42 protein-coding genes, 1 rRNA gene, 2 pseudogenes and 2 other annotated features (1 of these 47 running past the window's edge) are annotated in these 57,671 nt (G+C 30.0%); of the genes and pseudogenes, 9 read left to right on the top strand and 36 right to left on the bottom strand.

The window, feature by feature from the left end; genetic code table 11:
• The 14 genes from OCU55_RS06685 to xylA all read right to left on the bottom strand — a co-directional run.
• Positions 1 to 1,875, bottom strand: the 5' portion of a protein-coding gene (locus OCU55_RS06685) for a glycoside hydrolase family 95 protein (RefSeq protein WP_261851552.1). The gene continues 405 nt to the left of window position 1, outside the view; 1,875 of the gene's 2,280 nt are visible here — the first part of the coding sequence; its start codon is at positions 1,873 to 1,875; the stop codon falls past the left edge of the window.
• Between the two features lie 139 nt (positions 1,876 to 2,014).
• Positions 2,015 to 4,885 (bottom strand): glycoside hydrolase family 3 protein, encoded by a 2,871-nt coding sequence (locus OCU55_RS06680; protein ID WP_261851551.1) that lies wholly within the window; start codon positions 4,883 to 4,885, stop codon positions 2,015 to 2,017.
• A 61-nt stretch (positions 4,886 to 4,946) separates the two neighbouring features.
• A complete protein-coding gene (locus OCU55_RS06675; RefSeq protein ID WP_261851550.1) occupies positions 4,947 to 5,591 on the bottom strand; it encodes an SGNH/GDSL hydrolase family protein in 645 nt (214 codons plus the stop codon).
• Between the two features lie 10 nt (positions 5,592 to 5,601).
• A complete protein-coding gene (locus OCU55_RS06670) occupies positions 5,602 to 7,659 on the bottom strand; it encodes a beta-galactosidase (RefSeq protein WP_261851549.1) in 2,058 nt (685 codons plus the stop codon).
• A gap of 99 nt (positions 7,660 to 7,758) precedes the next feature.
• Complete coding sequence (locus OCU55_RS06665) at positions 7,759 to 9,813, bottom strand: beta-glucosidase family protein (RefSeq protein ID WP_261851548.1); 2,055 nt, start codon at positions 9,811 to 9,813, stop codon at positions 7,759 to 7,761.
• Between the two features lie 88 nt (positions 9,814 to 9,901).
• Positions 9,902 to 12,220, bottom strand: a complete 2,319-nt coding sequence (gene yicI / locus OCU55_RS06660; protein WP_261851547.1) for an alpha-xylosidase — start codon at positions 12,218 to 12,220, stop codon at positions 9,902 to 9,904.
• Positions 12,221 to 12,527: 307 nt separating this feature from the next.
• Complete coding sequence (locus OCU55_RS06655; RefSeq protein ID WP_261851546.1) at positions 12,528 to 14,252, bottom strand: extracellular solute-binding protein; 1,725 nt, start codon at positions 14,250 to 14,252, stop codon at positions 12,528 to 12,530.
• 129 nt (positions 14,253 to 14,381) lie between these two features.
• Entirely contained in the window at positions 14,382 to 15,284 is a 903-nt protein-coding gene (locus tag OCU55_RS06650) for a carbohydrate ABC transporter permease (RefSeq protein ID WP_261851545.1), read from the bottom strand.
• A gap of 31 nt (positions 15,285 to 15,315) precedes the next feature.
• Positions 15,316 to 16,266 carry an ABC transporter permease gene (locus tag OCU55_RS06645; RefSeq protein WP_261851544.1) on the bottom strand — a complete coding sequence of 317 codons (951 nt, stop codon included), beginning with the start codon at positions 16,264 to 16,266 and terminating at the stop codon, positions 15,316 to 15,318.
• Between the two features lie 395 nt (positions 16,267 to 16,661).
• The gene (locus OCU55_RS06640; RefSeq protein WP_261851543.1) at positions 16,662 to 18,305 is read right to left on the bottom strand and encodes a response regulator; all 1,644 of its coding nucleotides are present in this window, start codon (positions 18,303 to 18,305) and stop codon (positions 16,662 to 16,664) included.
• Between the two features lie 109 nt (positions 18,306 to 18,414).
• Positions 18,415 to 20,187, bottom strand: coding sequence for a sensor histidine kinase (locus tag OCU55_RS06635; RefSeq protein WP_261851542.1), 1,773 nt, complete (start codon positions 20,185 to 20,187; stop codon positions 18,415 to 18,417).
• Between the two features lie 13 nt (positions 20,188 to 20,200).
• Positions 20,201 to 20,908 carry a DUF624 domain-containing protein gene (locus OCU55_RS06630; protein ID WP_261851541.1) on the bottom strand — a complete coding sequence of 236 codons (708 nt, stop codon included), beginning with the start codon at positions 20,906 to 20,908 and terminating at the stop codon, positions 20,201 to 20,203.
• 11 nt (positions 20,909 to 20,919) lie between these two features.
• Positions 20,920 to 22,113, bottom strand: a complete 1,194-nt coding sequence (locus OCU55_RS06625; RefSeq protein WP_261851540.1) for an ROK family transcriptional regulator — start codon at positions 22,111 to 22,113, stop codon at positions 20,920 to 20,922.
• A 606-nt stretch (positions 22,114 to 22,719) separates the two neighbouring features.
• Entirely contained in the window at positions 22,720 to 24,042 is a 1,323-nt protein-coding gene (gene xylA / locus OCU55_RS06620; protein ID WP_261851539.1) for a xylose isomerase, read from the bottom strand.
• Between the two features lie 488 nt (positions 24,043 to 24,530).
• On the opposite strand from xylA, the gene OCU55_RS06615 reads away from it, so the two are divergent.
• Positions 24,531 to 25,406, top strand: a complete 876-nt coding sequence (locus OCU55_RS06615) for a CehA/McbA family metallohydrolase domain-containing protein (protein ID WP_261851538.1) — start codon at positions 24,531 to 24,533, stop codon at positions 25,404 to 25,406.
• A gap of 220 nt (positions 25,407 to 25,626) precedes the next feature.
• Here OCU55_RS06615 and OCU55_RS06610 read toward each other — a convergent pair whose 3' ends face one another.
• The 4 genes and pseudogenes from OCU55_RS06610 to OCU55_RS06595 form a co-directional block, all read right to left on the bottom strand.
• Entirely contained in the window at positions 25,627 to 25,827 is a 201-nt protein-coding gene (locus OCU55_RS06610; RefSeq protein WP_200267163.1) for a cold-shock protein, read from the bottom strand.
• A 322-nt stretch (positions 25,828 to 26,149) separates the two neighbouring features.
• On the bottom strand, positions 26,150 to 26,680 hold the full coding sequence (gene idi / locus OCU55_RS06605) for an isopentenyl-diphosphate Delta-isomerase (RefSeq protein WP_261851537.1): 531 nt from the start codon (positions 26,678 to 26,680) through the stop codon (positions 26,150 to 26,152).
• Positions 26,681 to 27,347: 667 nt separating this feature from the next.
• Positions 27,348 to 27,740, bottom strand: a pseudogene (locus tag OCU55_RS06600) (ABC transporter permease subunit); the annotation flags it as partial.
• A complete protein-coding gene (locus OCU55_RS06595; protein WP_261851536.1) occupies positions 27,721 to 28,386 on the bottom strand; it encodes an amino acid ABC transporter permease in 666 nt (221 codons plus the stop codon). The gene OCU55_RS06595 and the pseudogene OCU55_RS06600, both read right to left, overlap by 20 nt.
• A 135-nt stretch (positions 28,387 to 28,521) precedes the next feature.
• Between OCU55_RS06595 and OCU55_RS06590 the strand changes: the two genes are divergently transcribed.
• Positions 28,522 to 28,839, top strand: a complete 318-nt coding sequence (locus tag OCU55_RS06590) for a DUF6483 family protein (protein WP_345795587.1) — start codon at positions 28,522 to 28,524, stop codon at positions 28,837 to 28,839.
• Positions 28,840 to 29,029: 190 nt separating this feature from the next.
• Here OCU55_RS06590 and OCU55_RS06585 read toward each other — a convergent pair whose 3' ends face one another.
• A complete protein-coding gene (locus OCU55_RS06585; RefSeq protein ID WP_261851534.1) occupies positions 29,030 to 30,286 on the bottom strand; it encodes a siderophore synthetase in 1,257 nt (418 codons plus the stop codon).
• A gap of 19 nt (positions 30,287 to 30,305) precedes the next feature.
• Positions 30,306 to 30,590 (bottom strand): phage holin family protein, encoded by a 285-nt coding sequence (locus OCU55_RS06580; protein WP_261851533.1) that lies wholly within the window; start codon positions 30,588 to 30,590, stop codon positions 30,306 to 30,308.
• A 517-nt stretch (positions 30,591 to 31,107) separates the two neighbouring features.
• Between OCU55_RS06580 and OCU55_RS06575 the strand changes: the two genes are divergently transcribed.
• A complete protein-coding gene (locus tag OCU55_RS06575) occupies positions 31,108 to 31,494 on the top strand; it encodes a SatD family protein (protein WP_261851532.1) in 387 nt (128 codons plus the stop codon).
• Here the strand turns inward: OCU55_RS06575 and OCU55_RS06570 are convergent.
• From OCU55_RS06570 to OCU55_RS06550, 5 genes are all read right to left on the bottom strand, one after another.
• Complete coding sequence (locus tag OCU55_RS06570) at positions 31,487 to 32,365, bottom strand: DUF3307 domain-containing protein (RefSeq protein ID WP_261851531.1); 879 nt, start codon at positions 32,363 to 32,365, stop codon at positions 31,487 to 31,489. The two genes, OCU55_RS06575 and OCU55_RS06570, sit on opposite strands and share 8 nt — an antisense overlap.
• Complete coding sequence (locus OCU55_RS06565) at positions 32,365 to 33,135, bottom strand: SatD family protein (protein WP_261851530.1); 771 nt, start codon at positions 33,133 to 33,135, stop codon at positions 32,365 to 32,367. The genes OCU55_RS06570 and OCU55_RS06565 overlap by 1 nt, the downstream gene beginning before the upstream one ends.
• Before the next feature lie 366 nt (positions 33,136 to 33,501).
• Positions 33,502 to 34,197 (bottom strand): SIMPL domain-containing protein, encoded by a 696-nt coding sequence (locus OCU55_RS06560; RefSeq protein WP_261851529.1) that lies wholly within the window; start codon positions 34,195 to 34,197, stop codon positions 33,502 to 33,504.
• Between the two features lie 193 nt (positions 34,198 to 34,390).
• Complete coding sequence (locus tag OCU55_RS06555; RefSeq protein WP_261851528.1) at positions 34,391 to 35,581, bottom strand: MFS transporter; 1,191 nt, start codon at positions 35,579 to 35,581, stop codon at positions 34,391 to 34,393.
• 446 nt (positions 35,582 to 36,027) lie between these two features.
• Positions 36,028 to 36,174, bottom strand: coding sequence for a hypothetical protein (locus tag OCU55_RS06550; protein ID WP_261851527.1), 147 nt, complete (start codon positions 36,172 to 36,174; stop codon positions 36,028 to 36,030).
• A 262-nt stretch (positions 36,175 to 36,436) separates the two neighbouring features.
• Between OCU55_RS06550 and OCU55_RS06545 the strand changes: the two are divergent.
• Positions 36,437 to 37,629, top strand: a pseudogene (locus OCU55_RS06545) (hypothetical protein).
• Between the two features lie 840 nt (positions 37,630 to 38,469).
• Here the strand turns inward: OCU55_RS06545 and OCU55_RS06540 are convergent.
• Positions 38,470 to 39,756: a helix-turn-helix domain-containing protein gene (locus OCU55_RS06540; RefSeq protein WP_261851526.1), complete on the bottom strand. Its 1,287-nt coding sequence runs from the start codon at positions 39,754 to 39,756 to the stop codon at positions 38,470 to 38,472.
• A 280-nt stretch (positions 39,757 to 40,036) separates the two neighbouring features.
• On the bottom strand, positions 40,037 to 40,231 hold the full coding sequence (locus OCU55_RS06535; RefSeq protein WP_261851525.1) for a hypothetical protein: 195 nt from the start codon (positions 40,229 to 40,231) through the stop codon (positions 40,037 to 40,039).
• 602 nt (positions 40,232 to 40,833) lie between these two features.
• Here OCU55_RS06535 and OCU55_RS06530 point away from each other — a divergent pair.
• Together OCU55_RS06530 and OCU55_RS06525 are read left to right on the top strand one after the other, a co-directional pair.
• Positions 40,834 to 42,561: a methyl-accepting chemotaxis protein gene (locus OCU55_RS06530; RefSeq protein WP_261851524.1), complete on the top strand. Its 1,728-nt coding sequence runs from the start codon at positions 40,834 to 40,836 to the stop codon at positions 42,559 to 42,561.
• An 820-nt stretch (positions 42,562 to 43,381) separates the two neighbouring features.
• The gene (locus OCU55_RS06525; RefSeq protein WP_206872238.1) at positions 43,382 to 43,606 is read left to right on the top strand and encodes a hypothetical protein; all 225 of its coding nucleotides are present in this window, start codon (positions 43,382 to 43,384) and stop codon (positions 43,604 to 43,606) included.
• Positions 43,607 to 44,014: 408 nt separating this feature from the next.
• On the opposite strand, the gene OCU55_RS06520 is transcribed toward OCU55_RS06525, so the two are convergent.
• Positions 44,015 to 46,729, bottom strand: coding sequence for a PAS domain-containing sensor histidine kinase (locus tag OCU55_RS06520; protein ID WP_261851523.1), 2,715 nt, complete (start codon positions 46,727 to 46,729; stop codon positions 44,015 to 44,017).
• Between the two features lie 531 nt (positions 46,730 to 47,260).
• The gene (locus OCU55_RS06515) at positions 47,261 to 47,449 is read right to left on the bottom strand and encodes a ferredoxin (RefSeq protein WP_261851522.1); all 189 of its coding nucleotides are present in this window, start codon (positions 47,447 to 47,449) and stop codon (positions 47,261 to 47,263) included.
• A 380-nt stretch (positions 47,450 to 47,829) separates the two neighbouring features.
• Here OCU55_RS06515 and OCU55_RS06510 point away from each other — a divergent pair, with 380 nt between their 5' ends.
• Together OCU55_RS06510 and OCU55_RS06505 are read left to right on the top strand one after the other, a co-directional pair.
• A complete protein-coding gene (locus tag OCU55_RS06510; RefSeq protein ID WP_261851521.1) occupies positions 47,830 to 48,825 on the top strand; it encodes an HD-GYP domain-containing protein in 996 nt (331 codons plus the stop codon).
• Positions 48,826 to 49,239: 414 nt separating this feature from the next.
• Positions 49,240 to 49,995 (top strand): hypothetical protein, encoded by a 756-nt coding sequence (locus OCU55_RS06505; protein WP_261851520.1) that lies wholly within the window; start codon positions 49,240 to 49,242, stop codon positions 49,993 to 49,995.
• A 159-nt stretch (positions 49,996 to 50,154) separates the two neighbouring features.
• Here the strand turns inward: OCU55_RS06505 and OCU55_RS06500 are convergent, their stop codons facing one another.
• The 3 genes from OCU55_RS06500 to OCU55_RS06490 form a co-directional block, all read right to left on the bottom strand.
• Entirely contained in the window at positions 50,155 to 50,559 is a 405-nt protein-coding gene (locus OCU55_RS06500) for a PTS sugar transporter subunit IIB (protein ID WP_261851519.1), read from the bottom strand.
• A 477-nt stretch (positions 50,560 to 51,036) separates the two neighbouring features.
• Positions 51,037 to 52,800: a threonine--tRNA ligase gene (thrS, locus tag OCU55_RS06495; protein WP_261851518.1), complete on the bottom strand. Its 1,764-nt coding sequence runs from the start codon at positions 52,798 to 52,800 to the stop codon at positions 51,037 to 51,039.
• Between the two features lie 61 nt (positions 52,801 to 52,861).
• Positions 52,862 to 53,083: a binding site (T-box leader), on the bottom strand.
• Between the two features lie 157 nt (positions 53,084 to 53,240).
• Positions 53,241 to 53,466: a binding site (T-box leader), on the bottom strand.
• A 153-nt stretch (positions 53,467 to 53,619) separates the two neighbouring features.
• A complete protein-coding gene (locus OCU55_RS06490; RefSeq protein WP_261851517.1) occupies positions 53,620 to 54,324 on the bottom strand; it encodes a DUF2238 domain-containing protein in 705 nt (234 codons plus the stop codon).
• Between the two features lie 267 nt (positions 54,325 to 54,591).
• On the opposite strand from OCU55_RS06490, the gene OCU55_RS06485 reads away from it, so the two are divergent.
• Positions 54,592 to 54,825 (top strand): hypothetical protein, encoded by a 234-nt coding sequence (locus OCU55_RS06485; protein WP_261851516.1) that lies wholly within the window; start codon positions 54,592 to 54,594, stop codon positions 54,823 to 54,825.
• Positions 54,826 to 55,074: 249 nt separating this feature from the next.
• Here OCU55_RS06485 and OCU55_RS06480 read toward each other — a convergent pair whose 3' ends face one another.
• The 4 genes from OCU55_RS06480 to rrf all read right to left on the bottom strand — a co-directional run.
• On the bottom strand, positions 55,075 to 55,953 hold the full coding sequence (locus tag OCU55_RS06480) for a phage holin family protein (protein WP_261851515.1): 879 nt from the start codon (positions 55,951 to 55,953) through the stop codon (positions 55,075 to 55,077).
• A 182-nt stretch (positions 55,954 to 56,135) separates the two neighbouring features.
• Complete coding sequence (locus tag OCU55_RS06475) at positions 56,136 to 56,612, bottom strand: NUDIX hydrolase (RefSeq protein ID WP_261851514.1); 477 nt, start codon at positions 56,610 to 56,612, stop codon at positions 56,136 to 56,138.
• A 110-nt stretch (positions 56,613 to 56,722) separates the two neighbouring features.
• The gene (locus tag OCU55_RS06470) at positions 56,723 to 57,361 is read right to left on the bottom strand and encodes a tRNA-uridine aminocarboxypropyltransferase (RefSeq protein WP_261851513.1); all 639 of its coding nucleotides are present in this window, start codon (positions 57,359 to 57,361) and stop codon (positions 56,723 to 56,725) included.
• A gap of 208 nt (positions 57,362 to 57,569) precedes the next feature.
• A 5S ribosomal RNA gene (gene rrf / locus OCU55_RS06465) occupies positions 57,570 to 57,671 on the bottom strand; the annotation flags it as partial.

The raw sequence follows: 57,671 nt of genomic DNA, 5'->3' as shown, positions 1-57,671 counted from the left end.
ATTCTTGTATGCTAAATCGCCCTCTTCCAGCCGTGCCCACATATTTATTATCCAAGCTCTACTCCAGCCAGTATGCCCACCACCATAAGTTAATCTTCTTTCAATAGTTCTCTTTGCTGCAGCTGCAAGTTCTGGAGTCTCTTGTAAGTTGATTTGATTTGATGGATGTAATGCAAAAAGTTGCGATATATGTCTATGGCCAGGCTCTACCTCATCGTAATCTTCAGCCCATTCTTGTATCTGTCCATATTTTCCTATGGTTGGCTTAGGCAGTCTATCTCTTAATCCACATAATTTATCTCTAAACTCATGATCACAATCTAAAATATTTGAAGCATTTATACAATTGGAAAATAATGAAAATAAAATTTGACTATCCATAGAAGGACCTATACATATACAACCAGTTTGTCCATTTGGCAAACTATAAGTGTTCTCAGGAGATACTGAGGGACAAGTAACTAACTGTCCCATTTCATTTTCTATTAGGAAATCAACAAAAAACAATGCTGATTCTTTCATGGTATCATATACTTTTTCTAAAAAAGCATAATCTTTAGTAAAATCATAATGTTCCCATAGGTGAAGACATAACCATGCAGCTCCCATTGGCCACTGAGTTGCTGGCATCCATAAGTCTTGTGGAGCTGTATCTCCCCAAATATCAGTATTGTGATGGCATACAAACCCTCTGCAATCGTACATCTTCTTAGCAGTTATTCTTCCTGGAGCTCGCATCCTTTCAATATGATCAAAAAGTGGTGTGTGAAGTTCAGAAAGATTACAGGTTTCAGCAGGCCAATAGTTCATTTCTGTATTTATATTAATAGTAAATCTTCCTCCCCAAGGTGCTATCATATCTTTATTCCATATTCCTTGAAGGTTAGCAGGAAGAGTTCCTGGTCTACTACTGCTTATTAATAAATATCTTCCATATTGAAAATATAGACTTATTAATCCTAAGTCCTCTTTTCCTTCCTGCAGCCTCTTAAGCCTTTGATCTATAGGCATTTTTGCAACTTCTTCATCACCATCTAGTCTTAAAGTTACTCTATCAAAGAATCTCTTGTAATCATCAGTATGGCCATTCTTCAAATCACTATAAGATTTCTCAATAACTTTTTCTATAATCTGTCTGCACCATTTTTCAGGTTCATCTTTATAATAATCAGTTCTCGCAGTGAAAAAGAGTGTCACCTCGTCTGCATTTTCAACAACTATTTTATTTCCTATGCTGTAGGTATTTCCTCCATCAGCTTTTACCTTAACCATAGAGCAAAATCTAATTCCTTCTTCGCTTCCGCTTTTTCCTTTTAAAACCACTGTATCCTCAGAGATAGCATCGATGTGATCAAAATATCTTTCTCTACTCAGATTCAACATAAGAGAAATACAATTTTTTTCGCTTGAAGAGACTTTCATTACCATAACTTTGTCAACTGCACTTATAAATATCTCTCTTCTATATTCAACCTCACCTTGCTTGTACTTAACCTCTACAATAGCATTACTTATATCCAAAGACCGTTCATAATCAGTGATTTCTTCAGAATCACCATCGAAAGTTAAAAATATATCTCCTAAGGATTCATAATGGCGTGAGTCTTCTGGCGTACCAGCCATAGCTAATGAAGTCAATTTCTCAGCTTCTTTAATATTCCCCTCAAATAAAAACTTTCTTATCTCAGGAAGATATTTAAGTGCATCTTTATTATTTCTATCTCTGGGCCCACCATCCCAAACGGTTTCTTCATTAAGCTGAATCCTCTCAGATTTTATTCCACCGAAAACCATAGCTCCAATGCTACCATTTCCTATTGGTAAAGCTTCATTCCAATTGTCTAATTCAGCTGGTTTTGTATACCATAATTTCAATATAACAACCTCCTACTACTGTTTATACTTCATACATATTTCTATTAAGGTTATGTTTTAAAAAATTGTTAAAATTAAGTGGTTATACAAGAGATGCCTAACCACTTAATTTTAACCAGGTGCTTTAACTGTTCTTTTATTAAATGACTCTAAAAGACCTAAGCTTTATACCTTTATTTAATTTTATATATAGATCATGTACTCCAACCACTGGCTTTATTTCAAAACATACTTTTGTGCACCAATCAGAATCAGCTGATTTCAGGTATCTATATGAAGCTATTGCAGAGTTTTCAATAGAATCTAAAAAAAGCTCTATAGCTATATCATTATTTGAGATCAATATCTCACACTTGCTTATTTCTGATGTAAATTCAATGTCATTAAATCTTAGATAACTTTCATCGCTAATAGCTGCCACACAGTCTTCTCCTGGTTGCCATTCCTGGATTATAATATTATTATAATCATCGTAATTTTCAGCAAAGATTTCTTTTCTACACTCTCTGTTTTTTAAACAGCTTCCATTAACCTTAATTGTTTTCTCTAATCTTATATCCTTAGAAGAGCTTCCTATCATGATAGTATAGAAGCCTTCTTCTAATAAGAAATCATTAGATCTTACATCCCAAAACGCTAAATCTTCTGACTTTAACACTAGTTCAACTTTCTTACTTTCCCCTTTCTTAACCGTTAATCTTTTAAAATCTTTTAGTTCCTTAAAGGGTCTTTTGACTTTAGAATTATTTGATTTTACATAAAGCTGAACTACTTCATCACTGTCAAATTGTCCAGTGTTCTCTACATTAAAGCTTATTGTAATCTGTCCAAATTCATCAATTTCTTCTGAAGAAAACTGTAAGTCTTTATATTCAAAAGATGTATAAGTAAGCCCGTGTCCAAAAGGATATAATGGATCTCTATCAAAATACATATAAGTTCTATTGCCTTTTATGATGTCGTAATCATTTATTGGCGGAAGTTGTTTTAAATCTTTATACCAAGTCATGCTTAATCTTCCTGATGGACTGTAATCACCAAAAAGCACATTAGAAATCGCACTGCCAAGTTCTTGACAGCCATGGGCTGTATAAAGAATTGCTGGAATATTCTCGTCAATAAAATTAATAGCAAAAGGATAACTCCCCACCACAACTACAATGGTGTTTGGATTTGACTCATATACTGCTTTAACTAATTCTTCTTGAGCTTTAGCAAGAGTTATATCTTCCCTATCAATTTCCTCCTTACCATTAATCACTGGATTGTTTCCTACAAAGACCATGGCTACATCACTATTCTCAGCTGCCTTGACAGCTTCACTTTTTCCATCAAGTATTTTTTCTATCTTTAGCTTGTCTTGTAAATTCAATCTATTATGATCTTCAAGACTATTATTAACTTTATCTTGCATATCATTAACCTTTAAGTAACTGTCTTGATCCAAGTACAAGTTACTGTTATTCCATGAATTTATTGATACATTATTATTTTTACATTCTTTTACTTTAAAAACTTCTCTAACAAACCATCCAAATACTTCATCAGCATTAGCTGTTATATCTTTATCATTGGTTGTTAAATACTTGTCCTCACTGATTGATCTTAATGTACAGCTGTCCCAGCCCCAGTCACTAAGTTCAAATTTTTCATTTTCCTTTGATGACTCATTACCAAACATAAGATTTTTACTAGCATTATCAACCTTCAAAGTTTTTCCGCTATCTATATTCTTTATTTTTACAATATCATTCCCACTACAATAAGAAACTTTCTCTCTTCCTAATTTATCTATAATCCCTTCAAGAGGAGTAATCTTGTACTCATGTCTACCTGTGTACCAATCTCTGTAAACAACATCAGCTAGTGGCCCTATTACGGAGACCTTCTTTAAGTTTTCTTTCTTCAGTGGAAGGAAAGAATTGTTATTTTTCAATAAGACGATAGCTTCTTCTGCAGCTTTTTTAGCTACTTTTTTATGATTCTCACAATTTAAGATGCTTTCAGGAATACTTTCATATGGATTAATTTCTTGAGGATCGAATTGACCTAATTTAAACCTGACTTTAAAGATATTTTTTAAAGAGTTATTTAGATCATTTTCAGATAAAAGCCCCATATCTATAGCTTCTTTTGTAGCTGAAATTACCAACTCTCTATCATCCGTCATTACATCTACTCCATTTTTCAGAGCATTTGCTATGGTTTCTGCATGAGTTTTATAATATTTGTGATATTCTACTGTCTGGCTCATATCGCCACCATCACACACTATAAAACCATCACAACCCCATTTATCTTTTACAATATCCTTAACTTCATGATTAACGAGGCAAGGCCTTCCGTTTATTTCATTGTAAGCAGTCATCATAGAAAAAGCTTTTCCTACTGTGAAGGCTTTTTCAAAGGCTTTTAGATAATATTCGTGCTTATTTCTTGGATCAATGCTGCTTGAACAGAAAATCCTTCCTTCCTCATTGTTATTACCATAAAAATGCTTAGGTGCTGGTACCATTTTCAGATAAAATTCATGATTTCCCTGCATACCTTTTATGAGTTCTGCTGAAAGCTTTCCTGTAAGACAGGGATCTTCACCATAAGCCTCTTCTGTTCTCCCCCATCTTGGATCTCTTTCCATATCAATGGTAGGAGCCCATAAAGTTAAGCCCCCTTCTTCATTATTTTTCTTATAATAAACTCTTGCTTCATCACCAATAATGCCACCTATTTCTTTCATAAGTTTGCTATTCCATGTACAGGATAAGCCTTGTGGTTGAGGAAAAACTGTTGCTGTGCCAAGATTTGATACTACCCCATGCGCCGCTTCTCCACCAACGTTATAAGCTTTTATTCCTAATCGCTCAACCTCTCCCTGCCTTGTTGGTATCATAGAGATCTTCTCGTCTAAAGTCATTCTTGATATTAAATCATCAATTCTCTCAATTAAAGGTAAGCTTGGATTTAAATACGGATACATATGTTTACTAGTTTTAAAAATATCATTTTTCATTACTATTCTCCTTAACTTAGAAATTTCAGCTCATTTATTAAACTATAATTTCATAGCTATTTTAAATACTTATTATGGTTTCAATCCACTTTCTTGCTATAAGTTCATGTCCTGCAGCAGTTGGATGTACTCCATCCCAAATCCAATATTCTGGTTTATTTCTCTCACATGCATTATTGAATTCGTCTTGTAAAGGCACAAATACGCAATTATACTCTTTTGCAATCTTTCTTGATGCTTCCTGACGTTTTTTTATCTCTTCAAACCAATAGTTCCAGTTATCTTTAACACCGGCAACCGGAAGAATAAACGGTTCACAAATTACAATAATTATTTTTGAATTTACTTCTTTTGCCTCTTCGATCAAAAGTTTATAAATCTTTTCATATTTTTCGGCTGAGATTTCTGCCTTAGCATTTAATTCCCAAACTATATCGTTTACTCCAACTAATATGCTTAAGATATCTGGCTTTAAATTTAAAGTATCTTCCTGCCATCTACCATATAAATCCAATATTCTATTACCGCTTACACCTCTATTAAGAAACTCATAATTCTTTTCAGGCTCATCAGCTCCAAGTCTTGCAGCTATTATATATGCATATCCGTGACCTAAGAAATGATTTGGGTCATTATCACGAGTTCTATTACCATCAGTAATTGAATCACCTTGGAATAGAACTCTGCAATTATTTTTAAAATTCATATATAACCTCCTAAAAGCTCAACTTTGTTGCAATTTTTTCTTCTAATATAAGTAAATCCTTAGAATCTATTGTGACTAGTCCAAGTTTCTTTTCTCCAGTTAAAAGATCTACATATACATTTTTATCTAGTTTAATCTCAACACTATATTCATTATGATTTAGTATAAATATATATTTACAGTCGCCCTTTACTCTCTCTGTTATTTCTACACCCTCAATATTTTCAAAATTTGATGATATATTTTTCTCATTACATACTTGTTGTATAAAGTCATTAATAAACAATTCCTCTGGATCTGATGCTATATAATATGCTTTTCCTTTTCCAAACTTATTTTCAGTTATTACAGGAAAATCCTTGTAGAAATCACTTCCATAAAGAGCTAGTGCTTCTGCACCTTCAAGGTGAAGAATGTCACATAACATTCCACAGCTATATTCATCACTTAAATTAGTTGATTTATTAACTACTTTTATACTGTTTTTCATATGAGGGAAAAGAGCATCAATTTCTTCTACCCAAATACCTAAAACCTTTCTCAATTCACCAGGATATCCCCCTAATGTGACTAAGTCATTCTCATTAACTATTCCACTAAAGAAGGTAGTTATAAAAGTCCCTCCATTTTCTACGAAATTTTCTATATTATCTGCAACACCTTTTTTAACCATATACAGTAGCGGAGCAATAACCACGTCATATTTAGAAAAATCCGCTTCAGATTTAACAAAATCTATAGATATGTTTTTATCATGAAAAGCTTTATAATATTTCTCAATCTGCTTTAAATAGTTTAGCTCTATAGTTGGACCACTAGAAAGTTCAACCGCCCACCAATTTTCCCAATCGAAGACTATTGCTACCTTAGCCTCTATTCTAGAATCAATTATTTTATCCTTAAGAATAGTAAGCTCCTCTCCAAGCTTAGTGCATTCTCTAAACACTCTTGTATCTTCATGTCCAACATGTTCAATTACTGCACCATGATACTTTTCACATGCACCTATAGATCTTCTTAGTTGAAAAAACATAACTGTATCTGCTCCATGGGCAACAGCTTGATAGCTCTGAAGTCTCATAACGCCTGGACGTTTTAAGCCGTTGTAAGGCTGCCAATTTTGTTGGCTTGGAGTTTGCTCCATAAGCATAAATGGCTTTCCATCTTTTAGTCCTCTCATAAGGTCATGCCTTAAAGCAGTAACATACATTGGGTCTATTAATTGAGGATAGTTATCCCAAGATATAACATCCATTTTTTCTGCCCATTTAAAATAATCTAAAGGTTTAAAAGTTCCCATTAGATTTGTTGTCACACATAGATCAGGAGTAATTTCCTTGATAATCTTGTATTCCTCTAAATAACAGTTAAAAATAGCTTCAGACATAAACCTATGATAATCTAATGAAATTCCTTGAAAATTCGATCTATCTCTGCCATTATCTTTCCACATCTCACTTATTCCAGATGGCACAACTATCTCATCAAACTCATAAACAGTATGTCCCCAAAAACTCATATTCCAAGCTTTATTTAAATTTTCAATAGTTCCATATCTTTTCTTTAACCAAATCCTAAATTCTTCTTCACAATGATCACAATAGCAGTAGTTTCCATACTCATTACCAATATGCCATAATAATAGTCCTGGATGATTTTTATATCTCTCAGCAAGTTTTCTAGTTAGTTTTGTAGACATATCCTTATAAATCTCACTGGTTGGGCAAAAGTTCACTCTTCCCCCATGCTTTCTCTTCCTTCCATCAAAATCAACTGGCAGCATTTCTGGATACTTTTTAGACATCCAAGCAGGTTGTGCAGCCGTAGAAGTAGCAAGACACACATATAAATCATTTTCAGCAAGCTTATCCATAATCCTATCTAGCCACTGAAAATCATATACTTCTTCTGAAGGTTGCAGCTTCGCCCAGCTAAATACCGGCAAAGTAACTACATTAATATTTGCTTTCTTAAATAGTCTTATATCCTCTTCAAGTACTTCTTCTGGCCATTGGTCAGGATTGTAATCTCCACCATAAAACATAAAAGGTAACTTTTCATTTATCATAAAATTCTCTCCTATCAAATTTAAAAATAAAAGCACACTCAAAATTTTCATTTTATCTTTTGAGCATGCTTTTTTACAACAAATCAATTTAATGCAAATTTATATAGTAAATACCTTATCTAGCTTTATATCACTTGAAGAACTTCCTACCAGCAATTTAAATTCTCCAGCTTCACATACCCATTTATTTTCTTTATCATTATAGAAGGATAAGTCTTCTTTATTAAGCCTTAATGTAACTAACTTCGTTTCACCAATTTCCAAGAAAACTTTCTTGAAAGCCTTTAATTCTTTTTTAGGTCTTACTAATGATGATTCCAAATCAGATACATACACTTGCGCTATTTCAGCACCTGCAGTACCTCCAGTATTTGTTATATTAAAACTTAATTCAATATTGATTTCTTCTGAGCTATCAACTATTATCGTCAAATCACTGTATTCAAATTTTGTATAGGATAATCCATGTCCAAACTCAAATCTTGGTTCAATATCTTTTGTATCAAAATATCTATAGCCAACAAAAATGCTTTCCTTGTACTCTACTGTTTCAACACCTGGAAAATCACCAATGCAATGTGCAGGAGAATCTGATAGTTCTTTAGGAAAAGTTACCGGAAGTTTTCCTGAAGGATTTACATTACCGAATAAGACTTCCGCTAGCGCATATCCACCTTCCATTCCAGCGTAAAAAGAATGTACTACTGCTTTAGCTTCATTAATCCACTGTTCCATACATATTGGTGAGCCGCTTATGTTTACAACTATAGCATCTGGCTTAACTTCTAATACCGCTTTAACTAATTCATCTTGATTATACGGAAGAGTTAAATCCTCCCTATCTTTTCCCTCAACATCAAAATCATGATCTAACCCAACAACTATAATGACTTCATCAGAACTTTTAGCGAGATTCACTGCTTCATTTAATAACTCCGCTTTTAAGGCTTCGTCTTTTGAGTATCCTTTAGCATATTGTATCTTTGTATTACCACCAAGTCTCATTTTTAATCCCATAAGTGGAGTATATTCATATAGTGCTTTTATCTCAGCACTTCCTCCCCCATTTGAATGCTGTTTATCAGCGTTTTCTCCTATAACTGCTAAAGATTTCACTTTATCATCATTAAGAGGTAATAGATTATCGTGATTTTTCAATAAAACTATTGATTCTCTTGCTATATTTAAAGCTGCTTCTCTATGATCAAGAGTATTGTAACTTCCTCGTACTCTTTTTTCAGAAAATACGTTTAACTTAAACATTAACTTCAATATTCTTTCTACTTTTTCATCTATAAATTTCTCATCAATTAATCCAGCTTTTACTTTTTCAATCAATGGATCAGCTAAGAAGTATTCATTGAAATTATCTGTAACGTTCATTTCAATGTCAGCACCATATCTTGCAGCTGTTTCAGTATTATGAACAGCGCCCCAGTCAGATATGACTACACCATCATAACCCCATTGCTTTCTTAGAACATCATTAAGAAGATAATCACTTTCGCAGCAATGCTCTCCTCTTAGCCTATTATACGCACCCATTATAGTATAAGAATTTCCTTCTTCAACAGCAGCCTTAAAACCAGGAAGATATATTTCATTCAGTGCTCTATCATCCATTTCTACATTTATATTAAGTCTCTCATACTCTTGATTATTAGCAGCAAAATGCTTTACACATGCAGCTGTATCCTTTGTTTGAACTCCTTTTATGAAAGGTACTGCCATCTTTGAAATTAAATGCGGATCTTCGCTCATATACTCAAAATTTCTACCACAAAGTGGAGTTCTTATTATATTTATTCCTGGACCTAATATTACATCTTTTCCTCTTGCTCTTGCTTCTGAACCTATTGAAATTCCAAATTCATATGCCCTATCTGGATTCCAAGTAGATGCTAATGCCATATTTGATGGAAAATATGTTGCATAATCATAGGTATTTCCCATATCTTCCCACTTATCATTTTTATAGTCTTTTCTAACTCCCATTGGTCCATCCGACATAGTTAAGGCTGGAATATCTAATCTTTCAACAGCTTCTGTTCTAAAAAGCCCATTGCCATGGATCATTGATACTTTTTCTTCTAAAGTCATCTCTTCAATAATTTTTTTTATCTTTTCATTTACGGACTGATTTATTTCGCTCATTCTCACTATCCCCCATAGACAAACCTATACTAGTTTGCTTATATTTTAATCTTAATGTAATTTATTTAGATGTACCACTTTTCATAAACTATAATCTTATTGTAAGTTTGTTTATATCTTTATTTACTAAAACTTTTACACCTAAATTATCACTTTCTATTGAGCCTTCTTTAACTGTACTCACACTATTTATTCCTCTAAGAATAATACTAAAAGGTTTGTGTTCTCCTTCTATTTCAATAGTAATAATATCTTTTTCTCGCTTAGCTATTACTGAAAATTCTAGTTGACTATCTAGATTAAGCAGATTAGCAGTTGCAGTTTTCCCATCTTTAAGGTTAAATAGATGTAGCGTAACATCATCTGTATACTCATAATCAGGCTTATTTACATTACTTCCTACTGGAATCAAACTATTTTCCTTAGCCATTAAAGGAATACTTAAATAATCATGTTTTTCATTTCTCCATACTCCACCCTCAACTGTTTCATTGGTTATGAAGTTAGTCCAAGTTCCTTTAGGAAGATAGTAAGAAACCGTTCCATCTTCGCTGAAGACTGGCGCAACTAAAAGAGAATCTCCAAGCATATATTGTCTATCTAAATAGTGAGTTGCTGGATCATCTTGATATTCAAGAATCATTGCTCTCATCATTGGAATTCCAGTATGTGAAGTATTATTTGCTTGAGTAAATATATAAGGCATCAAACTGCATTTTAATTTACTGAAAAATCTAACTACATCACAGGATTCTTCATCATAAGCCCAAGGTACTCTATAAGAATGACTTCCATGTAAGCGACTGTGAGTAGAAAGTAGTCCAAATGCTGCCCATCTCTTATAAACATCAGCTGTAGAAGTACTTTCAAAGCCTCCAATATCGTGACTCCAGAACCCAAACCCTGATAAGGTTAGTGATAATCCACCTCTTAAGCTTTCAGCCATAGATTCATAGTCAGAAGAGCAATCTCCTCCCCAATGAACTGGGAACTTTTGTCCTCCTACTGTAGCTGATCTTGCGAACAAAGTTGCCTTGCCTTTTCCGAAATTCTTTTCTAACAGTTCAAAAACTACCTTGTTATATAAATAAGTGTAATAGTTATGCATCTTCTTGGAATCAGAACCGTCAAAATAAACTACATCTGTCGGAATTCTTTCTCCAAAATCAGTCTTAAAGCTATCTACTCCCATATCTATAAGTGCTTGTAATTTGCTTTGGAACCATTCGCATGCTTTAGGGTTAGTGAAATCAACTATTCCCATAGCTGGCTGCCACATATCCCATTGCCATACATCTCCGTTTGCCTTTTTAATTAAATATCCATTTTCCATTGCCTCTTCAAAAAGTTCAGAAGCTTGTGCTATATATGGATTGATCCATACACATATTTTTAAACCTTTATCTTTTAATCGTTTAAGCATATTTATAGGATCTGGGAACACTCTAGTATCCCATTTAAAATCACACCAATTAAATTCTTTCATCCAGAAACAATCAAAATGGAATACATGAAGAGGAATATCTCTTTCCTTCATTCCATCAACAAAACTTGTTACTGTAGCTTCATAATAGTTTGTTGTAAAGGAAGTTGTAAGCCACAATCCAAAAGACCAAGCTGGTGGCAGTGCAGGTTTTCCTGTAAGAGTGGTATAGTTTTCTAAGATCTTTTTCATGGATGGTCCATTTATTATAAAATACTCTAAGTATTCGCCTTCAACACTAAACTGAACTCTTGTTACCTTCTCAGAACCAACCTCAAAGGATACATTTTCAGGATGATTTACTAATACTCCATATCCCTTATTTGTTATATAGAACGGTATATTTTTATAGGATTGTTCTGTACTAGTTCCTCCGTCCTCATTCCAAATATCTACTACCTGTCCATTTTTAACAAATGGTGTGAATCTTTCACCAAGACCATATACTAGCTCTCCAACTGAAAGGCTGAGCTGATCTCTCATAAATACTCCATCATCGTTAGTTTTAACATAAGCCATATCTCTAAAACCAGTACCAGTCAACTTCTTATCTTTATTAAAAAAGTTCATTTGCCAACCAGAATTTTTATCTACACTTACACTCAAGTTTCCAGATGTAAGATTTACTGCTTGCTCATCTTCACTAATTTTCACTATATTACCTTGGTTTTGTATTTCAAACTCAGGAGATTTCTTATTAGCTCCCATGTAATGATATAATTGAACCCTTATCACATCTTCCATAGGTGAAGATAATTTTACAGTAATAACAGGTCCTCCTAATGTATCACCTCTATGATTAATATTATTACATGGAGCATATACAATTACTGAATCATCTTTCACTTTAACATCATAAGCCTCAGCTGGACTGTAAGTTGTTACACCATCTCTATTAAGCCAGCACCCATTACTAAATTTCATATAATTACACCTCACTAATTCAGTTATTTTAATTCATATGTTTTGTATTCGTATGTTTTCCTAAAAAAAATTAAAACTTGAAAATAACTTCTAATACAATGTAAATGTTTTCCTAGTATCATTATAAATTACTATGATTTGTAATGTATATACTAAAAATCAACTATTATCTTGAAAATCAACTTAGTTTCTAAACTAATGAAATAGCAACTGAAGAGACCTTCTTTTGTGAGTTTTTTTTGCGCATCTACCTTTCCTTAACAGCAAAAAAGAGTCTGATATATTATCAGACCCTCTCCTATAGAAACTACTTTAAAGTTTTTCTTGCAGCAAATATTCTTTCTGCTTGCTTTATATCAAACTTAACAACATCGTCATAACCTAAGCCTTTAGACTTCTCGATCATATCTTTTTGAAGTGCTTCGTATTCTGCATCACTCTTAGCAAATATCATCTTCCAAGAATCTTGTTTTATAACTGTAGCAATTTGACCTAATTTTTGTTGAGTAGCTGTATCCATAGCATCACTACTAACATTAGTTACTGGATTTACAACAATCTTATTATTTTTAATAAAGTAATCTTTATCGTTGTTAGCATTCATAGCTGCTCTCCAGTTTTTATCAAGAGTTGATACATTATCGTTAATTGTAGAAGACCATAATTGCCAGTTATAAGGTTCCTTAGTTTCAGGATTTATAGAGTTTGCATTTACTGTTACAAAGTTAAGAGCATTTACACCATCTTTATATGCTCCGCCACCGTATTGATCAGAAATAACATCGGATCCTGTAGAAGGAACAACTTTCTTACCAAAGTCAGTTAATACAGTTTTGCCATCCTTTATGTCCCAAGTTAAGCCTTTAGGTCCATTAGTACTTGTCATAATACCTTCTGGTGAGTATAACCAATCTATAAACTTCATTATCTTTTCTGGATTTTTAGCTTTAGAGCCTATTGCTATTACTTGACTATTACCATAGTTAGCAAAACCATTTGAATAATCCATTTCATCTCCGAATGGCACAAGTTTAAAACCTTGTCCTTTATTTACTCTTTCTTGAGTATTATATCCAGTGCTGTAAAATGGGAACCAGGAGAATAATACTTGACCATCCTTCATTTTGTTAGCAGCATCATCATACTTTTGAGATATTGAGTCTGGATCTACTAAGCCCATCTTATTAGCATTATAATAAAGCTTTAAAGATCTTAAATAGTAACCGTTTGGATCTAATATGTCTTGATACTTTTCTTCATTACCATGAACTAATAAAAATCCTAGTTCATCATATCCGTGCATACAAGCAAACTGCTTTGCTATCATCATCATATTTCCATCCCAATCACTCCACATAGAGAATGCATAGGTTGGTTTTCCTGAATCACTCTTAGGAGCTGCTTCTTGCATCTTTTTAAGTAGTGGTAGGTAGTCTTCCATTGTGTTTATTGTTGGCTTACCTAATTTTTCATACAAGTCCCAACGTAAATGAGGTCCATAAGCCAATTCAGTTCCGTCAGAAGAAGTTGTAGCTGGCATTGTAGAAACTGAGGCTCCAAGTCCATATACAGCTTTTCCATCACCAAAATTTGTCTTATTCTTTTCAATAGCCTTTTGGAATTCCTTTATGTGTGTTCCGTACTTATCTAACAAACCGTCTTTATTCCAGTCTAATAATAAACCTGCTTTTATTGCATCTCTATATTTTTGGTCATCGGCACCGAATACTACTATATCTCCTAAGTTACCTGAAGCCATCATTGTGGCAAACTTACTGTCTCCACCTTGAAGGTTTGAAGAAATAATATTCATATCCAAACCAAACTTATCTTTTACAACCTTCCCAAACCATCCACTTTGCTCACCAGCAAAGTTTGCACTCATAGAGAAAACATCAATTTTTTCTAGAGCACTGTTACTTGCATCTTTTTTAGTATCATTTGAACATCCTACCATACCAATAGACATAGTAGTGATTGCGGTAGCTAAAGCTACTGCTTTTCCCATAGTTTTGCTTAAACCTCTCTTCATTACTAATCCCCCTTAAATTTGTTTCTATTTATCTTAATATCCATATTGCTGTTCAACTTAATGATATTCATTAAGTTACTATAATCATAAAAGCTTTCAAACAGCAATTAGAATAATAAAAACTTAATATTAACCCTTTACAGCTCCAATCATCACACCTTTTACAAAGTGTCTTTGGAAATATGGATATACAAATAATATCGGAATAACAACAATCATTGAAACCGTCATTCTTACAGACGTAGCAGTTTGCATATTAGCTATATTTGCGGCTGCTATTCCACTTTGACTATTCTTTATAAGTGCTGCTAGTGAAGAAGCCTCATTTAAATACTTATAAAGAACGAATTGCAAAGTAAATAATTTTGAATCAGTTACAAGAAAAAGTGTATCTGTGAAAGAGTTCCACTGACCAACTGCAGAAAATATAGTTATTGTCGCAAGTATCGGCTTTATAAGTGGCATTATTATCTTTAAAAATATTGTATAAAGTCCTGCTCCATCTATTTCAGCTGCCTCTTGAAGAGATTCTGGTATTCCTTCAATAAAAGTCTTTACAAGTATAATATTGAATGGTGATATAATGCTTGGTAAAACATAAGCCAAAAAGTTATTTGTAAGCTTTAGATTCATCATTGTTATATACCAAGGCATAATTCCAGCATTAAAATACATTGTTATTATTACAAACCTATACCAGAACTTCCTTCCCCACATTTCTTTTTTCGTAAATAGGAAACCTAGAAATGCAGATGCAAATACTGTAAGTGCTGTTCCTATTACGGTTCTGCTGAGAGTAATAAAAGCAGCTTGCCCAAGGCCTCTAATCTTTAGAACTTGTAGATAATTTGTAAAATGTATTCCTCTAGGGATAAAGTTTATGAGCCCTTTACTACTTAAATCATTATTACTTATTGTGTTTATAAATAAATAATAGAATGGAAATATGCATATTAAGGTAAATGCTATAAAAAATATATAAATCAATATATTAACTATTGTATCAGATAAATTCTTTGAATGGGTTCTCATTGTTTTACCACGCTCCTTATCTATATTGCTATTAAATTATTGTTTCTCCTCTAAATAACTTAGACATGCTATTTGCTACGAATAATAAGAACACGCTTATTATAGACTTTAACATACTTATTGCAGTTGAAAATGAGAAGTTTGCACCTACCATTCCTATGTTGTAAACGTAAAGATCTAAGACTTCAATATGTTCCTTATTTATTGCATTCTGAAATACAAAGTATTGATCCATACCATTATTTATAAAGTTTGCTATAGATAGTAGCAGTAGAACAAAGTATGTTGGCATAATTCCAGGAACAGTTATATGCCATATCAATTTAAATCTTCCACAGCCATCAACCTTTGCTGCATCATATAATTCTTGATCTATACCAGTTATTGCTGCTAGATACATAATAGCTCCCCATCCAAGTCCTTTCCAAATACTCCAAAGTGTCATACTTAACCATGTATGATTGTCGGAAGCCAAGAAATTTATAGGTGTCTTAATAATATGAAGATTAATTAATAAATGATTTATAAGCCCGTTATCCACTGAAAATAATGTGAATGCTACTGAGTAAACCAAAACCCAGCTTATAAAGTTTGGAATTGTAGTCAAAACCTGTACTGTTTTTTTAAATCTTTCTCTCCTTATCTCTGTAAGTAAGATTGCAAAAATAACAGGAAATACTGAAGTTAAAATATTAATACTGCTTATAGCAATGGTGTTTTTCATAACTCTTAAAACTTCTTTAGTCTGTACAGGATTTGAAAAAATTGATTTAAACCATCTAAGCCCAACAAACTCTGACTTACTTAATGGTATTCCTGGTCTATAATCATAAAATGAATATAACCATCCATGAAGTGGTAAATATGAAAAGAAAAATGTTAAGAGTAAGAATGGCAATGCCATCAGAAACAGTTTGTACTTATTAGGAATTGAAAATTTCTTTTGAGTTGATGTCTTATGAGCTTTTTTAACCGTTATCATATTTTTTTATCCCCTTAAATTAGTAATATAAGTCTGATTATATTTCTGCTTAAACTACAGTTACTTTAAAACGTTTACTAAGCTTTTTTTTATATCTAGGGCTGATAATTATATTAAAAGCAACTCTAGAAAAGGATTACATTTACATTAATTAGACTTTTATGTTTCAGTTATTTGCTATATTTATATCTTAAAACTTATGTAATATACTGTAAATATAAAAAAACAACACTCCTTTTGATAATCAACACTCTTTATAAAGTTATCTTATTATTTTGTATATTTTTTTCTTAGACCTACTTTCTGAGCAATTAACTACACATATATATGACTATTGGCATAAAAAAAAGATATCAGTTTATTTTAAAAACACTGATATCTACTAAAATCTTATACTATCCTCTTATGGCCATTTCATGGAACTCTCCTGGAGCTATCCCAAATGTATTTTTAAATACCATACAAAAATATGATGTGTTTGGTATACCAACCTCTTGAGCAACACTAGAAACCTTTTTATTAGCCTTACTTAAAAGCTCTTTAGCCTTTTCCATTCTATACTCACATAGATAAACATTAAAGGTTTTTCCAGTAACCTTCTTAAATATATTGCCTAAATAGTTAGGCGATAGATAGACTTCTGCTGCAATTGTCTTAAGACTAATACATTCCATGTATTTTTTATCGATAAGCTTTATAACCTTTTTCACAATACTCTCATCCTTACTTCCTCTCTTTTCATTTAGAAATGCAAGTACACTTCCAAAAAAGGTATAGAAATATTCTTTAACAGCATTTATATTATTTAAGTTCATAAAAGCTTTGATACTATCATTGTAGTCTTGCATAAATTCTTCAGTTCTTTTATTTATATTATAAACAAAGAGAGATACCTCATTTATTATATTATATAGATAATTGTTAAGTAGATCTCTATCTGTACATTTAGTATTGTTTATATAGTCAAACATGTCTTTAATGAGTTGATAAACTTTATCTTCTTCAGAAGTACTTAGTGCACTGACCAAGTTTTTAGAAAAATAATTACCTTTCACTACAAATTCACATAACCTGTCCTCAAACTTTTTTGAATTAGCTTCTACACCTTCGTAGTACGTTAATCCTTGTATTGACCAAAATTCCCCAAACTTAATCGCTTCTAAAGCTGTGTTATAGGATGTATGTATATCATCAATTGTCTCAACCTTTTTTCCAATACCAATCTGAAGTGTAACATTATTCTCTCTTTTTATTCTTGCAATATATTTATTTGATATATAATATAGCAAAGTATCAAAATCCTCTTCGGAGTTTAATGAAATGCATGCTACTAGTTGATTTCTAATACTATCCTTATATAAAAAGGATTTTTCAACGTTAAAATAATTTTTATTCTTAAATTCATCAATATTACTATTGATTATATCAAATAAATCTTGTTCATCTATAATTACTGAATCATTCGCTTTGGATTGCCTTATAATCATTACTAATATGTTATCTTCCTTTATAAGGTTTATATGAAAATACTTTAAGTACTCGTAGAGTTCATCTTCCTTTACTCTTCCCTCGAAAAGATCTGCTATAAACTGTATCCTCGCAACACCATAACTTTCTTCTATCTGAAGTTTATTTTTGCTTTCTTCTAAAGCCATTTCATAAGCTTTTATGCATTCATTTGTGGCCCCTTTTATCACTTCTATCATTTCTTTTTCTTCAACAGGCTTTAATAAATATGCATACGCTCTAAACTTTATAGCTTCCTTAGCAAATTTAAAATCATTATATCCAGATAAAATTATGATTTTTACTTCCGGTAGGAACTCTTTTATATTTTTTGACATCTCTAATCCTGCCATGCCTGACATCTTAATATCTGTGATAATTATATCTGGTCTCATCTTTCTAGCTAATTCTATCCCCTCAATACCATCGCATGCTGTCTCTACTACCTCTATTCCAAAACTATTCCAATCCAAAAATTCAAGAAGACCTTCTCTTTCTAGTCTTTCATCCTCAACAATTAACATTCTTAACATAAGATCCTCCTCATTAAGTGATTTCTACTTACATCATGTTTTAAGGCTTTTACGCATACTTATCCATATATATATGAAACATAATTTTTTAAAGAATAAAATATAATATTTATATCAAAATCAATACTTCAGTTCCAATCCCTTCCCTACTATAAATAGAAATTACCTCTTTTCTACCTGAATATGCTTCCAATCGTTGAATGATATTTTTCATTGCATATCCGCTACCTTTAGAGCTTTCTACATCACCATTTAATACCTTTATCAGCTTACCTTTGTCCATTCCTACACCATCATCTATTATTTTTATACTTAGAAAACTTTCAAATGAGCTAATTTTTATTACAATGGTTCCATGAGAACTTTTAGGCTCAATCCCATGGCTTAATGCATTTTCTACTATAGGCTGTAGAATGTTTTTTATAATCTTTTTAGAATATGAGGCTTCATCAATTTTATATATTACATCAAATTTATCTTCAAATCGTATTTTCTGAATATGAAGATAAGCCTTTACCATTTCTACTTCTTCCGCAACAGTAATTTCTCTATTCCCCTTACTCAAAACTAATCTATAAAATTTAGCTAAAGAATTTGAAATCGTTTCAATTTGAGTCGACTTTACCTTTCTGGCTGCCCATGTGATTGTTGCAAGCGTATTATACAAAAAATGAGGATTTATTTGAGCTTCTAAAGCTTTGAGCTCGGCCTCTTTTTCCATAAGCTCTATTTTATAAACTGTCTCAACTAATTCATGTATTCTAGAAGTCATATGATTGAATGTAGTACCAAGTTCTCCAAATTCATCTGTAGAATCTACATTCACAGAAACATTAAGATTTCCATCTCTTACTTGTTTCATTGCTTTAACCATATCTTTAATCCTTGATAACAATGCAGTTGTAGTAAAAAATATAATTATCCCTAAAAAAATGGATGAAAATAATAAAACAAGCTCAATATTTCTAAAGGAACGTTTAATCTCATTGTTGAAATTATCAGCTGGAAATATGCCAAGTATATTACAATTTATTTCGCTTATGGGGATTGAAATAAAAATATATTTCTTATTAAATACTTCACCAACCTTACTAATTCTTTTATTTGGTGTAAAATCAAAGAAATTACTCTTAATCACATCTTTCTTGAACAAATTTGTAATGTTGTTGGATACTATTACACTATCATCATCTGCAACAAATATCTTACCAAGCTTTGTTACTATTGGATCTCTAAGCATATCAAAGAGAACATTCTCTTTAACCTCGATTTCAAGAGTCCCTGTTTCCCTAAAGGTATTACTTGAAATTATCTTCTTAGAGTAGGTTAACACTTGTTCACCTGTACCAGTACTATCCTTAAGTGCACGTGTCTTTGCTTCATGGGTACTAGTCCAACCATTATCCAACGGTTTTTTTTGATTCAATGCCAAGAACTTGCTGGAATCAGTGTCTTTATTTACACTATAATAGCTGTCTGACATTTCAGTCACTATATTTTCTGACATATATATCTTTATAGAATTTATATATCTGTTTTGCTTTAATATGTTTTCAACAATAGGTGATATGTTAAACTGGTAATCTTGTATTTGATAAACAGAATTTTCGTATTTATAATCTAAAAAATCTTGTATTCTTTTATCTAAAACCAATATATCTGCAGCACTTTCTATAGAATTTCTTTTTTGCAGGATACTCTCTTTGGTTTGCAATAGATTTTGCTCCATAACCAGCTGACCTTGCTTCACTGTTGAGTTTGATGTTTGCTCATACATGTAAAGGCCAAAAATCACAATCTGAATAAGTAATATAAAAAAATATACTAAGGCAAACTTAAATCTAACACTTAAATTTTTAAAAAAATCTATGATCTTTTTCACACTTATACACCTTCTATGCATCTAAGCCATTGGTGTCTTCTGGTTGTAACCTAGCTTCTATCTCATTTAATGTATTAGTATGAAATAGCATTACTATATAACATAAAATACTTGCAGAGAAAAGTAAAATAATAGACCCGCCTTTAAGTGAGATTGTCCATAATAAGTACAAAATTCCTAATGCGGCTGCTGCTACATGTATTCTTCTAAAGAAATAAAAGATAGACAACTTCACTATTTGCATCTTTTTTAAATAGAACCTAGAAACTATAGGCAAAATATAGAAGTTTATAATTGCTAAGAAAATCATAGCCATCACTAATATAACTATCTGAAGAATAGCAGCTGAAGATGTAGCTGCAAAGTACGCTCTATCAAAATATAATACTCCTAGAATAATTACTTGAAAGAAACCGAAAATTATTGACTCAACAAAATTTGTTTTGTATGCTTTAAAAAATTCTTTTGTCATGTTTATGTCTTTTTCTCTAATAATCTTACCCATTGAACTCAAAAGTGCTGTTAGTGCAGGAGCCATTGGTAGAAGCGTTATTATAAACAGTAAAGTATTGTCACTACCAACAGTAGATATTATCCCTAGGACAACTAATAACATTGGCATATTCAAGAGCCAAAAATAGAAGTTTCCTACTAAAAACCACCATATATAATTTGTTGCTATAAATATTGGACCTTCTCCGAATTCCTTTTTTACTTTCATAATTGCCTCCACTATAATATTCTTTCATTTATAAAAAATAGTTTTTCAATTGGTAAAATTGATGCTCCTATTATGGATGAGTCTTCCTTAAATCTTGAAGTAAGTAACTTTAAATCATCTTCGCTAAAGAAATTGATATCTTTAAAAATCCTATCTTTTAAAGGTGGAATAAGAAACTTCTCATAACTACTTATATCTCCTCCTATTACAATATAATGTGGATCCATTATTAGAATTATATTTTGAATTCCAACAGCTAAATAATCTAAATATTCTTCCCAAATAGAAGTAGCCTTAAAATCTCCTTCATCAAGTAACTTAAAGAATTGATCAAAAGACTTTATAGGACTTTTTTCTTCTATATTATATTTTTTCAAAATGACTTCTGATGAAGTATAGACTTCCCAGCATCCCTTTTTTCCACAGGTACACGGGATACCATTTTTTTCTACAGTCATATGTCCAAATTCACCTGCTCTTTTGTTCTTTCCTTTATATAGATATCCACTTACAACAATTCCGGTACCCACACCTTCTCTGACTGATATGTAGACTAGATTTCTCATATCTTTTGCTATTCCGAGTCTTAACTCAGCTACTGCAGCTGAATTTGCTTCATTTTCTACATACACCTTCATATTAAGCTTTTCTTCTATATAATGAAAATCCATATTCTTAACAAAAAGATTGGGAGCAAGTTCTAACAAAAGCTTTTCTTCATTCACTGTACCTGGAAGTGAAAATCCTATCCCAAGCACATTTACTTCTTTTATATTTCTTTTTAAAATTATAACTTTAATTATCTTGCAAATTTCATCAAAAATATCTTTTACGTTACTTTCATTCAGTCTAAATAAATCATTAAGCATTATGCTTTCATCTTCCAAAATAACTGCATCAAGATTAATTAAAATTATTCTTATGTATTTAGAATTCACTTCTACTCCAAAAGAATATCTGGAATTTGGCATAAACCTCACAATTATAGGTTTCCTTCCTCCACTTGATTCAGCGACTCCACATTCCTCAACTAATCCGTCTTCAATAAGCTCGTTGGTAATATTAATTACTGTTGGTATACTAAGTCCTGTTTCTTTTGATATTTCCTGCTTTGTAAGTTGTCTTTTATCAAATAATAAATTTATTATAAGCTTTATATTTGAACTTCTTATTGTATCTTTATCTACATTTTTAAATTTCATCATTGCTCTATCATTCCTTTGTACACTTAATATAACGTTAATTTGTATAAAAAATTGCTAAATTGACTTTGTTCAGTGTTTTTTGTTCCTATTCATTTCCCATCATATATCTAAGAAGATTGGTCAAAGATAATTTCGACTTTTAAGTATTTGTAGCTAAAAGTTTAATTTTTTACATAATCTTAATAATCATCTTAATTATATCAAATATAACGTTTTCACTTCAACTACTACGACAACTCATAATTCATTTCTATTTCCAATGGGAGGTTTTAATGTCCCCTATAATACCTATTCCATTATTGTCCATTCCGTTTCAGCTACTAAGTATTTCCTACTTATAGTGAGATATCATTATAGATAAATAGATATCTCAGTTCTATACTATAAAACTAATTTGATAGTTCTCTTAGCTATTTATGCTTTATTGACATATTATCTATATATAGTATGTACCACTTCGATCCTCATTTATTTTTAAAACTCACTGGTGTTCAAGTGATGAAATTTAAAAATATAAAATTAAATACGAAGTGGTACATCTTTTTAATTGATTTAATTTAAGTTAAACGCTACTCAAATATATCTCTTATTTATATTCAAGAAAATCTATTTATCTTCAAATATATATTGATTAACAATAGCCTCAAGCATCTCTTGTCTTCCAGATTTATTAGAAATTTTATTATTTTCCAAAGCGTACTTTTCTAATTCCTTGAATCCAACATTACCTTCAACTATATCTTTTCCAATTCCACCTTCAAAGCTTGCATATCGCTCTTTCATATTATTTTCTAGGACTTTATCCTCTAATAATTTATGAGCTACTCTTAACCCTTTTGCAAAAGTATCCATTCCAGCTATATAAGCTAAAAATAGATCTTCTGGTTCGAAAGATGCTCTTCTTACCTTAGCATCAAAATTTAAACCACCAGGTGCAATACCGTTATTCTTAAGTATCTCATACATAGCTAGAGTTGTGTCATAAACATTAGTAGGAAATTGATCTGTATCCCATCCCAAATTAGGATCTCCTTGATTTGCATCTACACTTCCAAGCACATCATTTATTCTTGCTACATGCAGTTCATGCTGGAAAGTATGACCAGCTAAAGTTGCATGGTTTGCTTCAATATTTATCTTAAAATATTTATCTAATTTATATTTTCTTAAGAATGCTAATACCGTAGCTGTGTCAAAATCATATTGGTGCTTTGTTGGTTCCATTGGCTTTGGTTCAATTAAAAATTGTCCAGTGAATCCTATTTCTTTAGCATAATCTACAGCCATTTGAAGAAGTCTAGCAAAGTTATCAAGCTCTAATTCCATGTCAGTATTTAGAAGAGTTTCATAACCTTCTCTTCCACCCCAGAAAACATAATTTTCTCCACCTAATTCTTTTGTTACCTCAATAGCTTTTTTAATTTGAGCAGCTGTATATGCAAAAACATCTGCATTACATGAAGTACCTGCTCCATGTACATATCTTGGATTAGAGAAACAATTAGCAGTTCCCCATAACAATTTTTTATTATATTTCTTCATTAATTCTTTGCAATAAGCCACTAACTTGTCTAAGTTTTCATTAGTCTCAGCTAGGCTATTTCCTTCTGGCGCAATATCCCTATCATGAAAACAAAAATATTCAATATTTAGCTTATCCATTAATTCAAAAGCAGCTTCCATTCTTGCTTTAGCAAGTTCCATAGAATCGTTTACATTGTCCCAAGGACGAAGCATAGTTCCGACACCAAAAGGATCTGATCCATTTGCAGTTAATGTATGCCAATATGATACTGCAAATCTTAAATGTTCCTTCATTTTTTTATTTCCTACTACTTCCTCAGGATCGTAGTATTTAAATGAATATGGGTTTGTTGACTTTGGACCTTCAAATGCTATCTTAGATATGTTTGGAAAATACTCTCTCATTCTTCTAACCTCTCATTCCCATTTTATTTATTATTTATATTACCAATCTTTTACTAAAGTATATCATTGTAAAAAAACTTTTTCAAGTGGTTTTATAAAGTAGTTTTAATAAGTTTTTTAATTTTCAAATATTAGTTTAACTTAAGAGAAATATGACATTATATATTATCTCCCATTAATTTTACTAATTATTTTTAGTGATATATAATAAAGTTATACTATGGTTGTACCAGTTCTATACATTAAAATTTATTAGATACTAATTTAACTATTAATGGTATCTAACTTGATTTATAAATTCTATTTAGAACTGGTTTATCTATAGATGTGCTGCTTCGAACCGAAATCTATTTTTAAAACTCTCACAGTTTCTGGTGAGAGAATTTAAAAATAATAAGTTTTATTACGAAGTGGTACATCCATATATATTCAAGTTTTTAAACTTGAATAGTATATTTCAAAATATAGACTCATCAGGAGGTAAACTTATGATAATTAATCCTTACCTGTCTACTGGGGTGTGGCTTAAAGGAAACTTACATACTCATACTGAAAACAGTAAATGTGGTCACTACTCTTTAGAGACAGTAATAGATATGTACAAATCTTATAAAATGAAATATGATTTCTTGGCTATTACAGATCACTGTATGCTAACAGAACTTAATGAAAGTTACGAAGATATAATTGTTTTCCCTGGAACTGAATATAAATATAGAGATTATCAAACTCTCGGTATAAATATTAAAAGTTACTGTGACGATGAACGAAATTATGATAATCATCAACAGCTCTTTAATACAGTAAATGATCAAGGCGGATTAAATATAATATGCCATCCTCATGTTTATGAGGATAATTATTGGCCTATAGAAAAATTACTACAGCTTAATGGATATACTGGATTAGAAATTTATAATAATAATGTTAAATTTGACAATAAGGGAAGATCTTTAGCTACCGATTTATGGGACAATCTTTTATCAAATGGTAAAAAAGTATTCGGATTCGCAAACGATGATATGCATGTATTCCAACGTTGTGGCTGTGCTTTTAATATGGCTTTATGTGAAGAAAAAAGTTCTACATCAATAATGGAATCTTTGAGAAAAGGAAGTTTCTATAGTTCTACTGGAATTTTCTTAAATAAAATCGAAGCCGTTGACAATAGACTAAATCTGGAACTTAAGCATCATAACCTCCCAGTAGTTTTCAAATTTATAGGTTATGGAGGCGAAGTTCTAAAAGAAGTTTATGGTCATGAAGCTGAATTTACTGTATTAGGGAATGAGAAATATGTACGGGTTGAAATTAATAGAGAAGATGGTTGCATGGCTTGGACTCAACCATTTTGGATTAAATAACTAAATCACAAAAAATAAAAGCTATGAATATACTTTTTCATAATATTATGTATATCCTAGGTCTACACTATAAAACTAAGTTGATAGTTTTATTAACTACATATGGAATTAAATTATCATTTAGATTTTTGGAAATTTCTATTTCTTTATTTGTAAAACTTCAATATAAGTTATTACTAAAATCCCCTTAAAGTACACACTTTAAGGGGATTTCCGCTATCTATCTAGCTAGGGTAATGTTTTCTGCTTGTGGGCCTTTTGGACCTTGAGCAACGTCAAAAGATACTTTTTGGCCTTCTTCAAGAGATTTGTAGCCTTCAGCATTTATTTGTGAAAAGTGTGCAAACACATCTTTTCCATCATCTCCTGTGATGAATCCAAATCCTTTTTCTGGATTAAACCATTTAACTGTACCATTCATAATTTTGAACCTCCGAAATTTTATTTTTTTAAACTCTCTGGAACATTTCACTAATAAAATTCCGATGTAACCAGCCATTCCTTATGGATGATAATTTGCATTTTAATCCATTATTTCTTTACTATGTACTAGGTTACCTTGATTTCTAATTAGCTTTCAGAAGAGTTCATTTTGGTTATTAGTGTATAAATCTTCTAAAGTTATAATTTCGTAACTTAAATATTTTAAAACTACAAAGAATAAAACTTATAAGAAGATGCTACATTACATTGATTATTATGCCTCAATATGTAGAAGAATTATACATTAATTATTAATTTAATTAATAATTAATGTACAATTTTTTCAACTCTTCTGCTTTACTAATTAGAATTTTAAACCAGTAAGTGAACTCTTCAGGTTTTTCTTTAATTAATTTTAATAGCTCTGACACTGAAATCCATCTAACTTCGTGCACTTCATCTAGGTTAAAATATTCAACATTGTTATCATATCTACCAATAAAAACATGATCAATTTCATTTTCCCATAATTTGTTATCAAATTGGCATTTATAATGAAAAACAAATTCTTCTTCAATTACAGCATCATTAATTCCTAGTTCTTCATAAAGTCTTCTAATAGCAGCTTCTTTAATAGTTTCATTCTCTTTCTGATGGCTGCAACAAGCATTAGTCCATTCTCCTGGTGAGTGATATTTTGAAAAACTCCTTCTCTGCAACAGCATTTCATTTTTTGAATTAAAAAGTAATACTGAAAAAGCTCTATGCAATATACCTTCCTCATGTACTAACATTTTTTCTTTATATCCTACTATCTCATCGTTGCTATTCACAACTGCAATATTCTCCAATATGTGTCCCACCTCCATTTTGATTTTAAATATATTATATGTTGATTTGGAACTGATTTATCTATATTATCCATTAATTATAGAATAACAACTATTGTCCTTTCAAGCTATTTAAATTTCATAAACACTCTCACTACTTTATAATGTAATTATTTGAAATGTATTATTATAGATAAACTACTTCATATTATAATTTATAAATACTATTTCCCATTTATTTTTTATTTCGGCTATGTTTAAGACTATTGTTGAAATTGATTGGTTATAAAGGAGACGCTATATGAGCGAGAAACTAGAATTAAATGATTTTTTCAGATGGAATGGATCTAAAAAATCGCTAATCGTTCTTTATTAGTGATTTTTTTAAGCATCTGCCTTTTCTGAACGTATGTGAAGAAATTCTGGCAGGCGATATATTTTTACTTTTTACTTTTTAATCAAATAACCTTTTTATTTTCTTAAATTTAAGATATGAAAGATTTATAAAAAGTATTGATTATTAAAAAGTAAAACTGTACTGTTCGAACGTAGTGAGTTTACAGTTTTAGCCATGGAATATGACAAAATCATATTAATTCTTTGCGTAAGCTCATTAAGGATGAACAACTCTACTCCTAAAAATATAAATTCAATCATAGAGTTGTTCATCTAAAGAGCGTCGGATGATTAACCCTAATGCTTTTCCTGATTCTAATTGATGTTTAGGCAAAGATTCCAAAGCTCCTCTTACTATATCACTCATCTCAGCAGCACCCCATAAACTAAAAACTATTATAGATACCACTTCGCCATCTATCTGTATATCCAGAGCTGCAGTAACTCCAAAGTGAAGTATAAACAACCACACTAATGTTGATATTATTCTAAATATCTCTAAATATAGTCTCAAAACAAATCTTATCGCCTTATACTTAGTAGTTCTAAGTAATCCCAAAACAATACCCAAAGCCGATCCAATTATTATTGAGATAAATGCTATTCTAGCTGTTACTAGCAATCCACCCAAAAGTCTTATAAAATTGTTTCCTTCAAAAATAGCACTAATTACCGAATTCTGCATATCTTACCTTCCTTTCTAGCCATGTCAAAAGAAGGGACAGAGGCAATAATATTATTAAATACGATACTACTAACATAAATAATGATTCAAATGTCTGATAATAAAGTCCTATTAAATCCTTTGTAACATTCATCAAGTCCACTATTGCTATAGCACTAAATATTGAAGTTTCTTTTAAAAGAAATATACAGTTAGCTCCAATAGCAGGTACACTTACCGAATAGGCTTGAAGCAGTATTACATATCTAGCCAATTGAGATTTTGTAAGCCCTATACTAAGACCAGATTCTATTTGTGTTTTACTAACAGCTTCTATCCCACCTCTAAAAGCTTCAGCCATATAACTTCCACCAAGAAAGGACAGTCCTATAATTGCACATGCTGTTCCACTTAACGTTACTCCCAATTTAGTTAACCCGTAATATAAGAAAAATAATTGTATTAGCAAAGTAGTATTACGAGATAATTCTACATAAGCTCGTACAATCATATCTAGTACTTTAACTTTATAATAAAGTATTACAGAACAGATAAGTCCGATTATAATAGATGCCAATATACCCCAAAAAGCTAGCTTAAGTGTAAGCCATGCTGCTTTTTCGTATAAAGACAAGTTACTTGTTATAAATTGCCAATTAATATTCATGGATATACCACTTCATAGTAAAACTTATATTTTCAGATTAAAGTGTTTCATCTTTATATGAAACACTTCGTAAGAAAATTGATTTATGATAAAATATTGTCTATAATATTTAATAAAATAGATGGCGGTGTTTTTATGGGATTTTTAAGATCAAAAAAAGATGATGAAAAACAGGCAAAAGCTATGGATAACTCAGACCTAAACAATATTGGGTCTACTGATTTACTCCAATTGTTGTTAAAACGCATGGTTTATGAAGGTGAATATAATAAAGCTGAGAATCTTCTCTTTGAAGAGCTAGAGAAAAATAAGACTAAATCAATACAAGATGTTGGTATTAAATTTTATAACATGCTTTTAGAAAAAAGCGACGAGGACCTAATTAAAAACAACTTTTCTAGAGAAGAAGTTTATCAGGGGCTAAATGATATTAACTCACTAAATTTTGATTAACTTTAATTAATAATATCTTTAGTCACTTAAAGCCTCTAAAAAACAGTAATGTTTTTTAGAGGCTTTAATAATTTTATATATTCTTTTCATATCTTAAAAATTTCTATTACTATCATATAAAACTCTATTATAATTCTTTAATTACAGTATTTAGTCTATGTCTAAACTTAATACTGTTACCTAATCATATTTATGGAAGTTCATCTACAATCTGTAGTAAAAAATCATTTACTGTTACTTGATCATTCATATCTCCAAAAAGATTCACAGTTAAAGTAACTGTATCATCAAAACTGCTTAAAGCCAACTGAAAATAAGGTGCATACTTTATCGATCCACACATAAAAGCTTGTTCAACTTCTGTGTTACCAAACTTAAGCTTCCGCTTATCTAATATACCTATATTCGTCATTCCTATCACCGGGTTATTAAAGTGCTTTTTTAAGAGTTTCTTTATAGTCTTATAACTTAAAATCTTGAAAGCTAACTCTATTTCCAAGAAACCTTTCATTCCAAAATAACTATTTTTCTTTAAATCCACATCATTTTTCACTTTACAGGCTGTTTCAAAAAAATTATCTTTTTCACAATATTCAATTCCTGTAACAACAGATGATGCAAGATTACAAAGCGAGTCAATAGTTTTATTCTTTAGATGTCTTCTCATATCAATCATTATTGCTATATTTAATTTATCATTGTGCTTTACCTTCAGTATATTAAACATAACCCTATAATACGCAGCCAAAAAAACATCATTTATGGTAAAATTATTTTTCTGACAGTAATCTTTAATTTTAATATATCTATCTTTTGAAATTATATATTTTTTAATGAAAGGTTTTTTATCAGAGTTATGGCTAATAGGAAACTTTAGATGACCAGTTTTATTACTTACTATCTTTCTTGAGGTCAATATTTTCATTTTTGTAAAACTAGAAATGTTATCAGTAATTATATTAATGCTCCTTGTGCCATTTATTTTTTTGTCTAGAACATAGTTATTGTCTTTATATAATTTTGAATATAAGTCACTTAATAAATATATATACTGTTTAAATCCAGCGGCATCACAAATCATATGATTCATTATTACGGCTAACATACAAATAGTGCCGCCGTATAAACAAAATCTCACTTGTGGACCATTAAACTCATTAGTAGGTATAACAATAAAATCATCAAAACTACTTTTATCCTTGGTAACTATCAAATAATCGTTGACTTCTTTGAAATCACAACTCTCCCAATAAGGCCTCTTTGTATCCTCTACATATTTGCTAGAGAGTATTGGTATTGCCTTAAAACTCAAATTAATTGCTCTTTCTAAAATCTTTTCTTCTACTTTCCCTTTAAATTGTAATACGCAATGAAGCTGATGGTCATTATATTTATACTCTTCTGATAAAAATTGAAATACATCAAAAGCTTCTGATTTAAACCTCATAACAAATTCGCCTTACTTTCTACACTTTATCATTACTATTTTTGCTAGAATCATCCCTATTTAAAGTTTGCTTCACTAGTTGATTACTAAGAACTGCTAATCCAGCAGAAACTATGCCTTGAAAAAACGCTAACGCAGTAAAGCCTTGTTGCAATGCTATTGATCCAATTATTCCAATCACAATTAGTATCCACGGTATCAACCAATCCTGCACTTTAGGTGTAGCTTTTAAGCACATTCCAATGACATATAATGCTGCCACCAAAATCATCAACTGTTCAGGAACAAATTTTTCAATGTCCATTTTATTCCCTCCTTTAATAAAATATACGATTTCAATATTTAATTAAAGATGTACCACTTCAATCTTAGAACTATTATCAAAACTTATATTAGTTCTGAGAGGAGAATTTGAAAATATACTTTTGTCATGAAGTGGGTGCATCCATATCATCTTCTATAAATTATTTTCACATTAAATTAATCATTAAAAAGTGCTATTTAACCAATATTTTTTTCTCTTTAAACTCATACTACCATATATTGTATAAATAAACAACATTAGCCGAATCAGTTACATTATTTATACACCTCTCTATTTCAGAACAACTTGTAATCCTTACACTAAGTATATATGTTTTATAAATTTTCACTCTACACCACGTACTTATTTGGTACCAAATCGTCAGAAATTCATATAATGCAGTGTGAGATTATTGTACTTTCAAGTTAATATAAAAATTACAACTCTTGTAAGGTTGCTATCAAAACATCAACTGTGCGAGAGTTTCTTTTTTACAATATACTCGATAGGAGGAAATATGTGCTATATTACAATGATTTTTGATTTAAAGGATTCTAAAAGTATAGAAAATAGATATGAAGTTCAGAAATTACTTATAAATGCATTAAAAAAATGTAATTCAACTTTTGATGATATAATTATTTCGCCATTTCTAATAACTCTTGGCGATGAGTGGGAAGGATTATTACATAAGGATGCTCCTTATGATAAGATAATAAGCTTTTTTAGAGAAAACTTGCCTGAATACCTAGACTTCTATACTGGTATAGGCATCGGTGAAATTACTATCAATAATTTTGAGCTTACAGTTAATCAATTAGACGGTCCTTCTTTTCACCTTGCTAGAAAAGCGATAAAATATGCAAAGAAAAACCACTGTTCTTTAGTTATTTTAGTTAATTAAATAAACTTCTTATAATAATTCCTCCTAATACAGCAGCTATAAAGCTAAAGAAAGTACCAATAATAAAGTATTCTGCAAAACTGTCATTAGATAGTTTCTTTAGCCTTGCTACAGATTTAGCTGTAAGTACAAAGCCTATCATTACAGGATAATTCATAGCTATACTTATCAATATCAGTATTCTTTCTAGTATGCCTATTAAATATCCCCCATTTTTAGCTTCTGAAGATGCAATTTTTATAATACTTCCATTATAACCAATAATATTCTTTCCTATATTTTCTGTTATATTTATCTTATTTACTTCAGAACTTATATAGTTTATAAACACCTTAATAAATATACCTACTGCCCAGGTAGACACAATAAATATTATGGAAGTAAGCAAGACTTTCTCGGTGAAATTAAAACTCTGTGGGTAATTCAAAAGTTTAATCTTTAACTGACTAATAAAGTATGCTATATCACAATTAAAACTTACAAATGAAATTACTATAAGATGCAGAAGCTGATCAAATAAAAACACCCATATGTTATTTTGAGTGCTTGTCCTGAATAGATAAGCCAATGATTTAAGCTGATCTATAAAGAAATGAGCTATACAAATTATGATTATTTTACTCATAGGAAAAATTACAGGATTACTTTTTATTGAATTTATGATAAATACAATTATACAAAGTCCTAGGAAATGGCTACATGTATGCATTAAATTACCTTTTACAGTCTTATATATGTTTTTCTTACGCTTTAGATCTTTACCATCACCTTTGCATACAGGAAATCTATAACACCGGAAAAATTTAATTTGTAAAATAAAATCAAAAATATTATGACTGAGTACAGCAATTAACAAGAGTTCTATATCCATTAGTTTTGCTCCTTCACCATTTTACAATATTCTGATAAAAGACCTTTGATGATATTTCTATTATGTTCTACTAAAAAATAATTCGCAGCTGAAAGCTTACGTGAAATACTTGATTTAGTATACCTTGGGTGTTTCCTCTCAATTTCTCCATATGATCCTAAAGATTCATATAAACTAATAACTTCCCTTTGTTTTTCTGTCATGTTTAGTTGTAGAATTTCGTTATTCTGAATTATAGCATTTAGAGTTTCAATTATATCAAAATCATCATCATTTGAAGTAACTGCAACTTCTAACTGCTGCTCTGATGAAATTTTTTCATCACTTCTTGAGTTACTAATCTTTACGGAATCTCCTATAAAAATCACCTTACAATCTTTTGTATATAGCATTTTATTGTAAAAGGTATTTGTCTCTTTGGCACATATAAGAGCTTTCCTTGCATATATAAACGCTTTTCCATCCATTTCTCTAGTATCTTCAGATTCTTCGGTACTTATTGAACCTATCCCAACTCCACAATAGCAATTAATATTTCGGTATAAAAGAAAATCTTTTATCTTTAAGAACATATTATAACTTTCCTTTACATCCCTTAAAACAATCTGCCATTCATCTCCTAAAGTAAATGTAATAGGTGCTACTAGTATATGTCTGTTTTCAATATATAACTGCCTAAAATATTGCTTAAGTTCTTCTTGTACTGCAGCTCTACCTTCAATTTCTCTCGACCCCACAATATCCATGTTTATAACGCTATATATATTCATACAATAAGTCACCCTTTCTATACATAAATATGCCACTAAGAATTAAGCCATGGCTTTCAATTCTTAATCGTAACAAAGTAGGTTCTTAAAAATTCCTTTGTATTTAACATGTTACATATTTCCGTATCCTTAAGTTATATTTATAATTATACCTACTTATGGATATATTAGACAATACCTTCCACATTCTTCTTTTTTATTCTTTACTATGTTTTAAGTCTGTTACACATGCTTATCAATATATATGTCATACTTACCTTTTTATATTATATCTTTAAATTTACACAGTAAAAAATCAGGTAAACAGCACATATTTCTACTGATTACCTGACACTAATTTTATAATAAATTTTCTTTTTAAAAATACTATTCAGCATATAGGAAAACTGCTTCAACTGATGCAGATACTGCGTTTTCACCTGCTTCAATAGGTGTAGTCGCAGCAATGTTAGTTTTAAAATCCATTGGTCTTGGTCCTTGACCCTCGTTAGTTAATTCTACTACCCTTATAGGGACTTCATATATCTTTACGTTAAGTTTACTGGTTATAACAACTGCTTTTTTCTGAGCATCCTCAACTGCCAATCTTAAGGCTTCAGAATAGTACTTAGATGGGTTTTGTATAGTAAAACTTATGTTTCCAACATTGTTTACTCCGCTTTCCACTGCTGAATCAATTGTTATTCCAACTCTACTTACTTCTCTAATTATTACTCTTAAAAAGTTTCTCACTTCATAACCTTTAAAAATTTGTTTACCATCTACATAGTCATATTTAGTGTTTATTGTGTAGTTTTCCGTTTGTATATCTTTTGTAGCTACTCCACTATTCTTTAAAGCATCTAAAACCGCTATTGTAATCTCCGCATTTTCTTTTTGTGCTGTCTTCAGGCTTTCATTTTCAGTGATAACTCCAAGTGTTATTTCTGCAATATCAGGTCTAACCTTTATAACTCCGTTTCCTATAACCTTAAGTATATTGCTGAAAACCTCGTTACCATCAAATCCTTTTAAATAATTATGTCTACTAGAAAATGCATTGCCATATCCATCTGGATACATTTTTTCACCTTCTAAAATTACTGAGTAAGTAAAGATTCATTATACTTACCTTTATCTTTTTATATATATGCATTTTCCTCCAAAGAGTTCAATTTAAGTAGCAAATAGTTTTTTAGGATATATCCTAAAAAATTAGAAATTACTATTATTCACCACTTTTCAATGTTAATCATTATTCTTTTGATTTTATATACTACTCATACCTCTTATTAACACGGCTAAAAATAGTAAAACTAACTATAGACATTACTGTAGCTATAAGAGCAATGACTTGAAAAGAGGTTTTTAGTGAATACATATCACCTATTTTCCCTATCAACGGAAAAATTATAATCATATATGCACTAAAGATCATACTTCCCATTGACAGGATAGTGGCTCTTTTTTCTGATGGTATAAGTTTATTAATGTAATCTCCTACTACTACATATATAAGTGACTCCATAGAACTTACAGCTATGAAAAATATATAATAATACTTACTTAAAGCAGCTCCCCATATGCATAAAGATATAAGAATAGGTACCACAGCAATTATGCCTACTTGACCAATTTTTCTCTCAATTCTATATCCATTTGCACCAACTATTGCTGATCCTAAAGATGATAGAGCTAAAATAATTCCTATTATATCCTGTGATATACCATTACCTAATAAATAGTTTTGAAAATAAAAGAAAATACTTGTATTAAACATGAAAATAGCTTGAGAAAAAATCAAAAGAAAGCCTACTCCCTTATTTGAAACTATTATTTTATAACTTTCAACAACTTGATCTTTTATAGCTTTTAAGCTTTTATGCTCAGTTTTCATTTCAATATTAGGCTCTGTGAATGAAAAACAGTGTATAAAATTAATTAGGCCTATTATTATAGCAGCTATATATGCGTATTTATAATTGTATTTTGATAAATACCCACCTGCTATTAATCCAACAGTACTGGCCACTTGCATTATAAGTTCATTGAAACCAGAAATCTTCATATATTTTTTATCTTCATCAATTTCTTTTAAAGAATCATATACCAGTGCGTCACCTGCCCCTGATTCTAAATTGTATGATATTGCGGAAATTATAAATGCCATCGTAAACTCAAGAAAGCTATTTGAGAATAACATTATTATAGATGATAATAAAGACACCATACGTCCGCATATTCTACTTACTTTTCTCCCCCATATATCAGCAATTGCACCAGTTGGTATCTCCATAAAAAATGAAGTAATGTGAAATATACCTTCTATTAAGCCAAGCTCTGTTAACGTTAATCCTTTTGAGGCTAAGTAAATCATCCATATGCCATTAGTAAAACTAAAGTTATTTAAAAGCATAAACAAATAATTCTTTCCAATATTTTTTCTTAATCTATTTTTATAATTCATATTAATTCCTCCTAAAATCACCTAGTTATTTTAATTTGAAATTCACAGTTTCATTTAATATAATTAACTGTTTTTTACTGTAAAGAAAAACATAAAATTTTCAATCTAGCTAAGCCTAGATATTTCAATAGTTTTAAAAGTTTCTTATGCTATACAGTAAAAAAACAAAACTTATTCACCTTCCAAGTTTTCCTCATATTCACTCAGAAAGGCAGATGCATTAAAAAAGCTCACTGAAGAAGCAAGTTATTCTTATATAAACGTAAAAATCTCCCTTAAGCAATTTCTTGCCAGGGAGATTTCGTAATTATAAGACCTAAAATACTAGAAAGTCTAATAGTTTAAAATCTTTTATCAATCAAATTTGGTATTTGATAATTAAAATCAAATTTAAACATGAAAAAACCCAGGCAACTAATCTCGCCTGAGTAAAACTAAAATTTATTTTATGGCAAAGATACAGCATTCCTTTTAATCACAATATTCAATTTTGGGCAGACTTGTCCCTTTAACCCAAAATCAGCATTTGTTATTCCAGATAATGACAAAGGCAATCTATCTAAAATAGTATTTTCTAAAAAGAAATACACCATATCTTTCACCTCCAGTTCATAAAAATATATACTAATTTTACCATGTGCATTGCAGTCAGTAAACATAATTCTTTATTTAAATTAACCATTTTATGATTCTAAGGAAAAAATAATCCTAATCTAGAAGAATATGAATAATTTATTTTTACTAATCACATTCTATATATTGAATTTCTATTATACTGATGCCCCACTTAATTTTTATTATTTCTATACGAAGTGGCAAATCACAACTAACAAAAAATACCTAGGAGCAAATCAAATGTCAGACAAGGATATTAAAGAGTCTTTTGAGAATGCAGCAAAAATCATGAGAGGTGATAATACCACTTTTGGTACTAAGTTAACAAATGAACATTCAAATGATCCAACCACACATCAAGACATACATAACAGAATAAAAATCGATTATGATAAAATCGAAAAGTCACCTCAAGGTGAGGATTTGCATAAGTGGCAAAGAGAACATGTAGCCAAAGGTGATCAATCAAAAGAAGGCTACCCATTAAATGTAATCATAGACCCAGCTATGAGAGAAATGTATCAAGCAGTACACGATGCAGGAATGACAAATGTATTTGATAGATTCAGCCAACAGCAACCAATTCAATGCAAGTTTTGTATAGAAGGCCTTTCTTGCCAGCTCTGTGCCAATGGTCCTTGTTGAATAAGTGATAAAGTCCCTAGAGGAACTTGCGGTGTTGACGCACATACTATGGTAGCTAGAAACTTTGTATACAGACATGTTACAATCGGTACTTCAGCAAACGTATTTCACTGTCACCAAGCTGCAAGAACATTAAAAGCTGCAGGTGAGCATCCTGAAAGTGGATTAAAGATTAGAGATGCTGAAAAATTAAAGAAATATGCAGATATGGCTGGTCTAGATATAAATCAACCAATAGAAAAACTAGCAGTTGCTACGGTCAAGTAGGAAGTAATATTTTCAAGATAACTCAAGGTTTAATAAAGAATAATATCCTTGTATTATCAGGTGGCTGCACTTCTTCAGTTATGGAATATACCGGACTAACAAATCCAAAAGCTGCTGATGAATGCGGTGAAGGATTAAAAGCTGTATGTAAACAACTTGGAATACCTCCAGTTTTATCATATGGTGCTTGTGTTGATATAGGAAAAATGACTCATACAGCAAAAGAACTTGCTGATGCTTTAGGTGTAGACACTAACAAACTTCCTTTAGTAATTGGTGCACCAGAATATCTTGAACAAAAGGCTGTGGCAGACGCTTGTACTGCTGTTGCTCTTGGTTGGCTTGTTCATGTTGCCCCTGTTCCATCAATTACTGGTAGTGACGTAGTTGTAAAAACTCTAACAGAAACAACTGAATCCCTTGGACTTGGTAAGGTTGTTGTTGAATTGGATGCAGAAAAAACAATCCAAATATATGTAGATCATATAGAGAAGAAACGTAAAGAATTGGGTTTAAACTAGACTAAATAAATTTTTTATTGAACTCCATATTTAATTTATCAGCTTATGCATACAACACTAATTTATATATACTCGGTGTTATGGTAGTCCCTCCCTTAAATGGCGTATACCTTCAATTACTAAGTTCGTACTTATAAACTTAGTAATTGAAGGTAGGACTGGTATGCATAAGCTAAACTTTTCATAAAACTTATTAAATTTTTAGCAGCAAAAAAACTTTCTTAACTTATCATAATGTTCAAAAATCTTGTACTTTTCACTAAAAACAAAGTCTTGTCCAAATGGTAAGCACCCCCAAATTGATGAAGGTGCTTTAAAAAGGAGTTCTATGAAAAAAATTTTACAACATTATTATATATCTCTTTTGTGACAATTTAGTGGCAAAACTTTGAATTTATATTTTATTATTTGCATATGCTCATTTACGAGTATTTCTTTTTAGTTATACTTACATTTTTTCACTAATTATTTGGCTCATAACATTCTATTTGAATTTAGAAGATATATTTTAACTATATGTTTTTAATATATTTTTTTATCTTTTATCTACTAAAATTAATTTATAAGAGGTATATAATAATAAATGGCTGAAGCAAACTTCTAAACACCCTGAAATTTCTAGGTTTAGCTATTCCGCTGAACTGATAAACTCCTTCAGTCATTAAACTCCTAGGATAAATTCTAATATGAAGCAGTTTATCTATAGCTTGAAAATTTCATACTTTTCTAGACAGCAAAAAAGCATTTTCACCGCAGTGAAAATGCTTTTATAAGGAGATCATGAAAAACTCTACATTTTCTATTATAAATTTTCTTTGTGTCATTTCTATGTCAGCTTGCCTATCTCCCAAGTAATACATTTAATTTACTTAAGATTTGATTTGTTTGTTCACTATCTCCTTGATTTATAGCAACTTCCATTAGATTGCATAACGCAATATCTTTTCCTTTTTCCAAGTTATTTTTATCTAAAAATTCAATTAGATTATTTGATGTTTCTCTAATTCTATCAACATCTTTAATTTCTTTATAAATCTTTATTAGCTCATTATAAATAGATATAAGCATGTTAAAATCACTAAGTTCTTCTGATATATTCATAGCAAGCTCCAGTATCATAATGCTTTCATCAGATAATCCTTGTTTAAAAAATATTTTTGCTTTTGTTTTTAAGGTATTTGGCAGGGATCTTTTATCCAATTTTCCCTTCAATCTTTGTGCGTTATTAATGTACTTTAAACTTTCATGTAAATTAGAAATCTCAAAATAGTAATCACCTAAAAGGCTATAAACATTAGATAATATAAAATCATTTTTATCTTCTAACTCTTTTATTAGTGAAATATATTGTTCTACTGCTTTTTCTCTTCTCCCTGAATTATAAATCTCTTTTGCTTTTAAGAGTTTTATATTTATTCTAAAGTTAAAATCAAGCTTTTCAAAAATATTAGAATTTAAAATAAACTTATCCAATATTTCTACGCTTTTTGCATTATCTAACATATATGAATAAGCTAAAGCTAAATTGTATACAGCTTCTGCAAAAGAAATCTCATCATTTTCCTCATTTGCATAGCTAATTGCTTGATTGAAATAAAATACTGCTTCTTCATACTCCTTAATATTTATCTTACACAGGCCAATCTTATTATAAACATATGTTTGTTCTCCATTTTGCTTAAGTTCTTTTAACTTACCTAGAGCATTTACATAATTTATAAAGGCTATCTTATAATCCTGTTCATAAAAATATCTATCGCCTTCTTTTATATATACTTTTGCAGTAATATAATCTAACTTAAATTCTAACGCTATATTTAACAATTCTTCTAACTGCTCATGATTATTTTCTTTTAGTAATTCATTCTCACAGTAAATCTTTGCATCTTCATAAGGCTTTCTTGAAAAATACTCATCGTCTAAACCCAATTCCAGTCCCAGTTCTTTTGCTTTATTATTAAATTTTTGTGCGAGCAATTTGGAGCTGGCCCTACTCACCTTTCTTTTTCCACTTTCCATCATACTGATAAAAGCTCTAGTCATCTTTGTATCTTCTAGCTCCATTTGATTCATATGAAATCTTTTTCTCATAATTTTTATTTTTTGACTAGGACAATAGAAATTCAATTTGATCACCTCTTAAATGTAATGTTAATTTTTTTCAGTACTTCCACTAATAATTATACATATTTTTTCATAAAAAGGCATTAAAACATAGAAAATTTTATTAATTTATTTGTATTTAACTGTTTTTATAAAAAATTGTTCATTTTCAATATTTAGCTTCAAAAAAATATATCAACAAATATTCTTTGTTGTATCAATATGATGTAATTCCACCCATTATATAGCAAAATTTATATAAGTAAAATAGGGATTAAGGTGTATTCCTCATCCCTATACATCACTAGTATTTTATTTTATCTTTAAAATCCCATCTTTCAGGTATATACTTCTTTAATTCTATCCCTCTTCCTATGAGTATTTCTTTAATTTTTTGCGATCCATATCCTGTTCTCATTCTTACAGCATTTAATGAACCATACTTTTGATATAGAAACAAAATCTTTTCTATGTCATAAACTTTTTCCTTTCTTGCCATACCCATCACCTCTTTTTTGAAATGTTAAAACATTTATGTTACATCTTCTACATACCGTGTAGTAAAACATATAAAATCTTGTGAAAAAAATTTATACTTTTCAATTTCGTTTTTAAAAACTTCTGCATAAATTCTTTTACTACATCTCTAAAAACTTTAGTTTAGGACCACTTTTCAAGGATTTATTAGTTCATCTTCTTATTATTTTTTTTCAAAATTACTTGTACATTGAAACCCTTTTTCTAAATGAATCAAGTTAATGATTTCTTAACTATAAATTATAGAAAAGCTTTAATCTTTATTTTATAGTACATTTATTTCTCTATATTATATTTATAGCAATTAATTATTATTAAAGTATTTTTTAAATAATTATCAGTTGTTCATTATTAAATTTATATTTTCAAATTCTCTTCTCAGACCCAGAAAAACTTTGAAAATAAGTTTCAGGTTTAAGTAGTGCAATTTGAGGATTGAATTCAAATAAAATTTGAAAAATATTATCGTTTTTAGTTTTTAACTGTCAAATAATATCATTTTTTGGTATGATATATGTTGTATTGCAACTTACCATAAATGGTATTAAGGGGGATGGCACAAACATGAAGCTGCGCATGCAAAAGAAGGGATTATCAATACGTCATAAGATTATAGGAGGTTTTATTATTCTCATTCTATTCTCTTCACTTTCAGTTGGTATATATACTTACTACAAAACAAAAGAGAATATAGAAACTACAATAGGTAATACAGCATTAAATATAGTTAAATCTATTTTAAGCACAGTTGATGTAAAAGGATTTAGTAACCTTAAGAATAAAGAAGATATGAATTCAGAGTATTATAAAAATCTTCAATCACACCTAAGCGATATAAGAAAATCTACCGGTCTGAAATATCTATATACGATGCGTAAGACCAATGATAACAAATACATATATGTGGTTGATAGTACACCTACAGATGACAAAAACTTTTCTGCTCTGGGTGATGAAGAAGATTCAATTACAAACATTTTAAAGAACAGTTTTAATGGCAACTCAGGATTTGAATTTCATTCAGATGGATGGGGAAATCTTATTTCTGCCTATATTCCAATTAAAGATACTTCAGGGAATATAGTTGGAGTACTTGCCGCTGACTTCGATGCTAACATAATGGTTAATCAACTTAATAAATTTAAATTTAATATATGTATTTTAGTAGTCATAATAATTGTACTTGGAATAATTATTGGCGAAATCTTTTCAATTTTCTTAGTACGCTCTTTAAATAAGCTTAAAAAGAAAGCAGAGCTAATAAAAAATGGAGACCTTACAGTAAGATTTGATAAAAACGGTGATGATGAAATCGGTGAATTAACGCAATCCTTCGGAGAAATGGTTAATAATATTTCTGTTATCACAAGTGAGATAAAAAATAATACTCGGGAAGTAAATGCTGAAATAACTGATATGCATAAAAGTTTTACCGAGACAAGTAATACTGCAGAAGAAATTAGTCAAGTTATAAACGAGATAGCTACAGGTTCCCTAGAGCAAACAAGCCGCATTAATCAGGTTTCAACAACGATGGATGAAGTTTTTAGGCAAGTTGAAAATTCAGTTCAAAAGGCTAACATCGTGTCTTCTTCATCTGATACATCACTAAATAATACTAAGGCTGCTCTAAATCTATTTAAAACTTCTATAGAAAAAGTGACTACAGTAACAGATACTATAGAAGCTACAGCAATGATTATTCAAGACCTCGACAGCAAATCAAAAGAAATTACTGCGTTTAGTGAAACTATTTCAGAAATAACTAGTCAGACGAACTTATTATCACTCAATGCTGCTATTGAAGCCGCTAGAGCTGGAGAACAAGGTAAGGGATTTTCCATAGTTGCTAATGAAATTAAAGATTTAGCAGAACAATCAAGTAATGCTAGCAGTCAAATAAGCGAGATTGCAAATTCTATGCAAAATGAAATTTTAAATGCAATCAAATCTATTGAAAAAGGTGTTGGACATGCAAATGAAAGTGTTGCTTCAGTAAATAAAGTTGATAGCTATTTATCAGATCTTCAAAGTTCAAGCATTGACACTAATATTAAAATAAAAGAAATTATTAATTCTATATTTATAATTGAACATACTTGTAAAGATTCTTTAAATAAGATTCATGAACTTGATGATATATCAAGAAGTTTTAGTTCTGGCAGTCAACAAGCAGCCGCTTCAACTGAAGAGCAAGCTGCTATTATGTATCAAGTAAAAATCAATATGAATAATATTAAAAATATGACTGATAGGCTTAACAATGTTGTGAATAAGTTTAAAGTTGAATGATTAAGTCATAGGCCATGCGTAAACAATTAATTTGTTTATGCATGGCCTTTATTCATTGGGATTAAAAAATATTAGTTTTCACAAAAGCCATTAATAGCTTCATAATTGTATTTGTTTGAGATTAATTTCCCCCACAAATAAAATATTATCATCTACCATTTCTCTTTACTGATTGCTTAGCTAAAATAAAAATAAAAATACTTGATAATATTATCCCTATGATGTAACACAACATTAACATAACCTATCTCTCCTAAATAACTCTTCTTGTGTTTAAACTTTTCATGAGAAACTAACTTTCTTTGTCTCTTGTGCTTTATAATCGGGGATATAAGATATTTCAATAAACTTTATATTGAAATTGTCCATTGGTATTTATTATATGCATAAAATCTTTGCTTCGTTATATTTAAAGTCAATAATAATTCAATTTATTGTTATTGTTTAGTAAATATAGTTAAACCATATTTCTGATCTAGTTTTTAACAGAAAATAATTTACACTTCAATTGTTAACATCCCTAATTTAAAATTGTTCTTAATTTTTGTTATATTTATAGGACTATATAACTATAACGTTGCATACCTATTATTATTAAAGATACACTGCTTAAAGTCTATGTCAATTTTCAAAATTTCTCTTAATACAATTAATAGATCTTAAAACTTAAAATTTGATTAAAAGCAGTACAATCTTAAATGTATACATTTTCAAAAAATAAATTTATTTTTAGTTAGAATGAATAATCCTATGGGGATATGTACAATAATATTTATTGCTAACTAAATCGCCAAATTATTACCAAGAAAGGATGATATTAATGGATGAGAATGAATTAATAGAAAGCTTAAGTGGCTTTTTAGAAACAAATGGTGAGGTAAAAATTATAGGTGAAGATAAAAACATCACAATTCAATCAGCTGACGACAATCCAGCATATGCCTATGTAAGCAATACACATAAAAGATTTGAAAATAGTACTGAAGCTATAGAATGGGCAGTAGAACAATTTGATGGTGCAGAAAACATTGAAGAATGGGAATAATATTTTAACTTCCAAATTTCTTACCTAATAGGAAAAAATACTGCTATTAAAAATAGCAGTATTTTACACATATCTAAAAATTTAATCTTTAGTTATTACTATCAAATTTATGGATGTACCACTTCCCAATAAAAATAGATTTCGGTTCGAATTGGTGCATCTATAGATAAACTAGTTCCAAATGAAATCTATATCTGATAATCCTGTTACCATTAATCGTTAACAGAGGCATAACTTAGTTCTATTAGATGGAACTGGATTATCTATTCCGCTGAACTGATAAACTACTTCAGTCATTAAACTCCAAATAAAGATTTCGATGGTTCTACGAATCTTTATTTGGATAAGTTCTAATATGAAGTAGTTTATCTATATAATCACTTTATAAGTTTGATAATGATACCAAAATCAAAAATATATATCTGAAAACTCTACACTAATAGCAGTTATTAGTCTGGCGTCCGCATCGATGCAATTATATATTTTTTCATTTTCAACATACTCTTTCATAGGAAATTCAACTGTAAATGAACTTCCAACTCCTACCTCACTTTCAACTTCTATGGTTCCGTCTAAGTTTTCCACCAAAAGTTTTACAAGGGATAAGCCAATTCCTGTTCCTTCTGCTTGTCTTGACAGATTGCTATCTACTTGACCAAATCTTTCAAAAATCATATTCCTTTTGGTCTTTGGTATACCTATCCCATTGTCCTTGACATTTATAAAGATACGTTCTTTATCATTATCTGTATTAATACTTACAGAAATATTTCCACCTTCAGGCGTAAACTTTATTGCATTTGATAGTAAATTTAATATTATTCTTTCATACTTCTCATCATCCATTGCTATTAATTTACTTTTCATATTAGTGTTGAATGATAAATTAATCTTCTTTTGACTTGCATATAACTTTACTGACTCTGTAATCATTCTAGTCAAATAAACTATATCTACTTTTTTTAAATTTATCTTGAAATGACCTGAATTCAATCTTGTTATATCTAAGAGGTTATTAACTAGTCTAAGTTGTCTAAATGTATTTTGTTTTATATTTCCTATTAGATTACTCACACTATCTGGAACTTGTTTAATATATACGTGTTCTATTAGTTGTATAGCTGAATATATAACATTTAAAGGTGTCTTGAACTCATGAGTTATTAATGATATAAACTCATCCTTCATTATAAGAGCCTTTTCTAAAGCTTCTCTTCTACTCTTCTCTGCTCTATAAAGTAGCTCTTGTTGCTCTCTGATTTTTTTTTCTTTTTCTATCATTTCAGTACAATGATGACCTATTATAATACCATACTGCAACTGACCATTCTTATCATAAATTGGCGTTCCATAGAAATCTACATAATAGTTTTTTATTCCATTCTTAACCATAATCCTCTGTTGTTCTACTCTCTCTCCGTTCAAAACTCTTATTGAAGGAAGCTCTTCTTTTGATAAAACATCTCCTTTTTCATTGTAATATACTTGTCCAAATTTCATAGTTTCTGTAACATAACTAAAGGTAGGATTTACAGTCATTCCTTTCTTCATAATTTCTTTGAAAGCCTTATTTATCTTTATAACATTTCCATGCTTATCAAGTACAGTTAATCCATCTCTCATATTTTCAATTATAACTTCAAGTTCTTTTTTTTGTTTTTCTATTTTTACATAAGACTGCATTAATTCTGAAATGTCATGTGTTACCATAACTCCCATCTCAAATTGTCCTGAATCATCGAATATTGGCATTGCGCTGACACTCATATATATTTCTTTACCATCCACCGTTGCCATGCTTTTATAATTTTTAATTTTTTCACCTCGTAATAACCTTGATGTACATAATTGTTCAACAGGAATTAAATTGCCATCAAAATCATAAAACTTGGTCCTCGAAGAAATCCGAGAAAAAAATTGATTATCTCTCACATATTTATTTCCTGCTTTAGTACTTTTTCTAATATATCGTCCATTTTTATCTACAACCGTTACAACATCATCTATGCATTCTATAATTGCTTCTAATTCTCTATTCTGCTTCTCAATTACTTTTGTTCTCATTACTTCTTTAGTGATGTCATGAAGTACAAAAACACCATAGTTTACATTCCCACCTTCATCAAAAATGGGATTACCACTGAGTTCATAATACTTAAGCTCATCTTCAAGTTCTACTATTATTTTAGTATTCTTTATAGCTTTGCCTTCACGTACTAAATTCAAGTCTAGCTGTTCTAAACTCACTTCTTCTCTATCATAATTATAAACCTTAAAAAGTGCATCTTCTAGCTTTCTATTTTTCTTATATAAGTCATATAGCACTTTCGAAGATTTGTTTCCACCTAAATAATTTTCATCTTTATCCACCATAATTATTATATCTTCAACACTATGAAAAACAGCCTCAAGCTGTTCATTTTTCGCCTTTATATGTTCCCTACTCAGTACTCTTTCAGTAACATCCTCAATCATTGCAACAATATACTTTACCTTTCCATTTTCTGAAATAGGTATTATATTATAATCCCAGTATCTATCATCATCTGGCAATACCCCTTTTCTCTCAGATACATAATAGGATTTATTTGAGCTTACTATCTGTTTCCATTCTGATTCTTCTTTTGAGCCGATAAAGCAAGGAGTTAATTCACTTAGTTTTTTTCCATAACACATCTTCTTAGTCTTGAATGGTCCTCTAAAAAAATCCAAAAAAGTTTCATTTGACTTTATTAAGGTAAAATCTTTGGCTAAATGAATCCCAATTCCATATCTCTCATCAACTAGTAGTTTTTCTAAAAATCCATTTCTTTCGCCAAAACTCAATTCATATTTTTGTATAAATTTATATAAAACGTTTTTACTAAAGCTTTCTTCAACTTTTTGAATAGTTACAGTCTTAGCTTCTAAATCTTTTGTAAAAATAATTATTTCCTCATTCAATTGCAAAACATCTATATCTGATCTGGTTAACAATTTCCATATCTCATTTATATTCTTACTAACAAAATCCTCTTCATTGTAACCAGTTAACTCCAAAAAGCTATAATCAACTTTTATTATTACTCCTCTGTCTTCCACTATGAATGGATCTATCTTGTTGAAATCTAAATTTACGTCCAATGTACTCCCTCCATACTTTAACAATCTTCAACATATTTGTAATATATATTAAATATACTATAATAATGAATTTTTTTCTACATTTTGTCATATTTCACAATATTTTTTTTAATATTATATTAAACGTAATCATAATTACTGTTAAACTCCCTAATTCTTACAAAAACTTAACATCTAACATTTAAGAGCTTTTTTATACAAATAAAACGAAAGACATAAAATAATCCACCTAGAAATTGATTCTAGATGGATTACTCTTACAATTATTAACTTACTTATCAAATAACTTTTATTTAGTCTTCTTTTTTGACCCTTTTCCTTGAAGTTGATTTCTGTCTGTTCTTTGTTCCATACTATTTTCTTGATCATATTGTTTGTTTCCTTTGTTTTTAGCCATTCTAATCACTCCTTTTAAGTATTATATTTTCCTTATAAAGCAGTAATATTCATTTGATTAGTTTCTTATTAAACCAACTTTCATTAATTTCTTGCAGAATTACAACTTAAAATTATTGATATAAAATTTAAAATTTACTCTAAGGTTATGGCACTAACTGGGCATGAACCCACTGCTTCTTCTGTATCACTAAGTTGTGAGTCTAATACCTCTTCTCCAATAGCAACAGCCTTCCCATCATCCTCCATAGAAAATATTTCTGAACTAATTGCTGCACAAAGTCCACATCCTATGCATGTTTCTTTATCTACACAAGCTTTCATAATACACTACCTCCAATTTTTTATATTTAAATTTGTTTAATTAGGCTTTCTTTAATTAAATTATAGTAAAAATACCCATATTAAACATTGATTTAAATCACACTTTTATCTAACTTTTTTACATCAAAATATATCTTAATTTGTTCATTTATTATGATACATTTAATTATTTAATTTACTTTTAAATCAAATCCACAAGTAATTTCTTTTTTATTTCCTTATTTTTAATAAAATTGTTTCTAAAAAGCAGCTCTCATCACATTAACATCACACAATTATTTTATAATTTCACAGTATTCCAAATATATAATCATGTTGTGCTAATACTTTCTAACACAGGAAATTTATTTACTTACAATTGTAAAAGGAGAACTAGTTTGATGAAATTAAAATATATCCATAAAAAGATAAGATGGGAAATTTTCGAAAACAATTCTAAGTTGTTCAGGTTCATTACCCTCTTAACTTTTTTTATTGCAATAATTATAGAAATGTATGATTCTAGCAATCATCCTAATCCTACTTTTGTTCTTATTATGATTGCTTCAGGAATATCACTTTTCAAAATATATCAACATTTATTTGTAAGCTTTGCTACTGTAGCTGTAAACACATACTTTTCTCCATTTTTCCAAAGAGGTCCATTTAATGGGTCTAGACATGATTTTATCCACTATTTGATGTACTTTTTTCCAAACTGGATTTCTTATTTCCTTATAGGTTATATTATTACTTATTTAATAAAAGTTCATAGCAAACATAATAAAGATACTGTGGATTTCATTAAAACTTTAGCAAGAACTATCGAATCACGAGATTTTTACACTGCTTCTCATTCAAAGAATGTTGCTAAATATGCAAGGATTATTGCAGAAGGATTAAAATATTCTAAGGCAGATTGTGAAACTGTCTATGTAGGTGCGCTACTTCATGACATTGGTAAAATCGGTATAAGCGATAGTATATTAAATAAACCAATAAAACTTAGCAAAGAAGAATATAAACTAATACAACAGCATCCAATTATTGGATATGACATACTTAAATTAGTACAGAACTTTAATGAAAACAAAATATTAGATATGATTTTATGTCACCATGAAAGGTACGATGGCCTTGGGTATCCTAAAGGACTAATAGGGGATGAAATTCCTCAATGTGCCGCCATAATCGCTGTGGCTGATGCATTTGACGCTATGACTTCTAATAGAGTTTATAGGAAAAGTCTCGATCCTAATTATGCAATCAATGAATTAAGTAAAAATTCCGGCACTCAATTTAATCCACTAGTTACCTCAGTATTTATTAAATACATACTGGAAAATCCTACTGATTTCCAGCATAATGACGATTTAATTTTACTAAATCTAATCTAGCCAAAATATTTATAATTTTTTTTATAAAATTACGTTTATTTTTGAAGTTTAAAAGTATTTACTGTGATAGCTGTTTTGACTATTACAATAAATGCTTTTATTTTTTATTCTAAATATGATGCTTTCTTTTACTTATTTTTTTATTTCATGAAGTATAACAAATTTAATAAAGAAATTCTATACAATTATCAGTCATAATCATCATAAAGTGAAATAATTTGCTACATAAAAGAATATAAATATGCTGTATTAATTAATATGGATTGAAGTAATTCATCTTTATAGGTTTCCTAACTCAACTATTAAGTTATACGTGCACGATGATCCCATAAATTCTGGATTATTGAACAAGTATACCTTAAGTTTCGATACAAGAATCCTTAGATAGAATTCAATAATTAAGAGGTGTTATATATGAAAATTAGCAAAAAGACTGAAATTATTAAACTTTACGAAGAAGGCCTTAGCATAGAAGATATCTCAAGTAAAGGTTTTACTAAAAAATACGTAAAACAAGTTTTAAAGAACTCTAAATTACTTAGCGAAGCTATTTCATCTGCATTACCAACAGAATTTTTGGAACCTGTTACTACAGAAGAACCAAAGATTGAAATTGCTGAACCACCAGTTGTGGAAGAAGTTCCAACAGAAATTGAAGCTCCCCCAGAAGAAAGTAACAACTCAAGTAGCCTTAAAGAAGTGATTACTTTACTTCAATCCTTAGAAGAAGCATCTGCACAAGTTGATATCAGCCTCAATATATCTGTAAAAATAGACATTGATAATACTATCAAAACTGGTGAAAGTGCCCATAGAGATTGTATTACTAATGCCTCAGAGTATGATAAAAATACTGCATCTGAAACTGTGAAAAACTGTAGTTGCCCTACTGAACCTGATACAGTTTGCAATCCCTTAAGCGAAGAAAATTCCTTACTAAATCCTGTGGCTGCTCTAAGAGCTTTAGGAGAAGGAGGATTGAAAGACAAACTTTCTTCACTTAATCCAAAGGATTTAATAAACATCATAAGAACTTACACTCCAGACTTAACCGGAAAGGTATACCGAAAAAGAAATAAAAATGCTATTATCGAATATATTGTAGAAAAATCATCATCTCTTTCAAAATTAGGACAGGTTTTTAGAGAAGTAGATAAGGAGAATAAATAGCAACTTCTTATCAAGTTTATAACTAAATCCAAATACAATGACCGCCTATAATATTGTAGGCGGTCATTGTATTTATAATTTTCTATACCCAGTAACTTAATATTCTTGTTCATCGTTAAACTATTGTTTTGAATTGTTTTATGACTAAAAAATTTATGATTAAATCTTAGTTTTTCTATAAGCTACATGTCTAGTAACTCTTAAGGTATTCTCTTCTCCAGGAAAACATACTGGATTTATTTTATTTATATTATATAAATCAATAGCATCAACAGCATCTAATGATAGTTCATTAAAGCTCATCATTCCATACATCCTTGGCGGAAGAATATAAATAGGTATATCAGGATTTAAAGTTTTTATAACTTTTTTTACATCTGTAATTAAATGAGGACAACATACTATAATATCAAAGTCAGAAACTTTCTTCACTGCTAATTGAAATGGCGAAAACTCGATATAAAAATCATTTTGCATATTATTCTCCAATATTTCCTTTTCAACTTTTTGAGCCAAAGCACTTGAAGAAAACCCACCAAGACAACATAAAAGAATCTTTATCATTTTTATTCCCCCATATATACAATTTCTTATAAAAATACATTACTAATCTGCAAAAAATAGTACCAATGATTATATAGGCACTTAAATAATAATTTCAAAGCTCACAATAATATTGATCCACTTTTATTGTCACACTTAATAATTGCTTTCGACTTTCGTATAACGTTTTCATATTTCTATTTTCTACTATTATAGCATAAATGCATGTCCTAAAACAGATACAATTAATTCATACAAATATCTATCATGCATAATAACTTTTTTCAATTAGTTAAGTAAAAATACAGGATATTAGCGTTTATATTAAACTAACTATCCTGCATTTTATTAAAAAACAGTATTATATATCCAACTTTTTGGATATATATTTTATTAATATAATTACTTTGTACTAGGATTTCTTCATGGTTATAATCGACTTTTTATAGCATAAGTGTAGTTAACTAAATAAATATATAAGCTAAAAACTACTTTGTATTATAATTGTTTTAACTTAATCTCGTTGTTAATATTAGCTATAAATTCATCTAAGTTTACAGAACCTTCTTCACCATTTTTTCTACTTCTAAGAGAAATTGTTCCTGTACTTTTTTCTTTCTCTCCCACAATTATGATGTAAGGAACTCTTTCATTTCTAGCTTCTCTTATCTTATATCCTATCTTCTCAACTCTGTCATCAATCTTAACTCTAATTTCACTTTCTTCTAGTTTTCTTACTACTTCTTCTGCGTACTCATTAAACTGATCTGATATAGGAAGTACTTTAACTTGAACTGGTGATATCCAAGTTGGAAATTTACCTTCAAAATGTTCTATTAGTATCCCTATGAATCTTTCGATGCTTCCAAATATTACTCTGTGTATAACAATAGGTTTATGCTTTTCTCCATCGCTACCAACATAGTCTAAATCAAACCTTTGAGGAAGCTGAAAATCTAGTTGTATTGTACCACATTGCCATGTCCTTCCAATGCTATCTTCAAGATGAAAATCTATCTTAGGTCCGTAAAAAGCTCCATCTCCTGGGTTTATTTTAAAAGGCATCTTTATTTCCTCTAAGGCATTTTTAAGAGATTCTTCAGCCATTTCCCACTCACTATCACTTCCCATTGAATTCACTGGCCTTGTAGAAAGTTCCACACTATATTTAAAACCAAATCGAGCATATACTTCATCTATAAGTCTAATTACACCTTTTATCTCATCCTTGATTTGCTCAGGTAGCATGAATATATGGGCATCATCTTGAGTAAATGCTCTTACCCTCATAAGGCCATGTAAAGCCCCAGAAAGCTCATGTCTATGCACTCTTCCTAGCTCTGCAGCTCTAATTGGAAGCTCTCTGTAGGAATGTGACTCAGATTTGTATACTAGCATTCCCCCAGGACAATTCATTGGTTTTATTGCATATTCCTCTTCATCGATATTTACTGTGTACATGTTTTCCTTATAATGATACCAATGGCCTGAAGTCTGCCATAGTTCCCTGTTTAATATAAGTGGAGTTTCTATTTCCTCATATCCATACTTTTTATGAAGCTCTCTCCAGTACTCAATCAATTTGTTTTTCAATACTACTCCATTTGGAAGAAAGAACGGGAAACCTGGCCCTTCATTCATTAAAGCAAATAATTTAAGCTCCTTTCCAAGCTTTCTATGATCTCTTTTTTTAGCTTCTTCTAACATATTTAAATATTTATCTAATTCACTCTTTTTAGCGAAGGCAGTACCATAAACTCTTTGGAGCATCTTATTTTTCTCATTGCCTCTCCAATAAGCCCCTGCAACTGATAATAGTTTAACAGCTTTTACTTTTGAAGTAGAAAGTACATGTGGTCCTGCACATAAATCAATAAAGTCTCCTTGTTTAAAAAAAGTTAGCTCTTCATCTTCAGGCAGATCATTTATAAGTTCCACCTTATAATTTTCACCACATTCCTCCATAAGCTTTAATGCAGCTTCTCTAGATAATACACTTCTCTCAAGTCTTAAGTCTTCCTTAATTATTACCTTCATTTCTTCTTCAATTTCTTTAAGCGAATCTATAGTAAGTGTTTCTTCCATATCAAAATCGTAATAAAATCCACTATCAATTGCTGGTCCGATAGTTAGTTTAGCACCTGGATATAAGCGTTTTACTGCCTGAGCCAATATATGTGCTGCGGTATGTCTTAAAGCCCTTCTTCCATCTTCTTCACCTGAATCAATAATACTTCCATCCTTTAACAATACTTTTAACATGATAGTCCTCCTTTTATAAATTTTTATTTTTAAATATATAAAAATAAAACCCGTCCCTAAAATAAGGGACGAGTTTAATCGCGATTCCACCCAAATTACAGCAGCCAAATTTACACCACTGTCACTCAAAATCCATAACGCAGATTTGCGAATTTACTTACTAATTTTCAGTAATCAACTCAGAGGTGGTTTTCAATAATACTTATTTAAGAAACCTTTCAGCCGATGGGTTCCTCTCTCTTTCAATAGTAAATTATTTACTCTTCCTCTTCATAGCCTTTAAATATACAATTTTAAATTTATAAAGTAGTGATAGTATTAATTACAAACCTAACCTAATTACTTTTATATAAATATAAATATAAATAGTAGTAATCTGCTAAAGCTTTTACTAATACCATCCTAAAAAATTTTATTAAAAACAAAAAAACTCATCCCAAGTAAGGGACGAGTATATCGCGATTCCACCCAAATTACAGAAGCTTATAATTAGACGCTTCTATCACTCAATACTTTTAACGCAAGCGTACGGAACTGCCTACTATATCTTTCAACAGTCAACTCGAAGGTGGTTTTCAACAATACTTATTTAAGAAACCTTTCAGCCAGTGAGTTTCTCTCTCTTTAAACAGTAAATTATTTACTCTTCCTCGTCATAGTTTTTTTATTATTACTAATTTTATTCCTTAAAATTTATTTTGTCAATAAATCGTTCAATTTATTATTATCTATTATAACAGTGTAAATGAGCTCCAATTAATATAATTAATCACTAAGATATATTTATATTGACACTCTAAATTTTTCATTAATGAACTTTTAAAACTCATTAATCTTTAGCTGTATTTTATCAATCCAACTTTTTTTATATTTTAAAGAAATATAAAAAATTAATGAAATAATAAGTGCACCTAGTGAACCTACTATTAAATCCTGCATCGTATCTTTCAAAGCAGCTTGCCCAACAAGCAAAACTCCATTAGAAAGTGCGTACTTTTGCATATTTGTTTTTAGAATTAAATCTGTAGTAAATTCATATATCTCCCAAAGAACCTCCAATGTTATTGCGAAACAAAAAGCAAATACTGCTACAATAATTGGGCTTAAATTTGCTGAAGTATATTGTTTTTTATTTAGAGTTGTGATAACTGAAAAACTAAGTGCTGCAAACATAGCACCACTTAATGTATGCAAAACTTTATCCCAGTAAGGTACAATATAGTAAAAGGATTGAACCTCCCCTAAATATATTGCACAATAGAGAAATATTGCGTATACCAATATCATTTTTGGTGGAACGTGGATATGCCATCGCTTTTTTAAAATTACTGGAATTACCATAGCAACTATACCTAGAATACACTGTAGCAGCATAATAACATAATCACCTTTAACTCGAGCACTAAATTTTTCATCTACTAAAGGTACAAATTCTATTATTACGAAAAGATATATTGCTGAAATGATAAAGGTTATGAAGATAAATATAACTATAGATCTAATACAAAATATCCTCTTACTCATATTAAGACTTCTTTCACTATATAATGTTTTAGCCTCTTAAGTACAAATAATAGCTATAGTTTCTGAATGAGAGAGTTTAAAAATATAAATTTTAATATATATTATTCTTAATCTACTTATTAAGTGATTTAAAACAACTAATTCAATGAATAACTTTAGAATAAAAAATGAAACAATTTAATTTTGATTACATACAATTATTAGAAGCATATAGACAAAGATAAAATCATATTATTTATTATTCATTAATTATGAGTAGGTGTAGTTATGACAATCCTTGACAACCTTAGTCCAGAAGATGCTATTATTCTTACGAATGCAATTGCTTTAGCTATTGCTAAAGATAAAAATGCTGATGAAATAAATGTACTTGGTAACTTTATTGTAGGAGTTGGGTGTCTGTTATTAACAGTTGCTGCTCAAAAACAATTTATAGCTACTGATGTCAATCCAACTGGTAACAGTAATAATAATTCTGGTGATGATATTTTTGTTGGCTAATATCTACTCTTGTGCAAATATTAGTACATAAATATGAACATATTGTATTTACTCAAAAGAAGTCATCTCTATGCACCACCATAATAAAGTTGCCATTTTAATATTTGTAAAGTACATTGCTTTGACATTTCAATATTAGCTAAATAAAGCCCTATAATACAAAACTTTTCATCTTCTGTATTATAGGACTACTTTATTTTCCTTAACATTAGAATCTAAAATTTAACTACAACTGGAAAGTAGCAAAACTTACAATTCAATACTCGTCACTTGTACCTTTTGGCCATCCGAAACAGTTAGATACATCAATATAATAAGCTTCTCTATTATTTGCTTTTTCTTCTTCTCAATGGAATCGCTACTTTCACAAATAGTTTCTAGTTCTGTTAAATACTTGTCCAACCTAGGCCTATGATATATCATAAATTTTTCCATATAATTTCTAGATATACCTTCATCTATCCAAATATCTCTAGTTGTTTTTTTAGTAGCCTCTACTAAAGATAACACCTTACATAAAATCAAATCATTGCTATACCCTTCAGCCTCATCTAATTCTTTGTCTAATATATTTATAAATTTTGTCCACTCATTTATCATTATTAGCATGACACTCTTAACCTTTTCATCGTTTATATTAGGTAAGCAATAATGTTTTATATCTGATATTTCATCATTATAATTTTTTTTATTTTCATCCTCAATTACAATTTTCCTTAAGGCATCATTCTTGATATTATCCAAGATTACTTTTTTTATTCTTAATGGTAATGGTGCACCCAAAGAATTAAGATTTTCTAGTGCACTAAAACTCTCCGTAAGAATAAGATATGCCGTAATAAATTCAGTAAGAAGATTTGTGCTAAAAATTGATTGTACTCCTATTTCTAAAAGTCTCACAACTAAAATACAAATTGAATAAACTAATATTTTATCTAATCCTCTTCTCAATCCTCTACTATTTAGTCTTTTAATTTTAGCTGCATAAATGCATCCAGTGATTGTATCAATTATTATCATGGTGCATAGTACAAGTAAAGCTAATTTGAATGGTGCAAATAAAGCAGTTATTGTAGCAAATATTATTTTTACATACCAAGCATTTTCTAACTTATATAGTTCCTGCATTTAATCACGTGATTTCTCCTTTGCTTAATATTTTCTTTATTTTCAATAAAGCTCAGGTTACATTGTGCATTGTAAAAATGAAAATTCATTTATATTAAATCTTATTCAGAAAATTATTAATTGTGATACAACAACAATTGTCAGAAAAAATTTATTATTCTTTTGCACTATCAATCAAAATCTTACTTATTTATTTCTAAAATCAGTTCCAGCATTTTCATATCTACTTCATCAAAATATCCTATGTAACTCTTTAAATCCCAAAGCATAATAGCTTCCATTTCATCATTCTCTTTAAAATCATCAATATGATCTATTTCAGCAAAATACGCTGTTCTATATTTTACAGAGTCTTTATTTTTATCATATATCTTAAATACGCCTTTGAACTGAAAGTCACTTATTTTCTGATTTGTTTCCTCAAATAACTCTCTTACTGCACATTCTCTATAAGTCTCTCCTTCTTCAATCTTACCAGCAGGGAATTCCCATTGTTTTCTCCACTTATTATAAGCAATCAAATACTTTCCATCACATCTCACAAATGCAAACGAACCTGTAACTGGACTAATTTCAGTACTTTCCAGTAAATCTTTTTCTGCAATTATTTGATATTGTAGTAACTGTTGTCCACTTTTATTTTCTGCTAAAACCATCATCTAATTCTCCCTAAGCAATTATTTATTAATATCTCAATTTTAAGTTTATCTTTCGAAATTTTAATTAATGATTCAAAAAAGTATTATTAATTAACTTTCAGTCTACTCTTTCACTTAGTGTTTACCCTTTGTCCATATAATCCAAATTTAAAGCCGTTAAGAAACATTTTAAAAACCTTATTTATTTTATCAGCATTCTCTAATTCATTATTATTTCTTATAACTTCAATTGCAGCTTCTATAGTACATAGATTTCCTTCAAGGACTCCCCTTCTTAAATTATATTCTGATTTGAAATCCACATTCAATGAAATTGTTGGAAGTCCCCTTAAATAATCACTTCTCCTTAGTATCTTCTTAGCTTCTTTCCAAGTTCCGTCTAAAAGAATAAATGCCGGAACTTTATCCGCATGATTATGCATAACTTCAGTATTTTCTATATCTCTATTTTCTTCTGGGAAAACAAGATATACATCATAAATATCCTGCTCTATATTTTTAATTAACTCTTCAGGCTTTTTAGTTCTCTCCCATAAATATATCTCTGTTGATTCTGGATTTACTAATTTTAATATTCTTGCAGTATTTGAAGGTCTATAGAATTCTTTCTCTGTGGATAATATCCATATCTTTGCTTTAGTTTTAACTTTTGAAATGATATTACAAATACAATTAATTTTAGGAAGACCACATTTATCGCAGCTTTGATATAATTTTGTAATTTGCTTAACTTTATAAATTGAATCCATTTTGCCTCCTTAGATCTATCTTATCTATCGGTATTATATTATATTATATTAAACTACACTACTTTAACTTACCCTTAAGTATCATTTATAATTAGTGAAATTAATTGAATTTGCTAAGCTTATATACATAAAACTTACACGCATTCCATGTATATAAAAAAAGACTTCACTTATCGTGAAGTCTTTTATGTATCATCAGATACTAATTACCTAGCAACCACCTACTCTCCCACACAGTCGCCCATGCAGTACCATCAGCCGTCTAAGTCTTAACCTTCGTGTTCGGTATGGGTACGGGTGTAACCCTTAG

Source organism: Clostridium folliculivorans, from assembly GCF_024341905.1.
Classification (GTDB): Bacteria; Bacillota; Clostridia; order Clostridiales; family Clostridiaceae; genus Clostridium_AR; species Clostridium_AR folliculivorans.
The sequence above is the reverse complement of the archived record's forward strand: the minus strand, read 5'-3'. Positions and strand labels throughout refer to the sequence as shown.

Bases quoted from the DNA above. Each gene is read 5' to 3' on its own strand.
- OCU55_RS06630 (WP_261851541.1), bottom strand. From the start codon at position 20,908: ATGAAAGTAAAAAAGGAATTCGGAGAAGGTCCAATATTTATAGCAACA.
- OCU55_RS06530 (WP_261851524.1), top strand. From the start codon at position 40,834: ATGAAGCTGCGCATGCAAAAGAAGGGATTATCAATACGTCATAAGATT.
- OCU55_RS06645 (WP_261851544.1), bottom strand. From the start codon at position 16,266: ATGATAACGGTTAAAAAAGCTCATAAGACATCAACTCAAAAGAAATTT.
- OCU55_RS06670 (WP_261851549.1), bottom strand. From the start codon at position 7,659: ATGATAAATGAAAAGTTACCTTTTATGTTTTATGGTGGAGATTACAAT.
- yicI (WP_261851547.1), bottom strand. From the start codon at position 12,220: ATGAAATTTAGTAATGGGTGCTGGCTTAATAGAGATGGTGTAACAACT.
- OCU55_RS06550 (WP_261851527.1), bottom strand. From the start codon at position 36,174: ATGGTGTATTTCTTTTTAGAAAATACTATTTTAGATAGATTGCCTTTG.
- OCU55_RS06585 (WP_261851534.1), bottom strand. From the start codon at position 30,286: ATGAGGTTTAAATCAGAAGCTTTTGATGTATTTCAATTTTTATCAGAA.
- OCU55_RS06675 (WP_261851550.1), bottom strand. From the start codon at position 5,591: ATGAATTTTAAAAATAATTGCAGAGTTCTATTCCAAGGTGATTCAATT.
- OCU55_RS06655 (WP_261851546.1), bottom strand. From the start codon at position 14,252: ATGAAGAGAGGTTTAAGCAAAACTATGGGAAAAGCAGTAGCTTTAGCT.
- OCU55_RS06680 (WP_261851551.1), bottom strand. From the start codon at position 4,885: ATGAAAAATGATATTTTTAAAACTAGTAAACATATGTATCCGTATTTA.
- OCU55_RS06500 (WP_261851519.1), bottom strand. From the start codon at position 50,559: ATGATAAAGATTCTTTTATGTTGTCTTGGTGGGTTTTCTTCAAGTGCT.
- OCU55_RS06610 (WP_200267163.1), bottom strand. From the start codon at position 25,827: ATGAATGGTACAGTTAAATGGTTTAATCCAGAAAAAGGATTTGGATTC.
- OCU55_RS06480 (WP_261851515.1), bottom strand. From the start codon at position 55,953: ATGCAGGAACTATATAAGTTAGAAAATGCTTGGTATGTAAAAATAATA.
- OCU55_RS06650 (WP_261851545.1), bottom strand. From the start codon at position 15,284: ATGAGAACCCATTCAAAGAATTTATCTGATACAATAGTTAATATATTG.
- OCU55_RS06570 (WP_261851531.1), bottom strand. From the start codon at position 32,365: ATGGATATAGAACTCTTGTTAATTGCTGTACTCAGTCATAATATTTTT.
- OCU55_RS06665 (WP_261851548.1), bottom strand. From the start codon at position 9,813: ATGAGCGAAATAAATCAGTCCGTAAATGAAAAGATAAAAAAAATTATT.
- OCU55_RS06590 (WP_345795587.1), top strand. From the start codon at position 28,522: ATGGGATTTTTAAGATCAAAAAAAGATGATGAAAAACAGGCAAAAGCT.
- OCU55_RS06490 (WP_261851517.1), bottom strand. From the start codon at position 54,324: ATGAGTAAGAGGATATTTTGTATTAGATCTATAGTTATATTTATCTTC.
- OCU55_RS06475 (WP_261851514.1), bottom strand. From the start codon at position 56,612: ATGATGGTTTTAGCAGAAAATAAAAGTGGACAACAGTTACTACAATAT.
- OCU55_RS06470 (WP_261851513.1), bottom strand. From the start codon at position 57,361: ATGGATTCAATTTATAAAGTTAAGCAAATTACAAAATTATATCAAAGC.
- xylA (WP_261851539.1), bottom strand. From the start codon at position 24,042: ATGAGAGAGTATTTTCCAAACATATCTAAGATAGCATTTGAAGGTCCA.
- OCU55_RS06505 (WP_261851520.1), top strand. From the start codon at position 49,240: ATGAAAATTAGCAAAAAGACTGAAATTATTAAACTTTACGAAGAAGGC.
- OCU55_RS06625 (WP_261851540.1), bottom strand. From the start codon at position 22,113: ATGATGAAATTTAAAAATGTAGATAAAGATACAATAAGAAGTTCAAAT.
- OCU55_RS06510 (WP_261851521.1), top strand. From the start codon at position 47,830: ATGAAATTAAAATATATCCATAAAAAGATAAGATGGGAAATTTTCGAA.
- OCU55_RS06555 (WP_261851528.1), bottom strand. From the start codon at position 35,581: ATGAATTATAAAAATAGATTAAGAAAAAATATTGGAAAGAATTATTTG.
- OCU55_RS06535 (WP_261851525.1), bottom strand. From the start codon at position 40,231: ATGGCAAGAAAGGAAAAAGTTTATGACATAGAAAAGATTTTGTTTCTA.
- OCU55_RS06575 (WP_261851532.1), top strand. From the start codon at position 31,108: ATGTGCTATATTACAATGATTTTTGATTTAAAGGATTCTAAAAGTATA.
- OCU55_RS06485 (WP_261851516.1), top strand. From the start codon at position 54,592: ATGACAATCCTTGACAACCTTAGTCCAGAAGATGCTATTATTCTTACG.
- OCU55_RS06525 (WP_206872238.1), top strand. From the start codon at position 43,382: ATGGATGAGAATGAATTAATAGAAAGCTTAAGTGGCTTTTTAGAAACA.
- OCU55_RS06515 (WP_261851522.1), bottom strand. From the start codon at position 47,449: ATGAAAGCTTGTGTAGATAAAGAAACATGCATAGGATGTGGACTTTGT.
- OCU55_RS06565 (WP_261851530.1), bottom strand. From the start codon at position 33,135: ATGAATATATATAGCGTTATAAACATGGATATTGTGGGGTCGAGAGAA.
- OCU55_RS06560 (WP_261851529.1), bottom strand. From the start codon at position 34,197: ATGTATCCAGATGGATATGGCAATGCATTTTCTAGTAGACATAATTAT.
- OCU55_RS06580 (WP_261851533.1), bottom strand. From the start codon at position 30,590: ATGGACATTGAAAAATTTGTTCCTGAACAGTTGATGATTTTGGTGGCA.
- OCU55_RS06615 (WP_261851538.1), top strand. From the start codon at position 24,531: ATGATAATTAATCCTTACCTGTCTACTGGGGTGTGGCTTAAAGGAAAC.
- thrS (WP_261851518.1), bottom strand. From the start codon at position 52,800: ATGTTAAAAGTATTGTTAAAGGATGGAAGTATTATTGATTCAGGTGAA.
- OCU55_RS06640 (WP_261851543.1), bottom strand. From the start codon at position 18,305: ATGTTAAGAATGTTAATTGTTGAGGATGAAAGACTAGAAAGAGAAGGT.
- OCU55_RS06595 (WP_261851536.1), bottom strand. From the start codon at position 28,386: ATGAATATTAATTGGCAATTTATAACAAGTAACTTGTCTTTATACGAA.